Origin of the sequence: Ignavibacterium sp. (genome assembly GCF_025998815.1) — a bacterium.
GTDB lineage: Bacteria > Bacteroidota > Ignavibacteria > Ignavibacteriales > Ignavibacteriaceae > Ignavibacterium.
Genome location: NZ_AP026678.1, coordinates 461371 through 519041, shown reverse-complemented (window position 1 = coordinate 519041; position 57671 = coordinate 461371). Strand labels below are relative to the sequence as shown.

Genomic DNA, 57671 nt, shown 5'->3' with positions numbered 1-57671 from the left:
TGTTACTTCTGCAGCAGTAAGGCTTGCAAGAGCTTACACAGGAAGAAATAAAGTTCTATGCTGTGGCTATCACGGCTGGCACGATTGGTATATCGCAGTAACAGACAGAAACAAAGGAATTCCACAATCAATTCAGGATTTAAGTTATACTTTTAATTACAACGATATTCAATCGGTAATTGATTCAATAGATGAAGATACTGCATGCGTTATACTTGAGCCATTCGTTTTTGACGAACCAAAAGATAATTTCCTTCACAAACTTCGTGATATTTGCACTGAAAATGGAACTGTTCTGATTTTTGATGAAATGTGGACTGGTTTCAGAGTAGCTGTTGGTGGTGCTCAGGAATATTTTGGTGTTAAAGCAGACCTTGCTTGTTTCTCAAAAGCTGTTGCGAATGGAATGCCGATATCCATCTTGACAGGCAAAAAAGAAATTATGCAATTACTTGAGAAAGATGTTTTCTTCTTTACAACATTTGGCGGTGAGGCACTTTCGCTTGCTGCAGTTAAAGCAACAGTTACAGAAATCATTGAAAAAAATGTTCCTGCATATCTTGCAAAGCAAGGAAGAAAACTTAAAGATGGTTATAATGCTATTGCTAATAAACTCGGAATGGATTACACAAAATGTTCCGGATTTGATTGCAGAACAATAATTACATTTGATGCTGAAAAATCCGGATGCAATCCACTTGAAATGAAATCATTAGTTCAGCAGGAAATGATAAAGCGCGGAATACTTTGGGGAGGATTTCATAATATGTCTTTCTCTCATACCGATGAAGATATCGAATACACATTAAAAGCTTATGAAGATGTTTTGCCAATTCTTAAAAAAGCAGTCGAAGAGAAAAATGTTAAAGCATATCTGAGAGGCGAATCTGTTGAGCCAGTTTTCAGAAGAGTTGGTAACTTTAATATGAAACCAAAAGTAAAGAAATAATATGAATGATGTGAAAAAATTATTTGACTTAACAGGAAAGGTTGCGATTGTAACAGGAGCGCTTGGCTTAATCGGAAAACATCATTGCTTTGCTTTGTCTGAAGCTGGTGCTAATGTAGTTGTAACAGATCTAAATGAAAATGCTTGTAAAGAATTTGCCAAGACTCTTCCGACTAAATCGATCGGAGTTGGTGTGAATATAATTGACAGAGCATCAATTGAAAATCTAAGAGATAAAACTTTAAACGAGTTTGGACATATTGATATTCTTGTAAACAATGCCGCAATCAATGATATGTTTGAAAATCCTCAAGCTGCCGCAGAGCTTTCCATGTTTGAAAATTATCCGCTTGAAATGTGGCAAAAGTCTCTCGATGTAAATGTGACAGGAACCTTTCTTTGCTCTCAGATTATCGGAACTGTTATGGCTAATCAAAATAAAGGAAGTATAATCAATATTGCTTCAACTTATGGAATGGTTGGTCCCGATCAATCAATTTATAAAAGACCGGATGGTAGTCAATCGTTTTATAAATCGCCTGCATATCCGGCAACAAAAGGAGCAATTATTAATTTCACAAGATTTCTTGCCGCTTACTGGGGCAATAGAGGGGTTAGAGTGAACACTCTATCTCCGGGTGGAGTAGAAAACAATCAGGATGAATATTTCATAAAAAATTATTCAGCAAAAACAATGCTTGGAAGAATGGCTGCACCAACAGATTATAAAGGTGCAATTGTTTTCCTCGCAAGTGATGCTTCATCTTATATGACAGGAGCTAATTTAGTAATTGACGGAGGTTGGACAGCATGGTAATTGATAAAAAACTGGCAGAAAAAAATCTTCATCTAAAATCCAAAGCTGAAAAAATAAAATTGATTATAACTGATGTAGATGGAGTTTTAACAGACACGGGAATTTATTACTCCCCCACTGGTGAAGCACTGAAGAGATATTCAATCCGTGATGGAATGGGCGTTGAAAGATTAAGAAAATATGCCGACATTGAAACCATAATTATTACTGGCGAAAATTCAGGCACTGTAAAATCAAGAGCTGAAAAACTGAAAATCACTCAGGTTTATCTTGGAGTTAAGGATAAAGAAGCTCTGCTCGAAGAAATTAAGAAGAAGAATCAACTTAGTTCTGAGAACATAGCTTATATTGGTGATGATTCTAATGACTATGACATAATGAAACTTGTTGGATTCACTGCAGCACCTGCAGATGGTATGAGTTTTATTAAAGAGATAAGCGATTATGTATGCGAAGCAAAAGGCGGCTATGGTGCGTTCAGAGAATTTGCTGAATTAATTATTTCCCTAAAACAATAAAGGTAATAAATGAAAAGAAGAGAAATTAAAGTTGCTGATAAATTAATAGGTGAAGGTCATCCGGTTTTCATCATTGCTGAAATAGGCATCAATCATAATGGTGATCTTGAAATTGCAAAGAAGATGATTGAAGGCGCAAAGAAAGCTGGCTGTAATGCAGTTAAATTTCAAAAAAGAACACCGGAACTTTGTGTTCCGAAAGACCAATGGAATCTTGAAAGAGATACACCGTGGGGACGAATTACATATATCGAATACCGTCATAAAGTTGAGTTTGGAGAAAAAGAATATGCGGAGATAGATCGTTACTGTAAAGAACTTGGAATAATGTGGTTTGCTTCATGCTGGGATGAACCTTCGGTTGATTTTATTGAACAATTTAATCCGCCAATTTATAAAACACCCTCTGCATCACTAACAGACTTTGAATTATTGAAAAAGCATAAAGAATTAAACAAACCTGTAATGATGTCCACCGGAATGTCAACAATGGAACAAATTGAAGCTGCTGTTAATTTCTTTGGAAAGGATAATCTTTTACTTGCTCATGCAACATCAGCTTATCCGTGTAAGAATGAAGAATTAAATTTACGAATGATTGAAACACTCAGAAAAAAATATCCTGATATTCCAATTGGTTATTCAGGACACGAAGTTGGTTTAGCACCAACCTGGGCTGCAGTTGCTTTGGGTGCTTGTTTTGTTGAAAGACATATCACTCTTGATCGTGCAATGTGGGGAACAGATCAGGCAGCTTCTGTTGAAATGGGCGGTTTACAAAGACTTGTTTCAAATATTCGCGATATAGAACTTGCATTAGGTGATGGAATAAAAAAAGTTTATGATAGCGAAAAAAGTCAGATTCAAAAACTAAGAAGAGTAAAATAATTTTATGATGAATGAAATGTTAAATAGAGCAGATATTTTTTCAGATGTATGGAATTTTATCTATAACTATTTAACCGGAATGTCTTCAGCAGAAAAATATTCAATGCTGATTATCATTTCTGCTGCAGTGCTTTTTATAATTTTAGAAAGAATTTTTCCTTACAATAAAGGTCAGAAAGTTCTGAGAGAAGGATTTTTTGATGACCTTGCACTTTACACAATTGCACAAAGCTATATTCTAAGTATTATAATTTTCGGATATATAATTAATTTTATTGATTCGACTACCGGCATAAGCAGACTTAAATTATTTTCTGATGTGCCAATCTGGATTCAGTTAGTTTTCTTCACAATTACACACGACATTTACATTTACTGGATGCATCGCTGGCAACACAGCAACAAATGGCTTTGGCGAATACACGAAGCTCATCACTCACCTAAAAAAGTTGATTGGCTTTCCGGCTCAAGATCGCATGCACTCGAAATTCTGATTAACCAAACCGTTGAGTTCGCACCAATTGTTTTACTTGGCTCTCCACCAGAAGTAATTGCCTACAAAGGTGTTATTAGCGCTGTGTGGGGAATGTATATTCACTCCAATATTGATGTTAAAACCGGTTGGCTTCAGAAAATTATAAATGGTCCTGAAATGCACCGCTGGCATCACTCTACCGGCAAAGGCAGAAACAGAAACTTTGCTACAAAACTCGCCATCTGGGATTGGATTTGGGGAACTGCTTTTCTTCCACCTGCAAAACCTGATGAATACGGACTTAAAACATTTTTCCCAAATAATTATTTTGCTCAGACTTTATACGCATTCAGAAGTTTCAAAAGAAAAAAAGAAAGTGAATTAGTTAAAGATTAATTAACATTAGCTTAATAATCTATTAACATTAGTCGAGTAGATTTCTGATATGAATTCAATAAAATTAAATGAATCATATCAGTATTAAAGATATTATCTACTCAAAGTCACCCGGATTTTTATCTAAATATCCTTCATTCATTTCTGATTTATTTTTCTCATTATTGAACCGATTGCTTTTCGTACCACGAATAAATCGTTTCATTTCTGAGCATGGTGATAAAACAGGAATTGAATTTATTGATGAGCTTTTTGACCAGTTGGATATTTCCTATCGGATTTCTTCAAAAGACAGAGAAAAAATTCCAAGCGAAGGAAAACTGATTATCGTTGCAAATCACCCGCTTGGAGGATTAGATGGTTTAGTTCTTTTGAAACTGATATCAGAAGTAAGAAGCGATATAAAAATTATTGCAAACGATGTTTTGATGAATTTGAAAAATATCTCTGAATTTTTTCTCCCGTTTGATCTTCTATCTAAAAAGGATTTGAAAAAGAATTATGAACTTATCTCTGAAACTATCAAAAAAGAATTTGCAATAATTATCTTCCCTGCAGGAGAAGTTGCACGATTAACAATCAATGGAATAAAAGATAAAAAATGGAATAAAGGTGCAGTTTATTTTGCGGATAAATTTCAGGCACCGGTTTTACCGGTTTATATCAAAGGAAGAAATTCACTTTTATTTTACTTCACTTCCCTTTTAAGCAAAAAACTTTCAATGTTCTTGCTGCCGTATGAGTTATTCAACAAACGGAATAAAGTATTTGATTTAAAGATTGGTCATCCGATTTCGCCTAAAGCACTAAATACCAAATATCAGAGAATAGATTTCCTTTCAAAGTCGTTAAAGAAGCATCTTTATCTGATTGCAAAAAATAAAAAAGGAATTTTTGAGACTGAAAAGAATATCATTCATCCGGTATCAACAAAACAGATTAGAAGCGAACTTTTCTCAAATCAATTACTCGGCGAGACTACAGACTTCAAAAAAATATTTCTTGTAGAGTATGACAAGAGTAAAAATGTTATCAGGGAAATTGCACGCCTGCGAGAATTAACTTTCAGAAAAGTTGGAGAAGGAACAGGAAGTAAAAAAGATTCAGATAAGTTTGATAAGCATTATAAACACATTGTTTTATGGGATGATAACCAGCTTGAAATTGTTGGTTCATACAGGTTTGCTGAAGGAAGTTTTATCATAAAAAATCATGGTTTTGAAGGATTTTATTCTTCAACTCTTTTCAAGTTCAATGATGAATTAATTCCATATCTTTTTAATGCCATTGAATTGGGAAGAAGCTTTATTCAGTCAAAGTACTGGAACTCTTTAGCACTGGATTATCTCTGGCAAGGTATCGGGAAATATTTATTAACAAATCAGAATATCAGATATTTATTTGGTCCTGTTAGCATGAGTAATAACTATTCACCTGAAGCTAAAGATTTAATCATTCAGTTTTATTCAAAATGGTTTCCTCCAAAAAAGGAGCTTGTTTCTCCGCACAATCAATATTTTGTATCAGCTGAATCAAAATCCTTATTTGAAAATTTATTTACCCATAATGATTACAATAAAGAAATGATTTTATTGAAAAACCTTCTGAGTAATCTTGGTTTTTCGATTCCGACTTTATTCAAACAGTATTCTGATTTATGTATGCCAGGAGGAATTCAGTTTGCAGGATTTAATATTGATACTAATTTTAGCAATTGTGTTGATGCATTTATAATACTTGATTTGAATTATCTGAAAGAAAACAAAAGAAAAAGATATCTAGAAGTGAACGAGAAAAAATTATCAAACGAAATGAAAAAACAACTACAAATTCAAGTTTAAAATTTATCTTCATACAATTAAGGACTTAAAATGAAAATCGCTCACATTTCTGACCTTCACTTGAACACTCTGTTCAAAGACTCGAATCTTTTACGTGTTAAGAGACTGCTAAAATATATTTCATCACAATCTGTAGAGCATTTAATTATTACAGGTGATTTAACTGATAATGCAGATGAAAGCGATTTACTAATCCTAAAAAGAATGTTGAATAAATTTGGATTTTCATCTCATCTAAATCTTACTTTAATTCCTGGCAATCACGATATTTTCGGAGGACCGCAAAAACCTGTTGATATTTTTTCTTTCCCTGAAAGATGTAAAGAAGTTGACTATGATGCTAAAGTGAATTTGTTCAAAGAAATCTTTAAAGAAACTTTTTATGGTACTATTGTAGCAAATGAAGAAAGTCAATTTCCTTTCATCAAAGATTTGGACAATGTGATTATACTCGGAATTAATTCGATAGCCGAATATTCAAAGTATAAAAACTCATTTGCTTCTAATGGAGAAGTGAAACTAAAACACTTTAACAAGATTGATGATTTATTGAAAAAATTTAATGATAGAGATGTATTCAAAATCGTAGCAATTCATCATCATTTTAATAAAATGAAAAATACAAAAAGGTCAATTGCAGGCCTCTGGCAGAATATTGAAAAACAAACAATGAAACTGAAAAAGAAGAAAAGACTTTTAAGTTTATTCCAAAAGCATAACATTGATATTGTGTTGCACGGGCATATTCATTACAATGAGTTTTATGAGAGAAAAGGAATTGCCTTTTTGAATGCAGGCGCATCAACCGTTGGATATACAGGCAAATCATTGAGAGTGAATATTATAAAAGTGGAACCTGATAAAACTCATTGTGAGCTACATAAATTAACTGAAAGTGGTGAAGTAAAGATTGAAGATTTGTTCAGAAAGGAGTATCAGACAATTTTAAGATTGTCCCCCATTTAATCAAATTAAATTTCCATCAACTGAGAATTATAAATCATTTCATATTCAATAGCCCAATCAATTTTAGAGTCGATATTTTCTTGATTGATTAAAAATCCGTAGTTGAGAATTTCGGATTTGAATAGTTCAAATGGATTTTCTTTTATTTCTTTCCAACTGAAAATATCCGAGCTCTTTTCATTCAACAAGGATTGCTTCATTTTATTTCCTTTAACCGATAGTTGAAATTTCATTTTTCAGATTAATGATTTTTTTACTGACGGAAATTATATAGCAAAGGTTAAGTGAATGTTAAGAGAACATTACTTAATTGTTAAGAAAAATTCTAAAGTGAGTAATCCCAAAGCGGAATAAATCCTGCTTTTCTGATGACGCTCTGCCCTTTTGGTGAAAGCGTCCAGTCAATAAACTTTTTTACATTTCCTGATGGAGTTTCGGAGACAAAAAAATGAAGATATCTTGTGATTGGGTATGAGTCATTACGAATGTTTTCTTCAACAGGAAAAACACCTTCAACCCTTATCTGCACTATCCCCTCTTTATAACCTACACCACCATAACCAATTGCATTATCATTCTCGGAAATAAATTTAATTATTTCTTTTGTTGTTGGGAGTGTTAATCCGTTCTTGGTATATTCTTCATCATCAAGCACATGTTCTTTGAAGTAGAGGTAAGTACCGGAATTTGGATTTCGCAGAACAGGAATAATCACAGTATCCTTTCCACCAACTTCTTTCCAGTTCTTAATTTTCCCGGTAAAAATCTTTTTTATTTGATCAACAGTTAAGTCATTCACGATATTATTTGGATTTACATAAATGCTCAATCCATCTTTTGCTATAAGATATACTAATGCAAGCGAGCCATAGTATTCAACTAACAATTTTGATTCTTCAGGTTGTAAATTACGGGATGAAGCACAAATATCAGTTCTGTTCTTAATTAAGTCTGAAATACCTAATCTTGTTCCACCGCCTTTCACATAAACCGATATTCCGGGATTATCAATCATAAATTCCTTAGCTAACTTTTCATTCAGTTCATACATCGTATCTGAACCGGAGATTGTTATTACATTTTCACCGCTTGGTTTAAATGAACAAAAACTGAACAATAAAGAAAAAACTAAAAGCGTGATGATATTTTTACTCATTATTTTTTCTCTGCAATACTTCTTAATCTTGCTTTTAAAAACGGAGAGTCAGATTTCCATTTAGGTTCATCAACTGAGTTTGCAATATGATAACATAAATCAAAAAGTATTTTTGTGTGCCGCTCAGCAGCGACTTCATCAATAAATTGATTCAAATCATCTTTAGGTGTGTGATATCTTAATTCAAAATATTCAATAAACGATTGCAATACTTCTTCTCTTGATTTCGTTCTATTCTGCAAACCCTCAAGCACAAGTATTGAAGGTACTCCAACTGATGCGAATGTATATTGATCGCTGTTTGTGAAAGAGGTTAACTGCTCAAACTCCTCAGGAATTTTTTCTACACTTATCTGATAACGTTCTGCTGTTTCACTTAAATTATTTTTAAGTGATGAGTATTCTGAACCCACTCCTATCACACTTTCAAAATCTCTGAAGAATGCAATCCCGTCAATGTTCACATTTGCAATTGTTTTGTATAATGGGAAAACCGGATTATCAGTGTAATAGATAGAACCAAGTAATCCACTTTCTTCACCGGTTAAAGCAATAAAAATAATGGTTCGCTTTGGCTTTGTATTTAATGATGAGAAAGCTCTTGCAAGTTCAATCAGAACCGAAACTCCAATAGCATTATCCAAAGCACCATTGTATATCGAATCATTTTGTATTGGAGAGCCAATTCCTAAATGATCATAGTGAGCTGAAATAATCAGGTATGAATCTTTAAGTTTGTCATCACTTCCTGGTAAAATTCCAATGATATTTTTACCTACAAAAGCTCTCTCTTTAAAGTTGCCTCTGAAACTAATTTTAGTTTTAAGTGGAAATGATTTCAACTGATGTTTCTGATGCATCTCAATTATATCATCAAATGAATATTGAGAACCATTAAAAATTAATTTCGCAATTGCAGGATTTATTATGACACTAAAATTACTGGTTAGGTCATACGCAAGTCTTATATCTTCTTTTGCAAAATCTTTTGTCACATTTTCCCAACCTGAATATTTCTCAAACGGAATTAAGATTGTTCCTGCTGCTCCTCTTTGTAAAGCAGTCTGTCTTTTAACCTCAGCAAAACTGTAATAAGTAATTTCATTTCCGTTAAAGAACTCAGGATCATTAGATAACGGTTCACTATCCAGAAATACTGCAATCTTTCCTGTTATATCAACTGCCTGATAATCATTATAATCAAATTCAGGAGCAACGATTCCATAACCAACAAAAACTAATTCAGTTGGTAATGGTATAAAAGTTTGTTGACCGGATTTATATAGAAAATAATCATCCGAATATTTAAGTGAAATAACCTTATCGTCGATGTAAAAATTAAATTCGGATGAAGAAAGTGTTCTGCTTCCAATAAAAGGTATTTCCTGAAAATAACTATCTGTAGACGGAATTTTTTTTAAATCATACTCATTGAATTTTTCAGCTAAATAATTTGCGGCAAGTTTAATTCCCCTGCTACCTAAACCCCTTCCTTCAAGTTCATCGCTAGCTAAGAATTGAAGATGTTTCAGAATAGAATCCCCATTTATTGATTCGAATGCTCTGAAATAATCAACTGTTTCCTGAGAAAAATTCTTTGAGCAGAGAATGAATAGAAGTAATAATAATTTTAGGAAAAAACTTTTCATAAATACTTAAATGCTCTTCCAAAAAATAAAAAAGGACGTTGCCGATGGCAACGCCCCTTGTCGAAGGAGAGAGGAGAGATCATTTGAGCAAAGTCATCTTCTTTGAGATTTTTGTGTTCCCTGCCTCAAGTGTATAAATATACAAACCTGTGCTTAAGTTTTCTGCATTGTAATTAATTTCATAAGTACCGGTTTCCCTAAAATCATTTACTAATTCTTCCACAACCTGACCAAGAATATTTGTTACATATAATTTTACTTTACCAGGTTTTGCAACTGAATAAACAATTTTTGTTGAAGGATTGAACGGATTTGGATAATTCTGACTTAGAGTAAAATCAGTTGGTATTCCGTTAATCTGATTTTCTTCAACTGATAAAATGTAGCTGGTGTTTTGTGGATCGTAGTTTGCCCACGGTAAATCCCATCTGCTTCCGGAAGGATCAAAAGCACCGACATAAGAAGTTGGTGTAAAGAAACTTCCAAGTCTTGGATTACTGAACGCTGCTCCTGTTGCTGCAGGTGAACCAGAATTTGGAACAGGATTAGGACTTGTAAGATTAAACGGAGCGATCAAACCAACTTCAGAAGGTTGAACATATCTTCTGTTCTGATAAGCTGGTGTATCATACCACTGGAGAGCATTTAACTGACCGTAATTTGTGATTATTCCATTTCCTGCTCTTAGTCCAGCCCAAATGGAATTTCTTATTTGTAAAGTATCACCGATTGCAGCATTACCAACACCGGAACCATCAAGCAATAATCCAATAGGATATCCCATAACAATCGAATTATAAATTGAGGTTAATGCACTTCTTCTGATATGAGCACCTCTTCTGAAATTCGGATTGTATGCAGTAAATGATGTATCAGGCATTGGACCAACAACCGTAAAGTTCGAAATTACTGGAAGTGTTCTTGGTGTATTGAATGTTCCTGTTCCATCATTATCAGTTTCAAAGCCGTTACTTCCACTTATATCGGCGATGTTTGGATCTCTCAAGCCAAATCCAAATTGAAGATTTCCTCTGAATCCGAAATCCATATCAAATTCATCATCAACACCTTTGAAAGCGATAAGATATTTTCCGTTAACAGTACCACCAAACCATTCAAAGGAATCATCACCAGAATAACTAACCTGCACATATTCTATAGTGGTTCCACGACCAATACCACCTAGAGTTAATCCGTTAATTTCGTTATCCGGCAAGAATGCAATTCCCGGAAATTCAATTCTTACATACTTAAGGATTCCGCTGTTGTCATCATCATTAGGAGTTGTACCACCACCATATACAGTTCCTGTACCACCTTCGAGTGTTGCTGTGCCACCGGGAACATTAATTGTAGCATTACCGGCGAGTATTATTCCTCCCCAATCACCAGGACCTCTGTTACCGGGTAGTTCTTGTGAAGTGAAAACAATTGGCTCATCTGGAGTTCCTTGAGCAATAATCTTGGCACCACGGTTAATAATGAGTGAACCTTTAGTAGATTTTTCACCATAAATAACTGTTCCAGCCTGAATTGTGAGTGTTGCAGGCGGGTTAACATTTACAAAACCCCTTAAGAGATATCTTTTGTTTTTAGAGAGGAAAGCATTTGAGTTGATATTACCTTCAATCACACTGTCAACAGGTGCAAGCTGTGCAAATGTTTCAGCCAGACTGAAAACAAAAACAACAAAAGTGAATAAAACGAACTTGTTAATTATTTTCATTTTGTCTCCTTGATTTGTTAATAATGTTTGTTAGTCTTTTCAACGCTTTCTCTCTCTTCTCTCTCTTCATTATTGAATTTTATATGATAACCCAAGTGAAATTCCGGTATTAGAACTGTTAACTCTGGATTTTTTATTTCCCTGAGTAAAAACATGCTCTTGAGAAAGTAAATCTTTTATTCCCAATTTAACTTCGAAGTTATCGAGGAAAGGTTGGGATATTACAATGTCAACTAAATCTCTTGGTTGCTCAGTTACATCTTCTTCATAAGCTGTAGCTACTTCAACAATTCTTTCCCCGATTTTGTTGTAAAGTATTCCGAAAGTTGTTCCGATAGTTGGTTCGGTAAAGTACAGACCAAAGTTCAGTACATATGGCGATTGACCTTGAAGTGGTCTTTCTTCTCGTGGTATTGTTGTTTCTGTGCCTTTTACTGTTACAGCTGATTTAATCCAACTATAATTTCCATTCAAAGAAAAGTTATTGAAGTATGAACCTAAGAATGCCAGTGTGAATCTTCCTTCTAATTCAAATCCGTAAATCTTTGCTTTATCAGAATTTGTAAATGTTCTCTCAGACCCAAGTGCGCTACCGGTTACAACTACTTTTTCAATAGCATCACTGATTGATTTATAAAATACACTTGCTGAAATCAATTCTCCGACACCAGGAAAGATTTCAAATCTTAAGTCATAGTTTCTGATAAGTGCCCTTTGAAGATTTGGATTTCCTCTTACAGAGGTTTGTGTTGCATAATCGAAGTATGCAAATGAAACAAGTTCTCTTAATTCAGGTCTGTTTACTGTTTGGCTGTAGCCAAGTCTTAAATTTGTAATTGGACTAATTCTGTAAATCAAATTAGCAGATGGCAGAATATCTACTTTTTTAAGTTGATTGCTTAAAGGAATCTGACCACTCAAGTCAAAAGAATTTATCTGCTGAAGAGAATTTTCTAAACGTGCACCACCGACAAAATTGAATTCCTGATCAAGGAAATAAAATGGTAATTCAATCATACCATATGTTGAAAATACATCCTGCTTAGCAGTATAATTATTTGAACCATTCTGATATTCTTCAATAGAGAAACCGTTTCTTCTGAAATTTTCAGGTGCAAATATCTCGTTCAATGGCAAATAAAGAAGGTTAAAATCGGTGAAGCCATTTCCTGAAGCATTAATAATTACACTGATTAACCTCGATGTAAAATCTCTTTTCTTTTCTTCGTATAATGAACCAAATTTATATTTTGCATAAGAAGTTGGAATTGTCAAATCAACACTTGCTCCTCTTGTTTTATCAAAAAGATTTGAGAAATATCTACCGCCATTTTTTAAGTTTGGCTGAAAACCAAGTATCGCGGCGAATGGATCATTAGTTCCGATATCCCTTCCGTAGAGAATCCTTCTGTAATCGGGTTCATTACGATTTGATTCTGAATAATATGTCTTCCAGTCTAATTTTAAATTGTTAAGAAAAGGAAAATAATGTTCTCCGTTTATTTGTGAGGAAAGAACATCTCTTTCAACAAATCTTAAAGCTGTTTGAATCTGCTCTTTGCCTGCATCAGTATATTGAGCTCCGTTAAGCACTGAAACTTCATCATCACTTGATCGGCTGTATGTATTCTTTAAAGAAAATTTGTGCAGATCAGATAACTTATAACTGAGATTTAACATTCCACCCATCATTGTGGAATAAGTCGATTGAACACCTTTAAATTCAAATCTTGGTTCTCCGCTTGCTTCGAATTCATTTCTTTCTACATCAGAATTTTTATATGAATTTCTAAATGAAAATGCAGCAACAAAACCAAAATTTTGTCCCAGCAAAGTTGTTCCATCACCAATTGATAGTGAAAAATTGTTATTGAGTGGAGCACGTTTTGTTTCCGGCGCCCAAACATTATTCAAAGACTTAGCAAGTTCATTTATTTCAGTTCTGGTTAAACCCGCCGAACCAAGATTAGCAGGAAATGATGATGGTAAAGCTCTTGTTCCATTATCAAATCCCCAGAAGCTACCTCCACCAGAGTAAGTTGAAAAATCTTTGAATGATGTATTAGATACGTATGAGGTTGAATAACTAAGGTTTATTTTAAGTCTGTCTGGAAAATCAACGGTGTTAATCTGGACTGTTCCGCCGGCAAAATCTCCTGAGATATCCGGTGTAAAAGATTTAACTACAATTGTATTGCTAAGTAAGTTTGTTGGTAACAAATCGAAAGCGAAAGATTTTTTTTCTGGTTCAGTGCTTGATAAAGAAGTGTTGTTTAATTGTGCATTGCTATATCTTTCACTTGTACCACGGACAAAAATAAATTTGTTATCAAGTAATGTAACACCAGGGATTCTCTTAAGAGCATCGCTTGTTGAAGCATCATTACTCTTTTTAATTTGTTCAGAGCTAATTCCATCACTTATCGAATTAGACTTTTTTCTTTGGTTAATCAAAGCATTTTCATAAGAACGGTCAAGCTTATCAACAACTACTACTTCATCCACTGAAATCGCTTCTGATGTCAAAGCAACTTTTAATTCGGTTGATTTGCCTGCAGTAACTTCAACATCCTTGATTGTAATTTTAGAATATGAAATGTAACTAACGATAACATTGTACTTACCCGGATTTACATTTTCAATTCTGAATTTTCCTTCAAGGTCGGTTGCAGCTCCAATGTTTGAATTTTCTATAAGAACATTTGCACCAATTATAGCTTCACCGGTTTCTTTATCAAGAACCAATCCGGTTATTGAGCCCTTACCTTGAGCAATCAGGGGAAGATAACCAAGTAAGAAAATAAGAAAAACTTTTTTCAGAAACTTACGACACACGATTGAGAAATTTTTTTTATTAAACATGATGACACTCTCTCCTTTTATTTGACGCCCAAACTTAAAATTCTAATGTTAAGAGAATGTTAAGAGAATATTAATTGAGTGTTAAGAAATCGGTATGAAAACAAAAACCCTTGAAAAATGCTCTTTTTCAAGGGTTGAGAAAATACAAGTATTAATCAGAAACTTATTTAATTAGTGTCATTTTCCCTGTTTTGGTTCTGTCGGCAATTTGAATATTATAAAAATATATTCCACTTGCTACATTTTGTCCCGCAGAGTTTTTTGCATCCCAACGATAAATATAATTTCCGGATGAAAGTGTCTGATTGACCAATTCAGAGACTAAATTGCCATTAAGATCAAAAATCCTCAGATTAACATTTTGATTGGTAAGAGAAACCGGAACAGTGAAAACAATCAGTGTTGATGAATTAAAAGGGTTAGGGAGATTAGCTATTTTTATCTCGTAATCATCAACAATAGAATTGTTAAAATCATCTTTTTCAGAAGTTAAAAGTTTAGGACCTGATCCTCTCGAATTTCCAGATGAATCAGCGAGATATAAGTTGACCCAGTCAGGTCTTAAAGCAGATTGTAAGTAAACATTTTTCCATTCATCATCTGAAAGTCTTAAAAAGTTTTTTGTTCTGTATTCATAGTAACTCATAACCGGACCAGCAAATGCTGTTAATTCACCATCAACCCAGGGAGTAATAAAAATTCCTATATTGATATATCCGGTTCCAACATGTGAAATCCAACCTTCCTTTGAACCGTAACAATCAGTTGGAGTTGTGTGAATATCGGCAACAATGTGATCACTTTCTATTAAACCTTTATTCCCATGAGCAAAATCCGAGTAAAATAATTTTGGATACCAACCATCATAATCTTTACCTGATCCAAATTTATTATAAATCATTCTCTGTAGAAATGATATTTCATTTTGCGTGAGCATAATACCATTTAACTCTTTTGTTGAAATCGTTTGTAAAGTATCGCTTGTGAAAAATAAATGATCGAGATACTGCATTATTATTGATTTAATCCCATTATCAGAAAAATTCAGTAAGTTAATTTTATCCTTTGCGTTTAGTGCAAATTCTTTTATAGTTGAATAGAATTCCGGAAATGGTTCAACATAAGAATATGGAAAAGAGCAAACTGTGCCTCCTGTATATGATTGTTTTGCATAAAGAATATTGTCATGCCGCAGCTCAGTCCACGAAGACAATTGTGAATTCATTTTCTGCTGCCAATACGCAGCAGTTTGCATAAACTCTGGTAAAGATGAACGATCCGATGGTGGATTTAAATCACGAATCATCTTTAACCAATATGAATAAATATTTGAAGTCCAGAAATCATTATCGTAAGAATCAATAAGATGCCTCAGCGCTGCAAGATTTGAAGAATAATTATATTGGTTTAATTCATTTATCAACAATTGAGCGGCTGCATCGTTACCAAGTGAAAAGAGAACATCAAGGGTCGATGGATATAATCTGCAAATCACCCGATTATAGTATTTTATTCTATCATACACAACAGACGCTGTAACATAGGAGTCAATCACAAATCTTTGTCCAAAAAGCAAAAATGATGAAGCAGGTGAAATTGAATCAGCAGTAATCGGATCATTGAGGAGTATCTGTGAAAGTATTAGCTGATACGCAAAAGATTGCTTCCTAAGTGTATCCTGAAACTCAGCGAATTTTGAAAAGTTCAATAATTCATCTGCATTAGTAACAGAAGTCGCAGTTTTCAGGTAGGACAGGTTATCCAAAGTAATATTATCCTGATCTCCAGCAAATATTTTTAGAGCTGTTTCAATCTCATCATAAATAGCTTTAGAACTAGTTGAGTAGATTAATTCATTTATCAGAAGTGCGTCAATAGTTTGTCTTTGAATATCAGCGATTGAAGGATGACAAGGAGAAGCGTCGACTCCACCTGGTTGTAAGAGATAAAATTCTGTTCTACCGAGCCACATCATTGTACGAAAATAATTTGCTAATTGTGGATAAACTTGATTATTTGCGTAGTGCCCCCTCGGTTTAAACTGACTCCAATCGACTATTCTGCAATTGTCTGAGAATAGATTATATGCGGTTGGCTGTTCATTCGAAATCAAATTAAGAATTTTATTGACTATTGTTGAGTTCTGAGAGTAATAAGGAGCTACATTTAAATTCATTAACCGACAGGCAATAGTTAAATAGACATCAACATCATTCAGCATTATTTGCATCTGTGGATTCGACCCATACTTTGTAGCCAATAGGTTTTGATTTGAATGTAGAGTTTGTAACAATTGTTTTAATTTATCGTAGATAAGTCCAATTTCAACATCAATTAAAATTCTATCATATGATATATGGAACGCATGAAGTATCGCATCAACTGAAACGAATACCGGAATATCAGCGTGAAATATTTCCATTAAACTTTCCCCAAAAGAAATCTTCTTAAGTCTTTCACTTACCATAAATCCGTGTTTATTAAGAAGCTCTTTTTCAAAATTAGTGAGGGAGTAAAATGAATCTATTCGGGAGAATAATCTGGAATCGTTATATGGAGTATTGATGTTCAATAGAAATGTACCTGAAGGATGCATTGATAACAGTCCCTTTGTTGATAAATTCTGATGGGACTTCAAAAACTGACGATAAGCCTCAATGTTAAAGTTGGATTGTCCGTATAAAACAAGCGAGAAAACCAAAAGCAGAGAGGCACTAAGGGTTAATCTTTTCATGACCTCCTCCGTTTTTCTACCTTAGGAAACTAACACATTTTAACTAAAGTTCGAAACACAAAAAAGATCCCTAAGAGAAAGATTTTTCTTCGGGATTAATCGTGACCCCAAGGGGATTTTCCGAGGGATCCTTTGGAGAACCCCTGTTACCGCCGTGAAATTTAGATCACTTCTAATATTTCAAAAATTTGAAAGGATTCTCAATAAAAAAATCCCGAAGAGAAAACTCTTCGGGATTACTGGTGACCCCAAGGGGATTTTCCAAAGGATCCTTTGGAGAACCCTTGTTACCGCCGTGAAAGTTCGGACAAAACTGAGTTTGAAAGATGTTTGCATTCTTCAAAAAAAAATCCCGAAGAAAAAAATCTTCGGGATTTTGTGACCCCAAGGGGATTTTCCAAGGGATCCTTTGGAGAACCCTTGTTACTGCCGTGAAAGTTCGGACAAAACTGAGTTTGAAAGATGTTTGCATTCTTCAAAAAAAAATCCCGAAGAAAAAAATCTTCGGGATTTTGTGACCCCAAGGGGATTTGAACCCCTGTTACCGCCGTGAAAGGGCGATGTCCTAACCACTAGACGATGGGGCCTTTCAATGCAAAACTAATTTTTATTGAATTTAGTTTCAATGGGTGAGTAGTGGGACTTGAACCCACGACCCCCAGGGCCACAACCTGGTGCTCTGACCAACTGAGCTATACTCACCGTATAAAATCATTATCTAAAGAGCTACTCTAATTTTTGTACGCCCGAGTGGACTCTCCAAAGGATGCTTTGCAGAACCACTAACCCTCAGCGTTGAAGGCTGATGCTGTGGCGATTTTATCATCTCTCAGAATTAAAAGAACTTCAAGATTTTGTACGCCCGAGTGGACTCGAACCACTAACCCTCAGCTTAGAAGGCTGATGCTCTATCCTGTTGAGCTACGGGCGCTTATAATTCAAGCTGAGTCGGGGCGGCGGGATTCGAACCTGCGACCTCCTGCTCCCAAGGCAGGCGCGCTAACCGGGCTGCGCTACGCCCCGTATTTCAAAAAACTTTCAAAAATTGAGAGCAAAATATATAGTAAGTATCTAAAAAAAACAATTAATTAGTACACCAATAATTCTCTTTTTCTTTAGAAATCACATTTTTTTCAATTGTATTGACTGATTAGTTAATTTTGAATTAAACATTAAAAATTTAATGAATATATCTTACTTTATCTTTAAAAAATATATCAAATCGAACCGTGATTCACGGTTTCTGAATTTAATTTCTACTATTGCCATCAGTGGTATTGCTCTTGGTGTTGCCACACTTATTATTGCACTAAGTGTTATATCGGGTTTTGAGAAAACTCTCACGGCGAAATTAACTGATATCGATTCACACATTAAAATCTTTAGCTTTAAATCAAATCTTCCCTCAGTAGATAATTCACTAATAAAAATTGATTCTATTTGCGGAAATAATCTTGATTATGCTTCACCATTTCTGTCAAATCTCGCACTGATAAGTTTCAAAAACAGAAAAGATGGTGTAACTATAAAGGGCATTTACAATGAAGGATACAAAAACAAAATTTTGGAAAATATAATTGAAGGTAATCTGTATTTGGATTCTTCAAATACGCTCATACTTGGAAAAACTCTTGCTAATAAATTATTGATTAAAGTTGGTGATAATGTCAGTCTCTTTGCATTAAAGAATAATCAAATTCCTTCATTGGACAATTTGCCAAACATTGAAAAATTCAAAGTGACAGGAATTTTTGAAAGTGGAATTGCAGAGTATGATGCATCAATTGCTTTTACAAATTTAATTTCTGCTCAGAATCTTTTTTCGATGCCAGGTGAAGTGAATGGAATAGACATTAAACTAAATGACATTTCAAAAGCTGATAGTCTTGCAAATCTTTTGAGAAAAGAATTGACATACCCTTACTTTGCCCGAAGTATTTTTGATTTGCATAAAAACATTTTTACCTGGATTTCACTTCAGAAAAAACCTATTCCAATAATACTTGGACTTATTATTGTTGTTGCTGTTTTCAACATTGTTGGAACATTACTGTTGATGGTAATTGAAAGAACAAACTCAATCGGAATCCTTAAATCATTCGGGACAAAAAAGAAACACATAATTCAAATCTTCCTTTTACAGGGATTTTATCTTGCAATTCTTGGAACAATAGCTGGAAATATTTTAGCTTTAGCTCTGATGGAAATTCAAACCAAATTCAATATTATCAAAGTTCCCTCAAGTATTTATTTTGTTACTAAAGTTCCATTTGATTTGTCGTTTGAAATATTTCTTATTGTTTCTTTAATAACGATTGTGCTTGCTATTTTGGCTTCGCTGATACCGAGCATTATTTCATCAAGAATTAACCCAGTTGCAGCATTAAGGTTTGACTGATGGATTTAGAAAAATTTATTGCGAAAAGATATTTGATATCCCGACACAAGTTGAACTTCATCACGATTATTTCATTCCTATCAATTGCAGGAATTACAATCGGTGTTGCTGCACTAATTGTTGTGCTTTCTGTTTTCAATGGATTCGGAAGTCTTGTCACTTCCTACTTAATGAGTTTGGATCCCCATCTAAGAATTGTGTTCAAATCTGAATCTACTGATTTACTTCATTCAGAAATTGAAGAAAAAATAAAAAGTATAGATGAAATTAAAAGTTATTCACCATTTGTTTCTGGAAAAGTATTAGCATTAAACAGAGGTAAAACTGAAGTTATTAATCTGAGAGCGGTTAAGTTTAATGAAATAAATAATCTATATGATTTTGATAAGCTGACAATATCTTCAAAATCAAATCCGGAAAGTGAACCTGAAAATTCAATTTATATTGGAATCAGATTAGCTGATAAGCTTGAAGCTGTAACAGGCGATACTGTTACAATAGTTTCTCCTGCTAATATCGAAAGTGTTTTAATGCAGAGTTCAATTCCATTGACTAAAAAATTTATCGTTAGAGGAATATTCAATTCTCAGAACAATGAATATGATGAATCCCTTGCGATCACTGATTTATCCTTTGGTCAGGAATTACTTGGTTTCAGAAAATCTTTTGAAGGATATGAAATTAAATTAATCGACAGGACAAAATCAGAACAAATAAAAGATAAACTTAGCGGAATGATTGATCCGAAAATTGCTGATGTTAATACCTGGTATGATTTTCACAAAGAACTTTATTCGGTTATGCAAATTGAAAGATGGGTTGCATATATTTTACTCTCACTAATAATTGCAGTTGCTTCTTTCAATATTCTTGGTTCGCTATCAATGTCAGTGCTTGAAAAGAAAAGAGACATTGGCATAATGAAATCATTCGGAGTGACAGAGAATTCAATTCTAAAAATATTTTTAAATGAAGGAATACTTATTGGAATTTTCGGATCATTCTTTGGCGTAATGCTCGGCTATTTTGTTTGCTGGCTGCAGTTGAATTTCAACATTTATCCGTTAGATCCAACAATGTATAAAATTGATAGCTTACCTCTTGAATTAAGAATTTCAGATTTCTTTTTTGTAAGTGGAGCCTCGATGTTGCTTACTTTTCTCGCAGCACTTTTCCCAGCAAGAAGAGCAGCTAAAGTAGATGCCTTAGAATCAATTAAATGGGAATAGAAATGAAAATAATATTAGAATCAAAAAATATTTTTAAGTCATATCAGAACAATAAAAAATTCAAACTGGAAGTTCTTAAAGATATTTCCCTTTCAATCGAAGAAAACAAAATTTCGGTTATTGTTGGAGCTTCTGGTGCTGGAAAATCAACATTGCTACATATCTTAAGTGGATTAGACAGACCTGATAGTGGTGAAGTATTTTTTGAAGCAGAAAATATTTTTAATTATTCGGATGAAAAACTAACCCACTTCAGAAATAAGAACATCGGATTTGTTTTTCAGTTTCATCATTTATTACCTGAATTTACCGCCGCTGAAAATATTGCCATTCCAAAATTAGCTGCCGGCGTAAAATTAAATGATGCGCTTTTACGAGCGGAAGAACTATTAGAATTAGTCGGTTTGATTGATCGAAAAGATCATAAACCTGCTGAACTTTCGGGAGGAGAGCAGCAGAGAGTTGCAGTTGCCAGAGCTTTAGTTAATGATCCAAAAATAATTTTCGCTGATGAGCCAACCGGGAATCTCGATTCAAAAAACAGTGAGTCAATTCATCAGTTGATTTTGAAATTGAAAAACGACTTTAATAAAACTTTTGTAATTGTTACTCACAATCCTGAATTAATGAATCTCGCCGATAAAATTTTCGAGATTAAAGATGGACGATTGAAAAATCAGGAATCACTTTTCAAATAATCGAACAGCAATCTTACACCAAATCCTGTCATATATTTTTTTGTGTAATTTCTTGAATCGTTGTGTATTGATGGTCCTGCAATGTCAAGATGAGCCCAGGGAATTTTTTTATCAACAAAATTTTCAAGAAACTTTGCTGCGGAAATAGCGCCACCCCATCTTCCTCCAAGATTTTTAACATCTGCAACTGAACTTTCATTCAGTTTATGATAATCATCCCAAAGTGGTAAACGCCAAACACGATCAAAAGTTTTCATTCCACTTTTATAGAGATTAACTGCTAACTCATCATTTTTAGTAAATAGTCCTGCTACAAATTCTCCAAGTGCAACGACACAAGCACCTGTTAAAGTAGCCAGGTCAATAATCTGATTAGGTTTTAACTTTGAGGCAAAGTCAAGAGCATCTGCAAGAATAACTCTTCCTTCAGCATCAGTATCATCAACTTCAATTGTTTTACCTGATGCTGTTTTGATTACATCGCCCGGCTTGAATGCCTCGCCTGAGGGCATATTTTCAGCAGTTGGAATGATACCGAAAAGATGAATTGGCAGTTTGTTTTTTGCAGCAGCGATTAAAGTCCCTGCAACAACTGAAGCACCAGCCATATCATTTTTCATTTCACCCATTGACTTTGATGGTTTCAGAGAAATTCCACCTGAATCAAAAGTCATCCCTTTTCCAACCAAAACAATTTTTTTCTGTTTCGTCTTTTTTGCTTTTGCTGCTTTAACAACCGGTTTGTATTCGAGAATAATAAATCTTGGTTTGTTGATACTTCCCTTTCCTACTGCAATCAATCCACCCATATTTCTTTTTGCAATTTCTTTTTCATCAAATACAGTGCATTTGATTCCAACCTTTTTAGCTTCAGAAGAAATCCGTTTGGCAAGCAAAGCCGGAGTTAATTCATTTGAAGGTTCATTTTGTAAATCTCTCACAAAATAAACTGCGTTCATCAAATTGTTTGCAGTACTGATAGCCGACTTAACTTTCTTTTCATTTTCTGCATAGAAAAATACTTCAAGTGGCTTAAGAGATTTCTTTTCGGTTTTATACTTATCGAATGAGTAATTACCAAAATAGATACCTTCAATAAAAGTTTGGTAAAAATATTCTTCATCATCAAAATATTTTTTAAAGACTGAGTATGAAGGAATTGTAATGTGAAGATATTTTATTTGTTCATTTGAAATTCTTTCAATAAGAGATGTTAAATAATTCCGGAAATAATCAACATCAAATTGATCATTAAGTTTTACCTTCTTCAGGATAATTTCATCAGGTTTGCCAGATGGTTTGGAAATTCTTATTTCATCAACTTCTTTAGAAACGAAATTATTTTTCTGAAGTTCAGTTAATCTGCAATTGAATATTCTTTCGATATTTGAAACATTCTTTTTTAACGAGCCATCATCAACCAGAAATTTTACAGCGAGTGAGAGATTTTTATAAAAGATTTTTTTTGCACCGAAATTTATTTTTAGTTCAAACATTCTCTCTCCTTTTTTTATTTGACATAATTGACTGCTTTAACCAGAATTGAATTTATCATCTCATCCGTCATTTTATGATCAAAAAATCTGGCACCAGCAGCGTTAGTGTGTCCTCCACCACCAAATTCAGATGCGAGTTTATTTACAGGAATATTTCCTTTAGATCTGAAACTGACTTTAAATCCATTTTTTAGTTCAATAAATAGAAGACCAAGTACAACATTTTCAATTGAAAGATTATAATTCACAAAATTTTCTGTATCACTTTCTATTGCGCCGAATTCTTCAAAATCATTCTGCGTGATTTTCATAAAAGCAATCTTTCCCTCAGCAATTAACTGTATTGATTCCAAAGCTCTGCCAAGTAATTTTATCTTACTGAATTTGCTCTGATCATAAATCTTATCATAAATTTCTGTGGGATTAACGCCAGCATCAAGCAATGTTGCAACTTTACGATGAAGTTTAGCAGTTGTTCTCTCAAACCGGAATGACCCTGTGTCAGTCATTATTGCTGCGTAGATTGGTTCAGCTATTTGTTTTGTGAGAGGAACAATTTTAGTCTCTGTAATAAGATTGAAAATTATTTCACCTGTGGCTGAGTAATCTGTATCAATGAATTCATAGTCAACAAATTTTTCAGGATCCTGATGATGATCAATACAAATTTTTATTGCTTTTGATTGCTCGAAGTTTTTCTTCATACTTACAGTTCTGTCACTGCGGTTGAAGTCAAGTGCAACAAGTACATCAACCTGATTAAACAGATCAGCGTGGTCATCAAGATTAAATTGTTTTATCACATTATCCACATCAAGAAATCTTAGATTATATGGAGTTTCACTATGATTGATGATATATGATTTTTTCCCAAGCGATTTTATTAACTGATAAAAAGCAACTTCAGAACCAATTGCATCAGCATCAGGATTAACATGAGTTGTAATTAGAAAAGAATTATTTGAAAGAATGATATTCTTAAGTTTCTGAAAGTTTACCATAAGATTAATGAAGAAGGGCTTGATAGCTCAAGCCCTCAAATTCGAAAGTAGTGAATAAAAAGATGTTAGTTAACTTCCCAGACATTTCCACTAAAAAGAATTTTTTCAAGATCACCTTCACCTTTTTTCTTTTTGACTTCTTCAATCTGTCTGAATAATCCTTCGTCATAAGTTTCTTTTGTTATCTGACGGAAAATTCCAATCGGAGTTGGGAAACCTGGAGTTTCATCAAACATAGCAAGGATTGCTGTTCTTGCAGGATTGGGATCGAACTCATCGTGTACCCAAAGATCATCTTTTGAATATTTTCCTGTTGTTAAATCAACAACCATCGGAGTCATTCCATCCAGTTTGATTCCCTTATCTTTATTCTTTCCAAATATCATTGGCTGACCATGAACGAGTTCAAGAACATGATCATCTTTTGTTTCTTTTTCAGTAAGAAGAGAAAAAGCACCATCGTTAAAGATGTTACAATTCTGAAATATCTCAATGAATGCAGTGCCTTTGTGAAGTCCTGCTCTTCTGATCATTTCCTGCAAATGTTTTGGATGACGATCAATTGACCTTGCAATGAATGAAGCTTCTGCACCAAGCGCAAGCATTGGAGGATTAAATGGATAATCAACACTTCCGTAAGGAGTTGTTTTTGTTACTTTTCCTTTTTCAGAAGTTGGAGAATACTGTCCTTTGGTTAACCCATAAATTCGGTTATTGAACATCAGAATCTTCAAATCAATATTTTTTCTGCAAGCATGAATAAAATGATTTCCACCTATACTTAGTAAATCGCCATCTCCACTAGCAACCCAAACGGAAAGATTTGGATTTGCTAACTTAACGCCCGTGGCAATTGCAGGTGCTCTACCGTGAATGCCATGAAAACCATAAGTGTTCATATAGTATGGAAAACGACTTGAACAACCAATTCCGGAAACCCATACAATATTTTCTTTTGGTCGATCAATAATTTCAGGAAAAGTTCTCTGCACTTGTGCAAGGATTGAATAATCACCACAACCCGGACACCATCTCACTTCCTGATCGGAAGCAAAGTCTTTTGCAGTATATTTTATTTCTTTTACTTCAACATTATTTGCCATTGTTACCTCCAAGGGTCTTAATTATTTGATCAACAATGTCAGCAACGCGAAGAGGTAAACCTCTTACGACATTAAACTGCTGAACATCAATAAGAAATTCGCTTTTGATTAATCTTGCTAGTTGCCCAAGATTAATTTCAGGAATAAGAATTTTATTAAAGCTCCTCAATACCTGTTCAGTATTTTTGGGGAAAGGGTTAATGTATCTGAAATGAGCTTGAGATACTTTATATCCCTGAGCACGCGCTTTGTTAACTGCTTCTTTAATTGCACCATAAGTTCCACCCCAACCAACAACTAATAATTCACCACTTTGTTCACCTTCTACCTCGAGCAATGGAATATCATTTTCAATATTCTTAATCTTCTTTGCTCTGAGTGTAACCATTTTGTGATGATTATCAGGATCGTAACTAACATTTCCATAGATATCAGATTTTTCAAGTCCACCAATTCTGTGTTCAAGTTCAGGAGTTCCCGGAATCGCCCAGGGACGAGCAAGATTTTCATCACGCAAGTATGGATAAAATCCTTCTTTCTCTGTTCTGAATTTAACCGGTATATCAGGCAATTCATTAGCGTGCGGAATTTTCCAAGGTTCAGAACCATTCGCAATGTAACCATCAGTTAAAAGAATAACAGGCGTCATATACTTGATTGCAATGCGTGATGCCTCAATTGCCATATTAAAACAATCACTTGGAGTAGCTGCAGCAACAACAACAACGGGTGCTTCTCCATTTCTTCCACAAACCGCCTGTAGCAAATCTGCTTGCTCAGTTTTTGTTGGAAGTCCTGTACTTGGACCACCTCTTTGCACATCAATAATAATAAGTGGAAGTTCAGTCATTACAGCCAAACCGATTGCTTCGGTTTTCAATGCTAAACCAGGTCCACTGGTTGAAGTGATTGCAAGGTTACCAGCAAATGATGCTCCGATTGCAGTTGTAATTCCAGCAATTTCATCTTCTGCCTGAAATGTTTTAACTCCGAAATTTTTGTAAGTACTTAAATACTGAATAATTTCGGATGCCGGAGTGATGGGATATGAACCAAGGAATAATGGTAATCCGCTTTTAACTGAAGCAGCAAGAAATCCCAATGCTGTGGCTTCATTTCCTGAAATACTTCTGTAAGTTCCTTTAGGAAGTTTTGCTGGTTCAACAGTATATCTTGCTGTAAAGAGTTCAGTCATTTCGCCATAATTATAACCAGCACGAAGAGCTCTTTCATTTCCTTCAATGTACTCAGGATTTTTTGCAAATTTTTCGTGAATCCATTTTACTGTATTATCAATCGGTCTGTTAAATAACCAGTACATCAAGCCCAAAGCAAAAAAGTTTTTTGCACGGGAAACTTCTTTCGGACTTAGTTTTACTCCTTCGAGTGCATTAGCGGTTAATGAACTGATTGGAACCTGATAAACCTGGTATCCATCAAGCGAACCATCTTCTAATGGATTCGATTCATAATGTGCGAGATTAAGATTTTTAATATCAAAAGAATCTGAATTAACTATGATCATTCCTCCCTTTTTTAATTCGGGAAGATTTTTCTTTAGAGCTGCAGGATTCATCGCAACCAATACATCAGGTTGATCACCAGGTGTATGAATATCTTCACTGCTAAAATGTAATTGAAATCCACTTACGCCATAAATTGTTCCTGCGGGAGCTCTGATTTCAGCGGGATAGTCAGGAAGTGTGTTAAGATCATTTCCAACCCAAGCGGTTGTTTCACTAAATTGTGTTCCGGTTAATTGCATACCATCTCCGGAATCACCTGCGAACCTAATTGTTACTTCTTTAAGTTGAAGCAACTCTTTTTCTTTGTCTGTTTCCATGTTTACTCACTTAATAAAGTTTAATAATTGCCGATTCAAAACTACTAAGAGCAATGTGAATTATCAATTGAATATTATTTACTCAACACTTTGAATTATTTTTAGAAATTCTTCTGCGTTTACAAAACCTGTAATCCTGTTTACTTCTTCACCTTTTGAATTTAGAATCAACACAGTAGGTACTCCAACTATCTTGTATTTTTCACGCAATGCAGAAACTTCAGGTGCTAAAGATTTTGTCATATCAGCTTTAAGTGTGATAAAGTCTTTGGATTCTTCGATTACATTCGCATCTGAAAATGTCATTGCATCAAGTTCTTTGCAGGGAATACACCAATCAGCATAAAAATCAATTATAGCACCTTTCTTTCCTTCAAAATTTGAAAGAGCTGAATCAGAATATGGCTGCCAATCAATTGACTGTTTATCTGATGGTATCAAAGCCCAGACAGAAATTGCAATTACAATAATTGAAAAGACTGTTTTGAAAATTGTAAATCCTTTAATTCCTTTGGCAGCTTTATCGAAGAAAAGAATATAAATTGCAGCAATTATTCCGAAGATTGGTAAAACATATCCGGAAATTTCTTTAGGTAAAAGCGGAAGTAAAAAGTAAAGAGCCATTCCTAAAAGTATAAATCCAAAGATGTGCTTCACTGCATCCATCCACATACCTGCGCGAGGTAGATTTTTAATCTTTCCAGAGAAGATTGCGAGAAATAAATATGGCAATCCAAGACCTAGTGCCAAAACAAAGAACATCAGAAAGCCAAATAAAGGATCACCTTTTGCTGCAACATACGTAACCAAACCAAGAACAAAAGGACCGATGCAAGGAGCTGCAACAATTCCCATTGTTAATCCCATAAAGAAAGCGCCATAATATCCGCCTTTTGCACCACCAGCTTTTGCAACCCAACTATCAGGCAATTTGAACTCATAAACTCCAAACATACTTAATGATAATACAACAAATATTGCAACTATTATGATAATGACAATCGGATTCTGTAATAATGCTCCGAATACAGCACCGGTTAATGAAGTAACAACTCCCACGATTGAATAAGTTACTGCCATTCCGAGCATAAATAGTAAACCCATTAAAGTGAGTCGGCTTGTACGACCTTCGCTTTGCCCACCAAAATATCCAATTGTAATTGGTATTAGAGGATAAACACAAGGTGTGAGATTTAATGCGAGTCCGCCGATGAATACAAATAACAATCCGACTAACAATCCACTTTTTTCAAGTGTGGACGAAATTGAATCATCTTCATATTTCTTTTCAACTACTTGTGTATTCTCAGCAATATTAATTTTCTCAAAAATTTCCTGATTAATTTGGTTAACCGGTGTAGATTTATCAGCTATTTCAATTTCGAGTGTATCTGATATTGATGTTGGTGCGAGACAACTTTGATTATTGCACGCCTGATAATCAAGATTAAATATCAGATTGTATTTTCCTGGTTGAACATTATCATCAACTTTTATAATGGCACCGACATAAAATTCACCTTCCCAAACAGAAAGTGGTGTTTCAGAAAAACTGAATTTATATTCTTTAGCTTCAGGATATGCTTTCTTTATAAGCTTAAATCCTTTTATATCACCTAAGGTTAATTCTGTAGGAATTAAAAAATCCTCTTTTGGTTTATCAGAATTAATGTGCCAGGTTTCTGCGACATCAACCTTTACTGCAACTTTGAATTCACTTCCAGGATAAATTTTATCGAAGGAAGAATAGCTTTTAATTTTAACCTGATCACTATTTCCACCAAACTGAGAGAATGCACTTGATGAAATAATAATCATCAATGAAACAATACTTAAAAATAATTTTCTCATCATTCCTCAAAATTTTTTATGAATAGAAATCTTGTTTTAACTTTTATAATAAGAGTATTCTTAATTTAATCTAGTCTAATTACTCAAAACGAAATATCTAAAATCCTTTTAGCAACAGGACTAATACTTCGTTTAGAGTGGTAAAAAATAATTTCTTCTAAACTCAATAAATTCATTTTCGCCAGCCCTGAACGATTGGATATCTTCTTCCATAACCAAATGCTTTGGAAGATACTCTCAGAGCAGGCGCGGCTTGCTTTCGTTTATATTCACTGAAATCAACCATTCTCAAAACTTTCATCACAATTTTTTCATCACCAATAATTTCTTTTATCTCATTAATTTCTTTGTTCTCTTCAAGATACATTCGTAAAATTCTGTCAAGCAAGTCATAAGGTGGTAGTGTATCCTGATCTGTTTGATTTAGTTTAAGCTCGGCTGAAGGTTCTTTATTGATGATAGCTTGCGGAATTATTTCCCTTTCCAGATTGATATAATTGGCAATTTTATAAACATCTGTTTTGTAAACATCAGCAATCACTGCAAGTCCGCCAGCCATATCTCCATAAAGTGTTGCATAACCAACTGCCATTTCGGATTTATTTCCTGTTGTCAGTAACAAGTGTCCTTCATTATTCGAATAAGCCATAAGATACAAACCACGAATTCTTGCCTGAAGATTTTCTTCAGTTAAACTTTTAATACTTTTAAGAGCAGGTTTAAGTTGCGAAATTGTTTCATCAACTACGGGTTGGATGCTAACATTGTTAAATGAGATTCCTAAATTTCTAATCAGCGTTAATGAATCAGTTACACTGCCTTCACTGGAATATTTTGAAGGCATCAGAAGAACATGAACATTTTCTGCTCCCATAGCTTCGACTGCAATACAAGTAACCAGTGCAGAATCGATTCCACCACTAAGACCGACAAGAACTTTTTTGAAATTGAGTTTGGTACAATATTCTTTTAATCCATAAACAAGAGCTTTAAAGACTTCTTCTTCAAAACTACTTTCGCAATTTTTTATTTCTTCATAATGCTCTCTGGTATCGAACAAAATAAAATCCTCATCAAAAGTTTTTCCTACTTTAACTAATCTGCCTTCCTTATCAAAACACATACTTGCACCATCGAAAATCAAATCAGTCTGCGCACCAACACAGCAAGTATAAGCAAGCGGAAGTTTATCTGTTCTGCATAAAGTTGAAAGCATATCTTTTCTTGCTTGTCTTTTTCCATAAGAATACGGACTTGCAGAAATGTTTATCAGAATTGTTGCTCCTTTTTGAAGCAATTCCTGAATCGGATCTCTTGTATATCGTCGTCGGTACCAATAATCAGCATCATTCCAAATATCTTCGCAAATAGAAATTCCTAACTTCTCACCTTTGAACTGATGGACGAAAACTTCTTTTGATGGGTCGAAATATCGCATCTCATCAAATACATCATAATTTGGAATTAAAGTTTTGTGTTGAATGAATTGAATTTTACCTTCATAGCAAAGAAGTGCAGAATTATGAACATCAGTTCCAATCAAATCATCGTCTTCTGTTATAGCTCCAAAAATTAATCCTACCGAAGCAGTCTTCGATGCAATTTCGTTTGCAGCTTTGTTAACAGCTAATCTGAATTCTTTTTTTTCAACTAAGTCAAGTGGAGGATAACCAACAAGTGATAGTTCAGGAAAGATTACTAAATCTGCGCCAGCTTCAATCCCCTTTTTGTATCCATCTAAGATTTTCTTTTTATTGTATTCGAGGTCTCCGATTATTGGGTCAATCTGACATAAAGCAAGTTTCATAAAATTGTATGTTAAGATTTTAATAAAATGTTGTGACTAAAATATGTTATCTCAAAGATTTTACAATGATATTAAATCACTTCGGGATTAAACATTCTTTCTAATTCAAATCTAAAGTCTGATAATTCAAATTTATAATGAGAAAATTCGGATAATTTTATTTGTAGTAATAGTTCACTGAAATCGAAAACTAATTTTAGCTACCATTCACCGATTCCATTCGCCCGAACAAAATGATGATTTGCCAAATCTAAATTGATTGAACCGCTGATACTATATTAAATGCCTTCCATATAAAATGATATTAAGTTTACAGTAGAAATTTTATTCAGAAAGGAGTTCGAAAATGGAAAAGAGATTATATCGTTCCTATACCGACAAGATGCTCGGTGGAGTTTGTGGTGGTCTCGGCGAGTATTTTGATATTGATCCGGTTATCATAAGAGTACTTTTTGTGGTTGCAGTTCTCTTTGGCGGCGGAGGAATTCTAGCTTATATAATTTTGTGGATTGTAATTCCTCAAAAACCTTTTACCATCCCAAAACCAAATCATGAAGGTTCATCAGGTGCTGACGCAACTGCAGGACAATCAGACACGAATCAAAATACTTTTCAGAACTTCATCGTTGAAAAAAGAAGAATGAATAAAAATTCGCTGGCTGGAATAATTCTGATTTTTCTTGGAGTATTGTTCTTACTGGATAATTTTGTTCCAAGATTCAGTTTCCATGACTTCTGGCCTTTAATTCTTATTGGAATTGGATTCGCGTTAATTCTTAATGCAAGAAATAATTATAATGAGGTGAAACAATGAAAACTTCACATTACTTCTGGGGAATGTTTTTTGTATCGCTTGGCGCGCTTGTGCTGATCGGAAATCTTACTGACTTTAGTTTCCAATGGTCAACAGCATGGAAATTCTGGCCAAGCGTTTTAATACTAATTGGAATTTCAATAATGCTAAAAAATCAGATTGGTAAAGCAGTAGTTGCATCACTTGCAGGAATTGTTTTAGCTCTTTCAATTTATGCTTCGGTAAGTGCTACAACTTCATTGATTAACAGCGACTTTGAAATAGTTATTGACGATGATAACAATGCCGTATTTGACACAACATATTTTTCTCAGGAATACAATGACTCAATAAAAACTGCTGCATTAAATTTCAATGGTGGTGCAGGTTCATTCAAACTTTTTTCAACAACTGACAAATTAATTGATTTCAAAGCCGAAGGATTAAAAGACCTCTATTCAGTAAGAAGAAATGATGTTGGGTCATATTCAGAAATATTTTTTGATATGAAAGGAAGAAGTATAAAAATCGGTAAAGAAAATTATAAAAACTTTGTTGAGATATCATTGAATCCTAATCCTGAATGGGATCTTAATTTTGATGTTGGTGCCGCATCACTTGATTTGGATTTAACTCAGTTCAAAGTAAGAAAGACCGAAATAAATATGGGAGCCGCAGCACTAAGAATCAAATACGGTGACCAAATAACAACCTCGGATTTAAAGATTGATGCAGGTGCATCAGACATCGACATACTAATTCCAAAGGATGTTGCTTGTGAAATAAAAACTGATGCTGCACTATCAAGTAAAAATTTTGTTGGCTTCACAAAAATAAAATCAGATTTATACCGCACACCAAATTTTGATAATGCTGCAAAGAAACTGTACATAGATATTGATTGTGGAGTTTCATCAATTGATGTGCAGAGTTATTAGGATTTTGTAAACTTAAATTCTAAAAAGATGTCACACAGAAATGAAATTTGTGTGACATCATTTTAATTTATACTGCCTACTCAAAAAATTCAGGATTTATCATTTTGTTTATTATTCAACCCTTCAACAATTTCCCTGAAGCTTGCTAAACCCGCCTCAATATTTTCTATGATTTCATTTGCTATAACATCTGGTTCAGGTAAGTTCTCCAAATCACCAAGCGACTCATCTTTAAGCCAGAATATATCCAGATTAGTTTTATCTCTTGAAATGATTTCATCATAACTAAATTTCTTAAAGCGTTCGGTTTCTTTTCTTTTAAATCTGTTTGATGGATTATAACAGTTTATAAAATCCTTCAGATCATCATATTTCATCTGTTGAGTTTTAAGAGTAAAGTGCATATTAGTACGAAGGTCATAAATCCAGACTTCTTTTGTCCAGGGTGTTTTTGCTGCAGGTTTGTTATCGAAGAAAATAACATTTGCTTTAACTCCCTGCGCATAAAATATTCCTGTCGGAAGTCGCAGTATCGTGTGAAGGTCAGTAGTTTCCAGCAATCTTTTCCTGACAGTTTCACCAGCACCGCCTTCAAACAAAACATTATCGGGAACCACAACTGCCGCTTTACCATCTGCTTTTAGCATTGAACGAACATGCTGAACAAAATTTAATTGCTTATTTGAGGTTGTTGTCCAGAAATCCTGTCTTTCATAAGTGAGTGCTTCTCTGCTTTGAGTTCCATCTTCATTTGTAATTGTAAAACTGCTTTTTTTACCGAAAGGAGGATTGGTTAAAACATAATCAAATTTTTCTGAGGGTGCTGAAAGCAGACTATCGGCTCTTTCAATTGGTGGCTCACTGTTCAAATCACCAATTCCGTGTAAGTATAAATTCATCAAACACAAACGTGCAGTGTTCGGGACAATTTCCCAACCTCTGAAAGTATTAAATTTAAGAAATTCTTTTTCACTCTTATCAAGATTGTAATTCGTAGAGATAAAATCGTACGCTGAAAGGAAAAAACCACCTGTGCCACAAGCAGGATCTGCAATAGTCTTTTTTGGTTCTGGTCTGATGCATTCAACCATTGCTTTAATTAAAGCACGTGGAGTAAAATATTGTCCTGCACCGGATTTTGTATCTTCAGCATTTTTCTCTAACAAACCTTCGTATATATCACCTTTAACATCGGCTCCTAGTACAACCCAGTTTTCATCATCTATCATTTGAATAAGCTTATAAAGTTTTGCGGGATCCTGAATTTTATTCTGAGCTTTGAAGAAAATTTCGCCAATCATTCCTTTTTCTTTTCCAAGTTCTGTGAGAATAGTTATGTAATGTGCTTCAAGCTCAGCACCACTTTTATTTTTCAGAGATTCCCAGTTATACTTTGCCGGAATATTTATTTTTCTGTTGTACGGTGGTTTGGAATATTCATCAGCCATTTTAAGGAAGAGAAGATATGTAAGCTGTTCTACATAATCGCCGTAGCTTACGCCGTCATCTCTTAATGTATTGCAGTAATTCCACACTCTCTGAACAATTGATGCTGTTGTCATATTTCTTTTATCAATTTTTATAATGTTACATAAAACTTTTACAAAAGATGACATCTTTTGAAAAAGATGTCATCTTTGAGATTTTAATTATCCTTAAAAAGGTTCAGGTATTCAGTAAACTCGAATTCGCGATTCCTTCTGTATCCGGTTTTTTCAACCAGGATTTTTAATTTTACAAAATCAGCAATTAAAGAATTAGCTGTAGGAAGTGAAACCTTTAATTCTTGCTTTATTTCCTGAACATTAACAACCGGCTTTTTGTATAAATATTTCATCAGTTGTTTTGCAGTTGGTAATTTTTTACCAAGCTCAGGCAATTTCTTATCTTCAATTTCTTCTTTCAACTTTAGAATACTTTTAAATGTAGTTATGCTTTTATCACTTGTTTCAATAATGCCGGTAAGAAAAAATTTTATCCATTGGGTTAGATCATTTTTAACTCTGACATTGTTAAGATTATCATAATAAAGCTGACGATGTTTTTCGAAATAATCCGATAAGTAAAGAGCCGGTTTTGAAAGAAGCTTTGTACTTACCAGATAAAGCGTAATTAACAAACGACCTATTCGACCATTTCCATCAAGGTATGGATGAATGGTTTCGAACTGGTAATGTGCAATTCCGGCACGAATTAAAACTGGAACATCAATCTGATCATTGTGCAGAAATTTTTCCAGATCACTCATCAATTCATTAATTTCCGTATGAATTGGAGGAATATAAACGGCATCCTGAATAGTTGCTCCGCCAATCCAGTTCTGGCTGGTACGGAACTCACCTGGATTTTTGTGTGCACCTCTTACACCTTTCATCAATATCCGATGAGCATCTTTTAATAATCTGGTTGAAACTGGTAGTGTTTCTAGTTTTGAGATTGAAGTGTTCATTGCTTCTATATAGTTCTGCACTTCCTGCCAATCGTTTTTTCTCTCAGGATCAATTTCTGATTCTTTTTTTAATGCCTCTTCAATCTCCGTTTTTGTTCCTTCTATTTTACTAGACTTTGTTGCTTCTTTTGCGATGTGCATTTCTATGAAAATATCAACATCCGGAATCTGTAAAGCAAATGAATCCAGTGAACCTAGTTTCCTGTTTGCTTCAGCAAGTAATGTATTTATTTTAGCGTCTTCCCAAATCCATTGCTGATTTATTTTGGTTGGAAGAAAGCTCTTATAATCCTGTATTTGTATATAACTGCCGCCTTTGAATTCTTCAAATTTCACTGATTTTTTAACTCTTTCTTTAATTATAGAAGTTTATAATTAAATATAGTTAAATTTCTTTAATTAAAACAAGTCATAATTAAACTTTAAGCACTTTCTTTTATCATAAAAATTTATAATTAAATCAGTTTAATTATGATTAGTAGGGCTGAAGCCCGGTTAAATTGGGTCGGCTTCTTTTAACCACGACTTAAAAGTCGTGGCTATTCAATGATGAATAAAAATATAATTTATGAATTGCCACGAGCTTTAGCTCGTGGTTAATTAATTATCAATTATTATCTCCGGCTTGCCAAATCTTTTATTCTTCATCTGAAGCCCTGAGAGAGTTTATTTTATTTTTTCCACGACTTAAAAGTCGTTGCTATTCAGTTCGGGACTATCTATACCAACTTCCCTTCTAACGCTTGCTTTAAAATGCTTTGTCTTAAGCTCTCTGCCTTTGCTAAACTTTCATCTATTGCTTTTTCAAGATTGTCTGCTTCTGAAAATCGTTTTTCTATTTCTTCTACGATTTGGAGTTGTTGATCTTTAGGTGCTTCAATAAATGGTAAAGATTCAAATTTAGACTTATTTAAAATTGGTAAAGTAGTTGATGAGGAATATTTCTTGATTTGCTTTTGAAAAAATTCCGATATACAAAAGTAATAAACAAATTCAGGTATAAATTTATCATTAATAATTATCGAATTTATTTGTTGATTAGTTGCCCCAACCCTTCTATTCATTCCAGTTTTACCAATGGTAGCACCTATACAAGTTACCATTACACTTTTCTCGGGAAGAAGTCTTGCTACGGTTGCGCCAAGTTCCGATAAATTATCTAAAGCATCACGAGTATTTATTCCAAAATTTAAGTCAGTCGGCTTGTATAGTGGGAATGAAGTACCATAATAATCTGAATTATTTTTGGGTGGTGTTGTGCCTGTTACAACTTCCCCAACATTAGAAACCTTCACCCATTTCCAGCCATCCGGTAATTTGTTGTTTTTATATTCTGCTTTTGGTTCGGCTTCATTTAACATTTCCGTTTTGACAACTGCTTTTTGCTTACTGCCTGCTTCCCGCACGAGTTTCCCGGAGAAGGCACTCGCAAGCACACTCTGCCTATACAAGCGAATTTGTTCTTTAGCTTTTTTAAGTGCCGAAACTCCACTATCCAACTGACTGAAAAGCTCTTCTATCTTCTCAACAATTTTTTTCTGCTCAGAGAGGGGTGGGAGTGGGAGATATATATCCTTAAGTTTTGTTGCATTAACATTGGGAATAGCAATACCGAGTTTTTTTTCAGAAATCTGATTCCAATAATTTGGGCTCTGAAGAAATAATGCAAAAAATTTTGGATTTGTCTTTGGACGGAAACGAATTAAGTAAGAGGCGAATACTGCTTTAGGAGGTTTGGATATTAAAATACTATAACCAATAGAGCCAGCACGTGAGATAACGATATCATTATCCTTTAAAATATATTTATCAATGTCTTTTGGATTTACTTTACAGAATGGAACAGTATCCCAATCAATTACTCCTGAAGTAATATCTGTTGTTCTTAGAAACTTTAAATCACCTTCATTCGAAGCACTTGTTGTATAACCATATTGTGGTGGTTCACTAACATCACCAAGTTTAACCCATTTCCAGTTAGACGGAATAGAATGTTGATTGTGATGATCAGACTGATTTTCGCTGATTTTATCTGATTTAACCTGACTGTTGTCAGGCAAACCGCTCTCAATCTGCTTCATCTGCGTGCTATTGTGTTTTTTCTTTTTCACGCTGCTAATTCGTTATTTATTTCCTCAATAATCTTTTCAGTTTCTGCACCAAACAATTGATAAAACTTTCCAAGTCCGCCTTCCTCAACAAACGGCGAAAGTTCAAAATCATCTTTGTCAATTCTTACCGAAGAGACAATGTGGTCTTTAATCATTCTGAGCCAGTTCATTTGTTCTTCTGTAAATTGTTTTGGTCCTGCGTTCCTTTTGAATACCCATTCTTTGAATCGTCTGTTAACAATTTCACTGTATGGCTCAAGTGTATCGTCAATTTTAAGTTCAAAGCGTAAAAGAGAAATTATATCTGTAAGCATTCCAACTGTTGTTCTGTGTTTTACTTTTCTTGGCTCAAGACGTTGATATGCATTCCAGATTTGATCAACAGTAAGATGATAAGGCGGATTTGCAAGTGCATCACGGAGTTCTTTTATTATGTCATAATTTGACCCGCGGACAGGGCAAGCCCTGTCCCTACTGTGTGAATAATAAATTTTTAATGCAATAATTTCGTCTTTATTCTCATCAATAAACTTTCGGAAGTTATTTATTATTTCTTCGGAGTGTTCTTTCGCCTGTGCATCAAATCCCGAATGAATTACTCTGTCAATGTTTGTAGTGTCAATTATCTGATAAATGCTTCGTCTTGCATTCTCAATAAAATCTCTTAACTGAGGATTGTCAAATGGACGAATAGCTGATTGGATGAATGGTTGAATGACTGATTGGATTTGCTGCTCTGTTGGTTCTTCGTCCGGCTTTAGACTGATGGTCTTTGCAACAATTTCTGATTGGAAATCCGGATCGAATGGTTTTGCAAGATCAGAAGCAATTTGAGAAATTGTTTTTCCACCGGAAAGCTCTTCGATTTTCTTTCTATCGGATTCAGAAATTTGTCTGTCAAGTCTTAATAATCTTGCTATAAGTGAAGTCAATGTATCTTCATCCGGTTGCAACACAGCCATTCGCATTAAATCTTTAAGCGGCACAGATGGTTTTTTATCAACAACCTGATAATCAACTTTAAGTGATTTGAAAGCACCGACACAATCAATAATAAAAAATCTTTCTTTATTCAGTTTTGCGCTTGGTGAAACTTTAACCAGATCATCTTTATTTAATGATCGTGTTCCTCTGCCAATCATCTGCTGAAAATAATTTCTTGAACGAACATCACGCATAAAAATCAAGACTTCAATTGGTTTAACATCCGTACCGGTTGCAATCATATCTACTGTAACTGCAATTCGTGGATAATATGCTGTGCGAAATTGCTGAAGTATTGATTCCGGATCATCTGGTTTAGTATTGTAAGTAATTTTTTTGCAGAAATCATTTCCTTCTCCAAATTCTTCTCTAACAATATGGACTATATCTTCGGCGTGGCTATCAGTCTTGGCAAAGATTAAAGTCTTGGGAATTTCATTTCTGTCCGGAAAAAATTCTTCTGTAATTACTCTTCTGCATTCACGGATTATATTTCTAATCTGACTTGGATTAACAATATCTCTGTCGAGTTGTGTTGGTGTATAATCTACTTCATCTTCAAGCTGCTTCCATTCTTTTTTGCGGGTCATTTTGTTTCGCAAATCCACATACTGCTTTGCGGATATTTTAGCACCTTGTTTTGTAATTTCTGTTTCGATTGTGTAAACATCATAGCCAACATTAACTCTATCTTCTATGGATTTCTGAAGAGTGTATTCACTAACAATATTTTCGTGGAAGAATGCAAATGTTCTTTTGTCCGGTGTTGCCGTAAGTCCAATCATAAAAGCATCAAAATAATCGAGCACCTGTTTCCAGAGATTGTAAATTGAGCGATGGCATTCATCAATGATGATAAAATCAAAAGTCTCAATCGGAACGGAAGGATTATAATCTACTTCAACCGGTTTATCAATAATTTTTGATTCATACGGTGATTCATCTTCATTTCTTTCATCAAGTTCTTTCCCTTTAAGAATTGAGTACATCCTTTGAATTGTGCTGATACAAACCTGTGCTGATGGATCGATAAAATTTGAACGCAGCCGCTGAACCGTGTAAAGTTCAGTAAATAGTCTTTTATCATCATTTGGTTTGTATGCCTGAAATTCCTGCTCTGCCTGCTTACCGAGATTTCTTGTGTCAACGAGAAACAAAATCCTTTTAGCTTTTGCAAATTTTAAGAAACGATAAATTGCAGTGATTGCAGTAAAAGTTTTTCCTGCACCTGTTGCCATCTGAATAAGTGCACGAGGTTTATTTTGGGCAAAGGATTGTTCAAGATTAATTATAGCATTGAGTTGACAAACACGAAGTCCTGATGGATTCAGAACCGGAAAATTTTTTAATCTTGCCCGAAGTGTATTTTCTTGTTTAAGCCAATCAAGTAAAGTCTCAGGTTTATGAAAATGAAAAATTTCTCTTTGTCGTGGTGATGGGTCACGTGCATCAGTGAACAGAGTTTCAGTTCCGGTAGATTCATATTGAAACGGAAGAATTTCATCTTTACGGATGTACTTAAGATTATCTGCAGAATATCGTTCAGTCTGATCGTGAACAGCACTGAGAGTAATGCCTTCTTTTTTAGCTTCAATCACACCACCTGGTTTACGATCAATAAAAAGAATATAATCAGCAGAACCGCTTTCGGTAGGATATTCTCTTACAGCAATACCCAATCCTGCGGAAGGATTAAAATCCTTTAAATCCTGAATAATCCAACCGGCTTGAGTAAGCTTTATATCAATAATCTCACGGGCTTTTTGTTCTGGTGTTGCCACAAAATTTCCTGATTAAAGGTTATTCAAATTTTTCAACCAATTCCCGGATATACTTCTAATCAATTGCAACTAACCTGACTAAAAATAACCAAAGAGAATAAATTTCACTACTTTTTATTATTTCTTCTCTTCGGTCTCCACAAATGTTTATCCAGTCTTACACAACCTTTTTCATCAAATGTAACACCTTCGCTACGAAGTAATTCTTCCATCAGGTTTGGATCTCCAAAATGAATTTTTCCTGTCAAAGCTCCGTATCTGTTGACAACCCGGTGAGCTGGTACATCTGGTCCGCATCCATTTAAAGCCCAACCAACTGTTCTTGCTGCAGAACGAATTCCACACGCTTCGGCTATATCGCCATAAGTAGTCACTTTCCCTCGCGGAATTCTCTTTGTGATTTCATAAACTTTTTGAAAAAAATCCTTCTTGTGGCGCATATAAAAAATCTTTGAATGAATATACACTTAAATGAATGATTGAATCAAATGATTGGATGAATGTTAAATCGAATGATTGAATACCTGCCAGAGGCAGAAAAAACTTAATGGATGAATGATTTAATCAAATTTCATTCAGCCATACAAACATTAAATCATTCAATCATTCAATCATTCAGTCATTCAGTCATTCATTTTTAGTTGTTACTGAATTTAAGCAAATACGCTTTAATAAACTGATCTATTTCACCATCCATCACCGATTGAACATCGGAAGTTTCCACATCCGTTCGATGGTCTTTAACCATATTATAAGGATGAAAAACATATGAACGAATCTGACTTCCCCATTCAATTTTCATTTTACTTTTTTCTATTTCTTCCTGCTCAGCTTTTTGTTTTTCTAATTCGAGTTGATACAAACGAGCTTTAAGAAGTTTCATTGCATTCTGTCTGTTTTGTAGCTGAGATCTTTCAGTTTGGCAAGCAGCTACAATTCCCGTTGGAATGTGTGTGATGCGAACGGCTGTTTCAACTTTGTTAACATTCTGCCCACCTTTACCACCACTTCTGTAAGTATCAATCTTTAAATCAGCAGGATTTATCTCTATCTCAATTGAATCATCTATTTCAGGAATTACGAATACCGAAGCAAATGAAGTATGTCTTCTTTTATTTGCATCAAACGGTGAAATCCTGACGAGACGATGAACACCATTTTCGGCTTTCAAATAACCATAGGCAAATGGTCCTTCAACTTCAACAGTTGCTGATTTAATTCCGGCTCCATCACCTTCGAGCATATCAATGATTGTCATTTTGTATCCATTCTTTTCACCCCAACGTAAATACATTCTAAGCAACATATCAGCCCAATCCTGTGCCTCAGTTCCACCAGCACCGGAATGAATTGTCAGAATACAATTTTTATCATCATCTTTACCACTCAGCATGTTTTTGAATTCAGCTTCTTCGATTGCATTTTCAAGTTCAACAAGTTCTTTGTCAATTTCGGGTTCGAATGATTCATCTTCTTCCATTTGAGCAAGAAGAATTGTTTCCTCAACTGCAGAAGCTTTTTGATGAACACTCTTCCAGAGTTCAACCCAGGATTGAAGTGATTTTATTTCCTGAAGTGTTTTTTGTGCGGATTTTTGATCATTCCAGAAATCGGATGACTCGGATTTTTTTTGAAGTTCGTTAATTCTTTTTTCTTTGTTATCGATGTCAAAGATAACTCCGTAAATTTTCTATACGGGTTCTATAAGTGTTTAACTGTTTTATTTTATCTTCGTACATAGTTACCTCTCTTTAATTTTCGTTTGAATGAATGAATTTCTTTCTCCTCGAATACAGTTTTATTGAATGGTTGAATGAATGAATATTCGAATAATTGAATGGCTGAGTGAATGAATGGATGAATGAATTCTTTATTGAATGATTATACAATTTCATACTTTTCTATAATCTCCCTGACATGATAATCATTTTTCCAGTCATAACTTTCTTTCAGCTTTTCGATACAGGATTTATTAAGTTTAATTAGTTTGTTTTCTAATGAGTAATGAATTTTATCATACTCTCTGAACCATTCTTCATCAATTTCACCAGCATTAAACAAGTTAAATATTTGCGAATAATTTTCACCAAGCGATGATAAAGCAATCGTATTAAACTGAATATTTTCTTTTAGAAACCTTCTGCAATATCCTTCTGCTATATTTGAAGAGACGGACATTGCAGAATCTTCAATCTGACTTTTTAATTTAAATGAAAGCTCACTTAAAGTGTTAATTTTCTTTTTAACAAAAGCAAATAAGACTACAGCTTCCTGCCAAACTTCAAGTTTTCTATAACCTCGATTAATATTTTTATTCAGTTCGATAAATTTCTTAGCATCAGAATTCATAAATAACCTCCTACAAAATCCAATAGTATAAAATCGAGTGACCGAATTTAATTTACTGAATGATTGAATTGGTGAATGGTTGAATTACGGAATGTTTGCATGGTTGAATGTTTTAAAATTTATTCATTCACCCATTCACCAATTCATCCATTCATCTTTACCTACCGTAGGTAGGCATTCAATCATTCCATTTCTATTTCCATTCTCAGTAAAGCTGCTGCAAGGGTTTTTCCTTGTGCATCGTGTTTTAGTGATACTGTTCCTCCTCCACCTAAAGTGTTGTGAAGAAGAAAATTTAAAGCACGAAGGTTAGGTAATTCAAATCTTTCAACTTTACCAAGACAAATACCTTCAAAATGTTTTTTGACTCTTTCAGCAGTCAAATACTTAGAAATAATTTTGTACCCTTCATCATTGTAAGCGATTATGCCTACATTTGCTGCATCACCTTTATCGCCGCTTCTTCCGTGAGCAATTTCAATCAACTTTATTTTTTTCATGTTACAACTCTATAATTTTTATTTCAGGTTTAACTAAAGATTTTGGAATAAGTGCAGGCCAATAAGCTACGACTTCGCTTGGCTTTGGTCTGCCACCGGCAAAACCTGTAACACTTGGTGGACCTGTTAAAATCAATGGCGCAATTTCTTTTCCGAACCTTTCAACTGAATCGAAATTGTGAGAACGAACTGCAACTTTCAGCATAATTTCATTTATATCATCTTCAGGAAGTTGTTTTGCCAATGGACCGTGACAAGCATTATAACCAATAAACTCTGTTCTTATTTCATCGAAAGTCAGATTGAGATTTTCCAATCGCTTTCTTAAAATCTGGTCTGCAGCTTTAGCTTTTGTAAGTGCTTCGGGCCAGGAATAAGTTAGTGTTGCAGAAGCAGAATAACCATCGGAGTATGAACAAGAAACTTTGTAGAATTCGGTTTCCGGAAAACCTTTAACATCAAAAACTCTTACTCTGTCATTACCTAAATCTTCTAATTTTATCGAAGTGAAATCAGCAACACAATCCGGTGTAATGTAAGATTTCGGATCTCCAATTTCATATAATAATTGTTCAGCGACAGTTTCGAATGAAACTCTACCACCAGTATTTTTGTGCTTCGTGATTATTACTTCTCCGTTAGGAAATGCTTCGGCAATCGGAAAACCAATTTCAGCCATATTTGGAATTGATTTCCAATCTCCTAAAAAGTTTCCACCTGAAGATTGTGCACCGCATTCTAAAATATGTCCGGCAACAGTTCCGGCAGAAAGTTTATCGTAATCAGTTTTAGACCAGCCGAACTCATAAATCATCGGAGCCAATGTTAAACCTGTATCAGTTGTTCTTCCGGTAATCACGATGTCAGCACCTTTTTGTAACGCTTCAACGATTGGAAAAGCTCCGAAATAAACATTTGCGCTTAGGAGTTTATCTTTTACAGAAGTGATTGGTTCACCGGTTTCCATATTTTTTAATTCAGCACCGGAAGAAATTATTTCATCCAATCGATCGAGAATGTTATCACCGAGTACAATTCCGATTTTCAGATTTTTGATTCCAAGTTCACCTGCAACTTTCATAACTGCATTTGCACAGGAAAGAGGATTAACTCCTCCACCGTTGGTAATTACTTTAATATTTTTTTCTTTACAAATGGGAAGAATCCTTTTCATCAATTCCGGAATATCTCTTGCATAACCAAGTTCGGGATTTTTGTTTTTCTGTTTTTGAAGAATGGACATTGTAACTTCGGCAAGATAGTCCATAACCAGATAATCAATTGGTCCTTTGGTCACCTGATGATAAGGAGCATCAATCAGGTCGCCCCAAAATCCCTGTCCGGATGCAATTCTAATTTTTTCTTTCATAAAAATCCTTTAGAATATTTTCTGCAATTTCATCAATCTCATTAAAAGAATTTATTCGAATCCAATTAATTCGTTTGTCTGATTTGAACCAGGTCATTTGCCTTTTAGCATATCTTCGTGTATTTCTTTTAATAAGATAAACGGCTTGTTCAAATGTAATTTTATTTTCAATAAAATCAATTAACTCTTTATAACCAACAGTGTTAAGCGAATTGCTTCCCTTTGAATATCCCAATCTAAGTATTTCCTTTACTTCATCGACTAAACCATCCGAAATCATCTGGTTAACTCTTTGTTCTATATTCTGATAGAGTTTTTTTCTATCCCAAAGCAAACCATATTGAATAAAATTGAATTCTGGTTTTGAATTATTTTCCAAATGATGTTGCCAGATTGGTTTCCCTGTTAATTTAAAGACTTCAATCGCTCTTAAAACTCTTTTCCAATTTTGCGGAAGCATTCTTTCAGCACTGACTGGATCAATTTTTTTTAATTCATTGTAAACATATTCATTACCATAAATTTTCCTTGCTTCGAGTAATTCTTCTCTTAAAGATTTATCAGCAATTATAGTTTGAGTTATTCCATCAATCAATGCTTTAATATATAAACCTGAACCACCGACGACAACAGGAGTTAAATTTTTTCCGAGCAATGATCGAATAATCTCGTTTGCTCTTCTTGAAAAAATATCGGCATTAAATTCTTCATCAGGATTCAGTTCATCAACAAAATAGTGTTTAACGGAATTAAGTTGTTTTTCAGTTGGCTTTGCAGTTCCAATTGACAAATGTTTATAAACTTGTCTGCTATCAGCAGAAATAATTTCGCCATTAATCTTTTCTGCAAGTATCAAACTTAACCTGGTTTTACCTGAGCAAGTTGGTCCAACGATTACAATAACTTTGTCTGAATTTTTCATAACTTAAAAAATAAAGAATGAATGAATGTATATATGAATGAGTGAATGTATGAATGGTTGAATGAAAAACTTTAGTTTGAAATTATCTTTCAAAAGCTTATAAATAAATCAGTCAATCATTCAATCAGTCATTCAGCAATTCATTCATTCATAGATACTTACCTGCCAAAGATAAGCATTGAGTCATTCAACCGTTCAACTCATTCTATCTCTATCCTGGCAGTCTTCATCCAATCAAATTATTCATTCTAGAAAGTAAATTACTTTTTTTCCCAACCTTCTTTGCCGAGCAGTGGAACAAAAGCAAAACGAGGATAGACTTCAGTTTTAAATTCATCATCCGAAAGTTTTGTCAGAACATACAAATCCTGATAGTCTCTTCCCCCAACAGGAATGACCAATCTTCCTCCAATTGCTAACTGCTCTTTAAGTTTTGTTGGAATTGTAGGAGAACCAGCAGTAACAATTATTCCGTTAAACGGTGCATATTCTGCCCAACCAATTGTACCATCACCATACTTAGCATGAACTCTGATTCCAAGCTTATCAAATAGTTTTACTGTGCGATGATAAAGTTCAAGATTTATTTCGATACTATAAACCTGAGCACCAAGAAAAGCCAGAATTGCTGCCTGATAACCCGAACCAGTTCCTACTTCAAGAACTTTATCACCTTTTTTAATATTTAACTTTTCAGTCATAAAAGCAACGGTGTATGGTTGTGAAATTGTCTGTTCATAACCGATTGGCAAAGCTATATCTTTATAAGCATTATGAACCATTGTAGCAGGAATAAACTTCTCTCTTTCAATTGTACCAATTGCTTCAAGAACTTTTTCGTCAGTGATTCCTTTTTTGCGTAAAGTCTCAACTAATTGTTGTCTCTGATATCTTGACATAAATTATTCTTATTTTTTAGCAGACAAAAATAAAATTTTATTCGAACATTTTATCAGAAAATTTTTAGTTAGGATAAAAAGAAAATGATAGAATCAATTTTAGGTGGGCTTTTAATAATGTTTATGAGAATCTGTGATGTATCAATTGGTACTATCAGAACAATATTAGTTGTTCAGGGAAGAAAATATCTCGCTGGTCTGGCTGGTTCAATTGAAGTTTTAATTTGGATATTTGCTATAAGATTTATCTTTCAGAACTTAAACGAGATTCCACAATTTATTGGTTACTCATTGGGATTCGGGTTAGGCAATATAATTGGAATTACTATTGAACAAAAAATCGGATTTGGATTTGTTCAACTTAATATAATATCAAGAAATCATTCCAAAGAACTTGCAGAACTTTTAAGAAAGAATAAATACGGCGTAACAATCTTACCGGCTGAAGGAACTTCAGGAGGGCTATCAATATTAGTTACAATCATTCCGAGAAAATATCAGAAAGCGACTATCTCATTAATTGAATCTGTGGATAAGAATGCTTTTATAACAGTACAACATTCTTTACCCTATCGTGGGTTTATCCACGGTTCAAGAAAATAATTTTTAAAAACTCTTGCCTTTAATTATAATTTTTTCTAATTAGCAGCGTAAATTCTAATCAACTAATTACAAGGGCAAAAATCTCTTTATCTAACTAACTAATTCCAACAATCTATTGGAGGTTCTTTTATGCTCAAACAAATCTACTCTCTCGTTGTTTTGTTTCTTTTATCATTCTCACTTTTTGCACAGGATGCAAGCAGAGAAATGGTAGACCCTTCTGAATTGGGAGGTCCAATTTTGGCAACTTACCCAATAAATTGGCAGTACACCCCTGAAGCTGTGCTTTTTGACAATGGTCCTTATTTTAATTCCCCTGGCGGTGGACCTGGTGGAGCCGATGCAAGTATACTTCAAACTGCACTAGGATTAAACGTTCTGGGATTTGGAGCATCTCAAGCGTCAGGAATTCGAGTTGCAGATGATTTTGTAATTCCTGCTGGCCAAACCTGGACTATCGAGGATTTCATTTGTTATGCATATCAAACCAATTCACCCACAACATCAACCATCACAGCAGTTAATGTTCGGATATGGAATGGCCAACCTGGTGTTGGAACCGTAGTTTTTGGTGATACAGTTACTAACAGAATGTCTGCTACTACCTGGTCAAATTGCTATCGATATTCAGATACTAATCCAGGGACAACAAGACCAATTATGAAACAGACAGTAACTTTAGGTGTAACTTTAGGTGAAGGTCATTATTGGATTGATTGGCAATTGGCAGGTTCTCTTAGCTCTGGTCCATGGGCACCACCAATAACCATTACTGGTCAAACTACAACCGGTGATGCACTTCAGTATCTTTCAGGTGCATGGAATCCAATTATAGATAACGGAACCGCTCAAACACCACAAGGATTACCTTTTATTCTTAACGGCACAATGAATTCTATGCAAATGAAATCTTTAAAGATTGTTCAGAACAATGATCAGGTTAAAGTATTGAATGCAACTGCTTACACATCTGGTTCATACAAGATAAGTTTTATGGTTTACATACCTTCAGGAAAAGCTGGTTATTTTAATACTCTACAAACATTTGCCGGTAGTAATAGTGATTGGGGAATGGAAGTTTACTTCGATGCCAACGGCACCGGAAGATGTTTTGGTGGTTCATCCACACCTCAAACATTTTCTTGGACTGCCGGTCAGTGGAATATGGTCGAACATGTTGTTAATCTAACAAATGATCAATCACAATTCTATTTTAATGGACAGTTAGTAAAGCAGTGGCAATGGACTTTAGGTGCTAGCGGAACCGGTGGACCTAACACTCTCCATGCTGTTGATTTATTCGGAGCTACCGCTAATGATCAAATGTATGTTGACAACTTTAAATTTGAGGATCTTAACCTTGAAGCAGTAATTTTCTACGATGACTTTGAAGCTTATACAGCTGGTCAGCAATTAGCTTGTCAGGCACCAACGGTTTGGACAACCTGGAGTAACGCTCCTTGTGGTCCTGAAGATGGAATGGTCTCAACAGATTATTCTTATGTACCGGTTGAATTAACTTCTTTTGTCGCCAATGTAACAGCAGCCGGTCAAGTTGAATTAAATTGGACAACTGCCACTGAATTGAATAACCTTGGTTTCCAGATTGAAAGAAAAGCAGTTAATGGCGATTTCCTGGCAATTGGTTATGTTCAGGGTAATGGTACAACAACTGAAAGAAAAGAATATTCCTTCACTGATAGAAATGTTGAACCAGGTAAATATGTTTACAGATTAAAACAAATGGATTTTGATGGCAAATATGAATATAGTCCTGAAATTGAAGTTGATGTTCATCCACCACTTCAATTCACTTTGGAACAGAATTATCCAAATCCTTTTAACCCAAGTACAAAGATTAAATTCGGCTTAGCAGAAAATACAAATGTTAAAGTTGCAGTTTATAATTTACTTGGTGAATTAGTTGCTACTTTAGTAAACAACCAATTATCAGCTGGTTTCTACGAAGTTGAATTCAATGCTACATCACTTCCAAGTGGAATGTACATATACTCCATCGAAACACCTGTTTTCAAAGAATCAAAGAAGATGATGTTGATGAAGTAATCAACTTTAAATTATTTTTTAAGAGCCGCTTTTAAGCGGCTCTTTTATTATTTGCATGAATGAATCATCAATAATATATTTGCGTCAGAAATTTTTGATTAGTGTTCTTAATAAATATGTTGGATATGCGGGAATAGCTCATCCGTTAGCTAACGGAGGTAGAGCGCAATCCCTTATGAGATTGATGTCCCTTTAATTTTTGATAAGTAATTTAATTACTGATAAATTATTTTTTTTGTTCTTCACTTTATTGAGTTTTAATGCGGGAATAGCTCATCCGTTAGCTAACGGAGGTAGAGCGCAACCCCTTATGGGATTGATGTCCCTTAATTTTTGATAAGTATTTTTAATAACTGATAAGTTATCATTTATTTTGTTCTTCACTTTAATGATTTTTAATGCGGGAATAGCTCAGTTGGTAGAGCGCAACCTTGCCAAGGTTGATGTCGCGGGTTCGAGTCCCGTTTCCCGCTCAAGGAAATCCACGTAAGTGGATTTTATTTTTTTATTGGCGCTGTACCCAAGTGGTCTAAGGGGAAGGTCTGCAAAACCTTTATTCGTCGGTTCGAATCCGACCGGCGCCTCAACACTTCCTATTTTTCTTCATTCAGCTGATTACCCCTTTATTAGTCGCTTCACCATTGGATGCTTCGCAGAATCCAACTGACTAGGCAATTCAAACAAAATTTGTTTCCTATCTAAGAAATTTTAAAATCACCCGTTACTCATTCGAAAATGATTTCAATTTTATTTCAATCTGAAACAAAATTCTTAAAACTCTATTTCTGAGAATTAAAATAATAGTAAAACAACTTAAACAACCCCCAAATATTTAACATCTGTGGCATTTTGATTGCTTCAGTAAACTAACATTATTCGTGTGTCAGATGAAATCAATAATAAAAATATTTGTCTCTGCAGCAATCATTTTATCACTTGATATTACCTTTGCACGACCTGATAACCCTGATACTTCTAAAGTTTTGGTCAGATTCAGTGAACCAATGTCTCGCGAAGGAATTTTTGATGTCTCCAATTACAAGATTATTTGTGAGGACAACCACGTGATTAAAATTTATAAAGTCGGAGTTGTGGATGGAGATACTGCTGTAGTATTGTTTACTGAAAAACATCAGCCCGGAAAAGCATACAGAGTAATTGTTTCAAATCTGAAGGACAAAGCAGGTAATCTGATTCATCAGGAAAATAATTACGCGTTATACCAAAAAGATAATTAAACTAATTTCTATTACCTTTCACAGTCCCACAATTGATATTATTTTTGCACTGAACTAATTCAGAAAGAACAGTGCAGTATCTAATCAGTATTATAATAGGATATATACTTGGCTCTATTCCTACTGCTTTTCTTGTGATGAAGAAGAAAGGAATTGATATTACAACTGCAGGTAGCGGTAATGTGGGAGCTATGAACACTTATGAAGTTTCGAAATCAAAGTTAACCGGATTTATTGTTTTTGCGGTTGATTTCATAAAAGGGTTTATTAGTGTTGTTCTTATGGAAATCATATATCCAAACGAATTCATTTATCCTGCACTTGCCTTGTTATTTGCTGTTTTAAGTCATTGTTTTAATCCGTGGATTAACTTTAAAGGCGGGAGAGGTTTGGCGACAGCAGCTGGTGGAACAATTCTTTTATTTCCTTATCTACTTATATCATGGATAATTATTTGGGTGATTTCTTACCTTTATAAAAAAGATATATTGCTATCAAATATTCTTGCCACTCCTCTATCACTTTTAACTGTTTTAGGTAAACCTGAACTTGCTGTCAAATATACTTTCCCTCAACCAAAGGATATTAATTCACTTATCTTATTTTCTGTTGCTGGTTTAACAATCATTTTTATTAAGCATATTGATCCGTTAAAGGAAATTATTCAGTCATATAAATCAAAAGGACTTAGAAAATGATTTCAAAGAAAACTTATTTTCTTACAGTTATTGGATTTCTGATTTTACTTACTTCTTCTTTTCTCTATCTTAATTCCAAACAACAGTTTCCGGTTAATTTAATTAGTCCAAATTACAACACAAGTTTATCATCACTTAAAAATAATATTCAGGATGAAATTAATAACTCGAGAAGAAATATTATCACTCAGACGGTCGAGAAAGTCAGTCCTGCAGTAGTTGGAATAAATGTAATTGAAATAAGGCAGTATCGTGATCCATTCAGTTATTTTTTTGATGATCCGTTCTTTCGACAGTTTTTTGGTGATCGTGGTAATTATCGTCAGCGAGTACAGGGATTGGGTTCAGGTTACATCATTTCACCTGATGGTTATATTGTTACAAATGATCATGTTGCAGGAAATGCGAGTGAGATCACAGTTACACTTACCGATGGTTCGCATTACAAAGCAGAAATCGTTGGAACTGATCCAACTTCTGATATATGCTTATTAAAAATTGACGGGAATAATCTTCCTTATCTTGAATTAGGTAACTCAGATGATGTAATAATTGGTGAATGGGTAATTGCTTTGGGTAATCCGTTTGGTTTGTTCGAGCTCAATGATAAACCAACTGTAACTGTTGGAGTAATCAGTGCCACAGGAATGAATCTTGAACCAATCAACAACCGTTATTATATCAATATGCTTCAGACCGATGCTGCAATCAATGGTGGAAATAGTGGTGGACCTTTAGTTAATAGTCTTGGTGAAGTTATTGGTATGAATACACTCATATTCACTGCCGGTGGTGTGCAAGGGAATATTGGACTTGGTTTTGCAATTCCGATTAATAAAGTGAAAAGAATCGTAACTGAATTGAAAGAAAAAGGTTTAATCGATAGAGACTTCCAGATTGGAATGAGCATTCAGTCTATTGATGAAGGCATAGCAAGATATTATGATTTGAAAAGCACAAAAGGCGTAATCGTAACACGTGTGGTGCCTAATTCACCTGCTGACGAGGCAGGAATAAAAACCGGTGATATAATTCTTGAAGTAGAAGGTTATAAAATAAATAATGAAAAAACAATCTTTGGAGTTTTTCAGGAATTCCGCGTTGGACAAACTATTACACTTAAAATTTTAAGAGATAACAACGAACTAACCAAAAGAATGAAACTGGTGAGAAAATGATTCAACGATATACTTTAACCGAAATGGGTAAAATCTGGGATGATAAATTTAAGTATGACACCTGGCTTAAAATTGAAATACTTGCTTGTGAAGCCAGGGCTGTTCTTGGAGAAATTCCTTTTGCTGATGTTGAAGTAATAAAGTCAAAAGCAAATTATGATATTAAACGAGTTTTGGAAATTGAAGAAACTACAAAGCACGATGTGATAGCTTTTCTCACCAATGTTGCAGAGTATGTCGGACCTGAATCCAGACATATTCATTATGGTATGACATCTTCTGATATTCTTGATACTACACTGTCTTACCAGATGAAAATTGCGGGTGAATTACTCTTAAATCAGCTTCACTCACTAAAGGATGCTTTAAAGAAAAGAGCAATTGAACATAAAAACACTGTTTGTATAGGAAGGTCACACGGTGTTCATGCAGAGCCAACAACTATGGGATTAAAATTTGCGTTGTGGTTTGAAGAAACTAAACGAAATATTTCAAGACTAAGTAATGCGATCGAAACAATAAGTGTTGGACAAATTTCCGGTGCGGTTGGAACTTTTGAGCATCTTTCCCCAAAAGTTGAAGAGTATGTTTGTGAAAAACTCGGATTGAAACCTGCACCGGTTTCAACTCAGGTGATTCAGAGAGACAGACACGCTGAATTTCTCACTACACTTGCGATAATCGGAACAACATTAGAAAAAATTGCTATCGAGATAAGACACTTACAGAGGACAGAAGTTTTAGAAGCCGAAGAATATTTTTCCAAAGGTCAGAAAGGTTCTTCAGCAATGCCACATAAACGCAATCCGATTGTGAGTGAAAGAATAACCGGACTTGCAAGATTACTAAGAAGTAATTCACTCGCTGCGATGGAAAATGTAGCTCTATGGCACGAAAGAGATATTTCACATTCTTCAGTTGAAAGAGTTATTGTTCCGGATAGTTGCATAATACTTCACTATATGCTTGACCTTTCAATCAAACTAATTTCAAATCTTATTATTTATCCCGAACATATGAAAAGAAATCTCAATCTTACCAGAGGTTTAATATTTTCTCAGACAATTTTGTTGAAATTAGTTGAAAAAGGGTTAACGCGTGAGGAAGCATATAAACTTGTTCAGGAAAATGCAATGAAAGTTTGGGAAGATGAATCAAAAAATCTTAAAGACGAACTATTAAACTCAGAATCGGTATTAAAATATCTTACCAAAAATGAAATAGAAGAAACTTTTGATTATCAAAAGATGTTGAAGAATGTGGATTATATATTCAACCGAACAATTTTAAAGGATGAGTAGTATGAAAACTAATTTAATTTTAGTTGTTTTATTCTCAGCAATTCTATTTACAGCTTGTGGAGGAAATGCAGAAAATCTTAAAGTATCCGACAGTGCCCCTGATTTTACACTTCAGGATGCAAACGGAAATTCCTACACATTATCTTCATATAAAGGAATATCACCTGTAGTAATTTATTTTTATCCAAAGGCAGGAACTCCGGGTTGCACAAAACAAGCTTGCGGTATCAGGGATAGCTGGTCCAAATTCAGTGAGAATGGAATTGTAGTTTTAGGAATAAGTGTGGATTCGAAAGACGATATTAAAGATTTTATTCAGGAAAATAATCTTAACTTTCCCCTATTATCTGATGAGAAGAAAGAAGTATCAAAAGCTTATGGAGTTTTGAATAATTTAGGATTAGCCAATAGAATTACTTTTATAGTAGATAAAGAAGGAAAAATTGCTGAGATTATTCGTGAAGTTGATGTGCAAAAGCACGCAAACCAGGTTTTTGAAATTGCGATGAAGCTTAAGTAATTAAGCTTCATCTTTTTTTTTCTTTAAAAGCTGATACAAACCTAAGCCCGCTACTGTTAGACCAAGAATTCCTCCGGTCGTTTTCATGATTTTAGAGTTTGCAATTTTCTCCAAACTCATTCCACTTCCAACTTGTTTCATCTCCTGACTTGCATAAATAGAATTCATAAACTCAACTCTGTCTTTCACTGATTTGAATGCAATCATAAGTTTTGCTTTATCATTAAGTGGAGTAAATTCAACTGCACATTTATCAGGATCATTCTCATCAATATCTTCAAGCAATTCGAATTCCCATTTACCACGAAAAATTGAATAATTAACTATGCTTCTCGGTTCGCGGGAAAAAAGCGGATCGTTAAAAACAAGAACTTTCTTTCCGTCCTTTTCAATTACCTCTACTTCGTGTTTATGAAGAACTTCATCTTCTATACCTGCCAGAATATCATCAACCGAAGCACTAAGAGGATCTGTCTCCTGCGATTTTCTTTTTAATATTTCCTTAGATTTAGTCATATAATCACCTCATTTTTCTATATGTAAAATTAAAAATAAAATATTCAACTGTTAATGAACTTTTTGATGCACAACACAATTTTATTTAAATAATTAGCTTGAATTATATGAGTAAATACCTTTATTATAACATCGAGTAAATATTTTAATCGGAACTTAAATCTGATAATTCAATCTAAATGACTAAAAATAATACTGGAAAAATCGTGAAGAGAACATTAATAATTTTATCACTACTGGTGATTCCTTTCTTTTTTGTTGCTGAATCTGCAACTCCGAAATTTGATTACATACTCATACCTGATACTCTTAAAGCAATTAGTCCCGATTCCAAGCATACAATAGAAGCACAACTTGTAACAACTGTTTTAACAAGATATCATTACAACAGAGTTCCACTTAATGATTCTATTTCCGCACTTATTTTTAATAAGTTCATTAACCAATTAGATGGAGGGAAAAATTATTTTCTTAAATCTGATATTGATGAATTCAGTAAGTATAAATTTGAACTTGATGATTTTCTTGCAAACAGTAACATTAATTTCTTTTTCGATGTATTCAATGTTTATCTTAAACGAGTTTCTGAACGAATGGATTACATTAACAAACTTCTTGAAAAAGAATTTGATTATTCTTCAGACGAATACTTCATTATCAAGCGTGATTCGGTTGATTGGCCTAAAGATGAAAATGAAATGAATGATGATTGGAGAAAAAGAATTAAAAACGATGCGTTGCTTTACAAACTAAATGGTAAAGATTGGGATTTTATAAAAAGCACAATTCAGAAAAGATATAAGAATATCACAAAATATCTTTTCCAGTATAATTCTGAAGATGTATTTCAGCTTGCAATGAATGCATTTGCTGAAACAATAGATCCACATACAAATTATTTTTCTCCGATTACTTCAGATAATTTTAAAATTGATATGAGTTTATCTCTTGAAGGAATCGGTGCAAGACTTCAGGTTGAAGATGATTTCACAAAGATTGTTGAAATAATTCCTGGTGGTCCTGCAGATAAAAGTAAACAGCTAAAAGCTGATGATAAAATAATTGGTGTTGCACAAGGCGAAGATGGAGAATTTGAGGATGTTATTGGTTGGAGAGTTAATGATGTTGTAAAACTTATTCGTGGAGAAAAAGGAACAGTTGTACGATTACTCGTTATTCCTGCTGGTTCAGACCTCAATGCTAAACCAAAAGAAGTGAAACTTGTAAGAGATAAAGTAAAGCTTGAAGATCAGGCGGCAAAAAGTAACTTACTTGAAATTGAAAACAATGGTCAGAAGTTTAAGATTGGTGTAATAAACATTCCGAAGTTCTATTCTGATTTCGAAGCACAGAGAAATGGTGAAGATGGTAAAAGTACAACAAAAGATGTTCGGAGATTAATTTCTGAGCTTGAGCAGAAAAACATTGATGGACTTATAATCGACCTCAGAAATGATGGCGGTGGTTCTTTGACAGAAGCAGTCGAATTAACAGGATTGTTCATTAAAGATGGTCCTGTGGTTCAGGTAAGAAATTCATCCAACAATATAGAAATAAACAAAGATCCTGATCCTTCAATTATTTACAATGGACCACTTGCAGTAATGGTTAACAGATTCAGTGCTTCTGCTTCTGAAATTTTTGCAGCAGCAATTCAGGATTATGGAAGAGGTATCATAATCGGTGAAAATACATACGGCAAAGGGACTGTGCAGAACCTGATTGATTTAAATATGTTCACCAACAGAAAAAATATGAGATTGGGACAAGTTAAACTTACAGTCGCTAAATTTTACAGAATCAATGGCAAAACAACTCAGAGACTTGGAGTTAAACCTGACATCGAACTTCCCTCTTACTTTTTACCGGAAGAATTTGGTGAAAGCTCAGAACCATCAGCATTGCCTTATGACGAAATCAACAAACTTCAGTACGAGAAGTATTCAGATGTTCAGAAATTTATTCCTGAATTAGTTAAAAGACATAATGAACGAACTATTAACGATCCTGATTTTCAATATCTCATTGATCAGATAAAGGAATATCGTGAATCAAGAAATCAGAAAATGGTATCACTTAATGAAGAAGTGCGAAGAAAACAGAAAGAAGCTGATGAGGAAAGAAAATTCCAACGAGAAAATGAGTTAAGAAAGAAAAAAGGATTAAAGCTGCTTGATAAAGGTGAAGTGCCTGATGAAAAGTCTGATTCAACTGATTACATTCTGAATGAATCAGCAAAAATTTTATCAGACTACATTACACTTTCTGTTGGTTAACAATAAAATGAGTTAAGATTTATTTTCTCGAGTAACTTTTCTTTGATGACCGGAAGTAAGGTTTCGTTAAATGCAAAATCAAGTTCTGTATCAACTTTGAATATCATCGGATCATAAATACTCTGAGAGTACTTAACAAATTTTGCGATTAGTTCTTCTGCAGATTCCTGTAATAGTTCCATCGGAATTGAACGAAGAAGATTTAGTTCAAGAGTTTCTTTTGGTTCTTCAGATTCCCAATTAATTGTAAGTTCATACAAAAATATTTTATAAAGTTTTTTCTCATAATCCGGAGCAATCAGATATCCCTTTCCTTTGAATTTATCAAATTCGCTTAAACAATTTATCTGAATATTTTCATAAACAAATTCCTTAAGTGCATAACATTCAGTCAAAATCTGATTGTTCATATTCAAAGCCCAGCTTACAAAATCAATCAGTTTATTCAACTGATAACTTATTTTGTGAGCTTTATCTAACATAACCATTCTTTCATTTACCATTGTACCGTTAACTTCTTTTTCAAGCCAATCTTTTGATTCTATGTTCTCTGCTAATAATTCCTGAAATCTATGGTTAAGATTAAGCGAGTAATCAAGAACCGGATAAAGCTGATTCTTCTTTAATTGATTATGCCACTGTTTGAGAGTATTCAGAAAGTTGTATCTGTTAATCTCCCAATCAGAGCCGCAAGAGGTAAGTTTTTTTATGTCGATATTCATTTCAGCAACAGTATTTATTAAACTTGCTGGCAAATTTTCAAATATCGAACCAATTGTAATCATAATAGTTTCAGAGTGTGCCAAGTAAAGTTTTCTCATCTATCTTCTATTTATTAAACAAATTAAGAGGATATGAAAATTTTTCAGGTAAAACTTAGAGGAGTATTAAAAGAAAATTTGTATTGAAAGTAAAAAAGAATGGAGGTAAAAATTTCTTTTACCTCCATTAATGAAAGATTAGATTTCGAACTTAATTCCCTGAGCAAGTGGTAAATCAGTACCGTAGTTAATTGTGTTTGTCTGACGACGCATATAAGCTTTCCAGGCATCAGAACCGGATTCTCGTCCACCGCCGGTTTCTTTTTCACCTCCAAATGCACCACCAATTTCAGCACCTGAAGTTCCGATATTTACATTAGCAATTCCACAATCCGAGCCCTCGGCTGATAAGAAAATTTCTGCTTCTCTCAAATTATTTGTGAAGACTGAAGATGAAAGTCCCTGCACAACTCCATTCTGTAATTCAATTGCATTTCGCACATCACCTTTGTACTTAATCAGATAAAGAATTGGTGCAAAGGTTTCTTCCTGAACAATTGTATAATGATTTTCAGCTTCAACTAAAGCTGGCACTACATACAAACCTGATCTATATTGTTCACCTTGAAGTACCTCACCACCGAATATGATTTTTCCACCTTCTTCAACAACACGAACCAGTGCTTTTTTGAAATCTTCAACAGCATTTTTATCAATCAATGGTCCTACATGATTTTTAGGATCAAGTGGATTTCCAATTCTTAAACTCTTGTAAGCTTTAACGAGTGATTCCTTCACCTGCTCGTAAATTGATTCGTGTATAATTAATCTTCTTGTAGTTGTGCATCTCTGTCCTGCAGTACCAACAGCACCAAAAACAACCGCAGGAATTGCAAGTTTCAAATCTGCATCAGGAGTAATTATGATAGCGTTGTTTCCACCAAGTTCAAGAATTGCTCTTCCAAATCTTCTGGCAATTACTTCCGCTGCGTGTCTTCCCACTGCAGTTGAACCT

The 57671-nt window shown here is 34.2% G+C and carries 46 protein-coding genes and 6 tRNA genes (2 of these 52 only partly in view); 22 read left to right on the top strand and 30 right to left on the bottom strand.

Going from position 1 to position 57671, the window contains the following annotated elements; translation table 11 throughout:
* The 7 genes from Q0X14_RS02165 to Q0X14_RS02135 form a co-directional block, all read left to right on the top strand.
* Nucleotides 1–949, top strand: partial view of an aminotransferase class III-fold pyridoxal phosphate-dependent enzyme gene (locus Q0X14_RS02165; protein ID WP_297841824.1) — the 3' portion only. Its footprint begins 395 nt before the window's first position; 949 of the gene's 1344 nt are visible here — the last part of the coding sequence; its start codon lies beyond the left edge, outside the window; the stop codon is at nucleotides 947–949.
* 1 nt (nucleotide 950) lies between these two features.
* The gene (locus tag Q0X14_RS02160) at nucleotides 951–1766 is read left to right on the top strand and encodes an SDR family oxidoreductase (RefSeq protein WP_297841821.1); all 816 of its coding nucleotides are present in this window, start codon (nucleotides 951–953) and stop codon (nucleotides 1764–1766) included.
* A complete protein-coding gene (locus Q0X14_RS02155) occupies nucleotides 1760–2284 on the top strand; it encodes an HAD family hydrolase (RefSeq protein WP_297841819.1) in 525 nt (174 codons plus the stop codon). Before Q0X14_RS02160 ends, Q0X14_RS02155 begins: the two co-directional genes overlap by 7 nt.
* 9 nt (nucleotides 2285–2293) lie before the next feature.
* A complete protein-coding gene (locus Q0X14_RS02150; RefSeq protein WP_297841817.1) occupies nucleotides 2294–3172 on the top strand; it encodes an N-acetylneuraminate synthase family protein in 879 nt (292 codons plus the stop codon).
* 16 nt (nucleotides 3173–3188) lie between these two features.
* Nucleotides 3189–4043, top strand: coding sequence for a sterol desaturase family protein (locus Q0X14_RS02145; RefSeq protein WP_297841814.1), 855 nt, complete (start codon nucleotides 3189–3191; stop codon nucleotides 4041–4043).
* Between the two features lie 68 nt (nucleotides 4044–4111).
* Nucleotides 4112–5884, top strand: coding sequence for a lysophospholipid acyltransferase family protein (locus tag Q0X14_RS02140; protein ID WP_297841801.1), 1773 nt, complete (start codon nucleotides 4112–4114; stop codon nucleotides 5882–5884).
* Nucleotides 5885–5914: 30 nt separating this feature from the next.
* Nucleotides 5915–6850 carry a metallophosphoesterase gene (locus Q0X14_RS02135; RefSeq protein ID WP_297841798.1) on the top strand — a complete coding sequence of 312 codons (936 nt, stop codon included), beginning with the start codon at nucleotides 5915–5917 and terminating at the stop codon, nucleotides 6848–6850.
* A gap of 5 nt (nucleotides 6851–6855) precedes the next feature.
* On the opposite strand, the gene Q0X14_RS02130 is transcribed toward Q0X14_RS02135, so the two are convergent.
* The 10 genes from Q0X14_RS02130 to Q0X14_RS02085 all read right to left on the bottom strand — a co-directional run bounded on the left by Q0X14_RS02130 (nucleotide 6856) and on the right by Q0X14_RS02085 (nucleotide 18000).
* On the bottom strand, nucleotides 6856–7083 hold the full coding sequence (locus Q0X14_RS02130) for a hypothetical protein (protein WP_297841795.1): 228 nt from the start codon (nucleotides 7081–7083) through the stop codon (nucleotides 6856–6858).
* A gap of 92 nt (nucleotides 7084–7175) precedes the next feature.
* Nucleotides 7176–8006, bottom strand: coding sequence for a phosphate ABC transporter substrate-binding protein (locus Q0X14_RS02125; protein ID WP_297841792.1), 831 nt, complete (start codon nucleotides 8004–8006; stop codon nucleotides 7176–7178).
* Nucleotides 8006–9655, bottom strand: a complete 1650-nt coding sequence (locus Q0X14_RS02120; RefSeq protein ID WP_297841790.1) for a M28 family peptidase — start codon at nucleotides 9653–9655, stop codon at nucleotides 8006–8008. Before Q0X14_RS02120 ends, Q0X14_RS02125 begins: the two co-directional genes overlap by 1 nt.
* A gap of 79 nt (nucleotides 9656–9734) precedes the next feature.
* Nucleotides 9735–11381, bottom strand: coding sequence for a T9SS type A sorting domain-containing protein (locus Q0X14_RS02115; RefSeq protein ID WP_297841787.1), 1647 nt, complete (start codon nucleotides 11379–11381; stop codon nucleotides 9735–9737).
* Between the two features lie 69 nt (nucleotides 11382–11450).
* Complete coding sequence (locus Q0X14_RS02110) at nucleotides 11451–14243, bottom strand: TonB-dependent receptor (protein ID WP_297841784.1); 2793 nt, start codon at nucleotides 14241–14243, stop codon at nucleotides 11451–11453.
* Between the two features lie 163 nt (nucleotides 14244–14406).
* Nucleotides 14407–16977, bottom strand: coding sequence for a DUF3160 domain-containing protein (locus Q0X14_RS02105; RefSeq protein WP_297841781.1), 2571 nt, complete (start codon nucleotides 16975–16977; stop codon nucleotides 14407–14409).
* Nucleotides 16978–17492: 515 nt separating this feature from the next.
* Nucleotides 17493–17564: transfer RNA gene (locus tag Q0X14_RS02100), tRNA-Glu, on the bottom strand.
* A 41-nt stretch (nucleotides 17565–17605) separates the two neighbouring features.
* Nucleotides 17606–17679: transfer RNA gene (locus tag Q0X14_RS02095), tRNA-His, on the bottom strand.
* A gap of 155 nt (nucleotides 17680–17834) precedes the next feature.
* Nucleotides 17835–17908 (bottom strand) — tRNA-Arg (locus Q0X14_RS02090).
* 17 nt (nucleotides 17909–17925) lie between these two features.
* Nucleotides 17926–18000 (bottom strand) — tRNA-Pro (locus Q0X14_RS02085).
* Between the two features lie 160 nt (nucleotides 18001–18160).
* On the opposite strand from Q0X14_RS02085, the gene Q0X14_RS02080 reads away from it, so the two are divergent.
* Genes Q0X14_RS02080 through Q0X14_RS02070 form a run of 3 tightly spaced genes read left to right on the top strand, consistent with a single transcriptional unit; the run spans nucleotide 18161 to nucleotide 21302 of the window.
* Nucleotides 18161–19375 (top strand): ABC transporter permease, encoded by a 1215-nt coding sequence (locus Q0X14_RS02080; protein WP_297841779.1) that lies wholly within the window; start codon nucleotides 18161–18163, stop codon nucleotides 19373–19375.
* On the top strand, nucleotides 19375–20604 hold the full coding sequence (locus tag Q0X14_RS02075) for an ABC transporter permease (protein ID WP_297841777.1): 1230 nt from the start codon (nucleotides 19375–19377) through the stop codon (nucleotides 20602–20604). Before Q0X14_RS02080 ends, Q0X14_RS02075 begins: the two co-directional genes overlap by 1 nt.
* Nucleotides 20605–20606: 2 nt before the next feature.
* On the top strand, nucleotides 20607–21302 hold the full coding sequence (locus Q0X14_RS02070; RefSeq protein ID WP_297841774.1) for an ABC transporter ATP-binding protein: 696 nt from the start codon (nucleotides 20607–20609) through the stop codon (nucleotides 21300–21302).
* On the opposite strand, the gene Q0X14_RS02065 is transcribed toward Q0X14_RS02070, so the two are convergent.
* The 6 genes from Q0X14_RS02065 to Q0X14_RS02040 form a co-directional block, all read right to left on the bottom strand.
* Complete coding sequence (locus Q0X14_RS02065) at nucleotides 21281–22798, bottom strand: leucyl aminopeptidase (RefSeq protein ID WP_297841771.1); 1518 nt, start codon at nucleotides 22796–22798, stop codon at nucleotides 21281–21283. The genes Q0X14_RS02070 and Q0X14_RS02065 overlap by 22 nt on opposite strands.
* Before the next feature lie 14 nt (nucleotides 22799–22812).
* On the bottom strand, nucleotides 22813–23799 hold the full coding sequence (locus Q0X14_RS02060; protein WP_297841768.1) for a bifunctional oligoribonuclease/PAP phosphatase NrnA: 987 nt from the start codon (nucleotides 23797–23799) through the stop codon (nucleotides 22813–22815).
* Nucleotides 23800–23864: 65 nt separating this feature from the next.
* Nucleotides 23865–24902: a 2-oxoacid:ferredoxin oxidoreductase subunit beta gene (locus Q0X14_RS02055; protein ID WP_297841765.1), complete on the bottom strand. Its 1038-nt coding sequence runs from the start codon at nucleotides 24900–24902 to the stop codon at nucleotides 23865–23867.
* Nucleotides 24892–26745, bottom strand: coding sequence for a 2-oxoacid:acceptor oxidoreductase subunit alpha (locus tag Q0X14_RS02050; RefSeq protein WP_297841761.1), 1854 nt, complete (start codon nucleotides 26743–26745; stop codon nucleotides 24892–24894). Before Q0X14_RS02050 ends, Q0X14_RS02055 begins: the two co-directional genes overlap by 11 nt.
* Nucleotides 26746–26823: 78 nt before the next feature.
* Entirely contained in the window at nucleotides 26824–28596 is a 1773-nt protein-coding gene (locus tag Q0X14_RS02045) for a cytochrome c biogenesis protein CcdA (protein ID WP_297841758.1), read from the bottom strand.
* A 172-nt stretch (nucleotides 28597–28768) separates the two neighbouring features.
* Nucleotides 28769–30403, bottom strand: a complete 1635-nt coding sequence (locus Q0X14_RS02040) for an NAD+ synthase (RefSeq protein WP_297841756.1) — start codon at nucleotides 30401–30403, stop codon at nucleotides 28769–28771.
* A 346-nt stretch (nucleotides 30404–30749) separates the two neighbouring features.
* Between Q0X14_RS02040 and Q0X14_RS02035 the strand changes: the two genes are divergently transcribed.
* Nucleotides 30750–31217: a PspC domain-containing protein gene (locus tag Q0X14_RS02035; protein ID WP_297841753.1), complete on the top strand. Its 468-nt coding sequence runs from the start codon at nucleotides 30750–30752 to the stop codon at nucleotides 31215–31217.
* The gene (locus Q0X14_RS02030) at nucleotides 31214–32134 is read left to right on the top strand and encodes a DUF5668 domain-containing protein (protein WP_297841751.1); all 921 of its coding nucleotides are present in this window, start codon (nucleotides 31214–31216) and stop codon (nucleotides 32132–32134) included. Before Q0X14_RS02035 ends, Q0X14_RS02030 begins: the two co-directional genes overlap by 4 nt.
* Before the next feature lie 89 nt (nucleotides 32135–32223).
* Here Q0X14_RS02030 and Q0X14_RS02025 read toward each other — a convergent pair whose 3' ends face one another.
* The 11 genes from Q0X14_RS02025 to Q0X14_RS01975 all read right to left on the bottom strand — a co-directional run bounded on the left by Q0X14_RS02025 (nucleotide 32224) and on the right by Q0X14_RS01975 (nucleotide 45498).
* Nucleotides 32224–33696 carry a class I SAM-dependent DNA methyltransferase gene (locus tag Q0X14_RS02025; protein WP_366522792.1) on the bottom strand — a complete coding sequence of 491 codons (1473 nt, stop codon included), beginning with the start codon at nucleotides 33694–33696 and terminating at the stop codon, nucleotides 32224–32226.
* A gap of 83 nt (nucleotides 33697–33779) precedes the next feature.
* Nucleotides 33780–34919 (bottom strand): Fic family protein, encoded by a 1140-nt coding sequence (locus tag Q0X14_RS02020; protein ID WP_297841746.1) that lies wholly within the window; start codon nucleotides 34917–34919, stop codon nucleotides 33780–33782.
* A gap of 383 nt (nucleotides 34920–35302) precedes the next feature.
* Nucleotides 35303–36694 (bottom strand): restriction endonuclease subunit S, encoded by a 1392-nt coding sequence (locus tag Q0X14_RS02015; protein WP_297841744.1) that lies wholly within the window; start codon nucleotides 36692–36694, stop codon nucleotides 35303–35305.
* Nucleotides 36691–39459 (bottom strand): DEAD/DEAH box helicase family protein, encoded by a 2769-nt coding sequence (locus Q0X14_RS02010; RefSeq protein ID WP_297841741.1) that lies wholly within the window; start codon nucleotides 39457–39459, stop codon nucleotides 36691–36693. The genes Q0X14_RS02015 and Q0X14_RS02010 overlap by 4 nt, the downstream gene beginning before the upstream one ends.
* Before the next feature lie 107 nt (nucleotides 39460–39566).
* Nucleotides 39567–39899 (bottom strand): MGMT family protein, encoded by a 333-nt coding sequence (locus tag Q0X14_RS02005; protein ID WP_297841737.1) that lies wholly within the window; start codon nucleotides 39897–39899, stop codon nucleotides 39567–39569.
* A 197-nt stretch (nucleotides 39900–40096) separates the two neighbouring features.
* Nucleotides 40097–41198 (bottom strand): peptide chain release factor 2 gene (prfB, locus tag Q0X14_RS02000; protein ID WP_366522787.1). Its coding sequence is split into 2 segments (ribosomal slippage): nucleotides 40097–41128 and nucleotides 41130–41198, totalling 1101 coding nucleotides; the frame shifts between segments, so codons are not numbered across the junction.
* 142 nt (nucleotides 41199–41340) lie between these two features.
* On the bottom strand, nucleotides 41341–41808 hold the full coding sequence (locus tag Q0X14_RS01995) for a four helix bundle protein (protein WP_297841734.1): 468 nt from the start codon (nucleotides 41806–41808) through the stop codon (nucleotides 41341–41343).
* A 182-nt stretch (nucleotides 41809–41990) separates the two neighbouring features.
* Nucleotides 41991–42308 (bottom strand): hypothetical protein, encoded by a 318-nt coding sequence (locus tag Q0X14_RS01990; protein ID WP_297841732.1) that lies wholly within the window; start codon nucleotides 42306–42308, stop codon nucleotides 41991–41993.
* Between the two features lies 1 nt (nucleotide 42309).
* On the bottom strand, nucleotides 42310–43677 hold the full coding sequence (locus tag Q0X14_RS01985; RefSeq protein WP_297841729.1) for an acyclic terpene utilization AtuA family protein: 1368 nt from the start codon (nucleotides 43675–43677) through the stop codon (nucleotides 42310–42312).
* On the bottom strand, nucleotides 43661–44599 hold the full coding sequence (gene miaA, locus Q0X14_RS01980; RefSeq protein ID WP_297841727.1) for a tRNA (adenosine(37)-N6)-dimethylallyltransferase MiaA: 939 nt from the start codon (nucleotides 44597–44599) through the stop codon (nucleotides 43661–43663). Before miaA ends, Q0X14_RS01985 begins: the two co-directional genes overlap by 17 nt.
* 260 nt (nucleotides 44600–44859) lie before the next feature.
* A complete protein-coding gene (locus tag Q0X14_RS01975) occupies nucleotides 44860–45498 on the bottom strand; it encodes a protein-L-isoaspartate(D-aspartate) O-methyltransferase (RefSeq protein ID WP_297841724.1) in 639 nt (212 codons plus the stop codon).
* 84 nt (nucleotides 45499–45582) lie between these two features.
* Here Q0X14_RS01975 and Q0X14_RS01970 point away from each other — a divergent pair, with 84 nt between their 5' ends.
* From Q0X14_RS01970 to Q0X14_RS01930, 9 genes are all read left to right on the top strand, one after another.
* Nucleotides 45583–46101, top strand: a complete 519-nt coding sequence (locus tag Q0X14_RS01970; RefSeq protein ID WP_297841721.1) for a DUF5698 domain-containing protein — start codon at nucleotides 45583–45585, stop codon at nucleotides 46099–46101.
* 129 nt (nucleotides 46102–46230) lie between these two features.
* Nucleotides 46231–48168 carry a T9SS type A sorting domain-containing protein gene (locus Q0X14_RS01965; RefSeq protein ID WP_297841719.1) on the top strand — a complete coding sequence of 646 codons (1938 nt, stop codon included), beginning with the start codon at nucleotides 46231–46233 and terminating at the stop codon, nucleotides 48166–48168.
* 400 nt (nucleotides 48169–48568) lie between these two features.
* A tRNA-Gly gene (locus Q0X14_RS01960) sits at nucleotides 48569–48641 on the top strand.
* 37 nt (nucleotides 48642–48678) lie between these two features.
* Nucleotides 48679–48752 (top strand) — tRNA-Cys (locus Q0X14_RS01955).
* Nucleotides 48753–49055: 303 nt separating this feature from the next.
* Nucleotides 49056–49406 (top strand): Ig-like domain-containing protein, encoded by a 351-nt coding sequence (locus Q0X14_RS01950; RefSeq protein WP_297841716.1) that lies wholly within the window; start codon nucleotides 49056–49058, stop codon nucleotides 49404–49406.
* Between the two features lie 71 nt (nucleotides 49407–49477).
* Nucleotides 49478–50104, top strand: a complete 627-nt coding sequence (locus Q0X14_RS01945; RefSeq protein WP_297841714.1) for a glycerol-3-phosphate acyltransferase — start codon at nucleotides 49478–49480, stop codon at nucleotides 50102–50104.
* Nucleotides 50101–51282 carry a trypsin-like peptidase domain-containing protein gene (locus Q0X14_RS01940; protein WP_297841710.1) on the top strand — a complete coding sequence of 394 codons (1182 nt, stop codon included), beginning with the start codon at nucleotides 50101–50103 and terminating at the stop codon, nucleotides 51280–51282. Before Q0X14_RS01945 ends, Q0X14_RS01940 begins: the two co-directional genes overlap by 4 nt.
* Nucleotides 51279–52583, top strand: coding sequence for an adenylosuccinate lyase (gene purB, locus Q0X14_RS01935; RefSeq protein ID WP_297841707.1), 1305 nt, complete (start codon nucleotides 51279–51281; stop codon nucleotides 52581–52583). The genes Q0X14_RS01940 and purB overlap by 4 nt, the downstream gene beginning before the upstream one ends.
* A gap of 1 nt (nucleotide 52584) precedes the next feature.
* Nucleotides 52585–53103 (top strand): peroxiredoxin, encoded by a 519-nt coding sequence (locus Q0X14_RS01930; RefSeq protein ID WP_297841704.1) that lies wholly within the window; start codon nucleotides 52585–52587, stop codon nucleotides 53101–53103.
* Here Q0X14_RS01930 and Q0X14_RS01925 read toward each other — a convergent pair whose 3' ends face one another.
* The gene (locus Q0X14_RS01925; RefSeq protein ID WP_297841701.1) at nucleotides 53104–53619 is read right to left on the bottom strand and encodes a hypothetical protein; all 516 of its coding nucleotides are present in this window, start codon (nucleotides 53617–53619) and stop codon (nucleotides 53104–53106) included.
* 206 nt (nucleotides 53620–53825) lie between these two features.
* Here Q0X14_RS01925 and Q0X14_RS01920 point away from each other — a divergent pair, with 206 nt between their 5' ends.
* Nucleotides 53826–55895, top strand: coding sequence for a carboxy terminal-processing peptidase (locus Q0X14_RS01920; RefSeq protein WP_297841698.1), 2070 nt, complete (start codon nucleotides 53826–53828; stop codon nucleotides 55893–55895).
* Here Q0X14_RS01920 and Q0X14_RS01915 read toward each other — a convergent pair.
* Both Q0X14_RS01915 and Q0X14_RS01910 read right to left on the bottom strand, forming a co-directional pair.
* Nucleotides 55892–56716, bottom strand: a complete 825-nt coding sequence (locus tag Q0X14_RS01915; protein ID WP_297841695.1) for a hypothetical protein — start codon at nucleotides 56714–56716, stop codon at nucleotides 55892–55894. The genes Q0X14_RS01920 and Q0X14_RS01915 overlap by 4 nt on opposite strands.
* A gap of 138 nt (nucleotides 56717–56854) precedes the next feature.
* Nucleotides 56855–57671, bottom strand: partial view of an aldehyde dehydrogenase family protein gene (locus tag Q0X14_RS01910; protein WP_297841692.1) — the 3' portion only. It continues 716 nt past the right edge of the window; 817 of the gene's 1533 nt are visible here — the last part of the coding sequence; the start codon falls outside the window, past its right edge — the gene reads right to left on this strand; it ends in the stop codon at nucleotides 56855–56857.

Bases quoted from the DNA above. Each gene is read 5' to 3' on its own strand.
- Q0X14_RS02155 (WP_297841819.1), top strand. From the start codon at position 1,760: ATGGTAATTGATAAAAAACTGGCAGAAAAAAATCTTCATCTAAAATCC.
- Q0X14_RS02150 (WP_297841817.1), top strand. From the start codon at position 2,294: ATGAAAAGAAGAGAAATTAAAGTTGCTGATAAATTAATAGGTGAAGGT.
- Q0X14_RS02130 (WP_297841795.1), bottom strand. From the start codon at position 7,083: ATGAAATTTCAACTATCGGTTAAAGGAAATAAAATGAAGCAATCCTTG.
- Q0X14_RS01940 (WP_297841710.1), top strand. From the start codon at position 50,101: ATGATTTCAAAGAAAACTTATTTTCTTACAGTTATTGGATTTCTGATT.
- Q0X14_RS02160 (WP_297841821.1), top strand. From the start codon at position 951: ATGAATGATGTGAAAAAATTATTTGACTTAACAGGAAAGGTTGCGATT.
- Q0X14_RS02065 (WP_297841771.1), bottom strand. From the start codon at position 22,798: ATGTTTGAACTAAAAATAAATTTCGGTGCAAAAAAAATCTTTTATAAA.
- Q0X14_RS02025 (WP_366522792.1), bottom strand. From the start codon at position 33,696: ATGACAACAGCATCAATTGTTCAGAGAGTGTGGAATTACTGCAATACA.
- Q0X14_RS02040 (WP_297841756.1), bottom strand. From the start codon at position 30,403: ATGAAACTTGCTTTATGTCAGATTGACCCAATAATCGGAGACCTCGAA.
- Q0X14_RS02030 (WP_297841751.1), top strand. From the start codon at position 31,214: ATGAAAACTTCACATTACTTCTGGGGAATGTTTTTTGTATCGCTTGGC.
- Q0X14_RS01995 (WP_297841734.1), bottom strand. From the start codon at position 41,808: ATGAATTCTGATGCTAAGAAATTTATCGAACTGAATAAAAATATTAAT.
- Q0X14_RS02045 (WP_297841758.1), bottom strand. From the start codon at position 28,596: ATGAGAAAATTATTTTTAAGTATTGTTTCATTGATGATTATTATTTCA.
- purB (WP_297841707.1), top strand. From the start codon at position 51,279: ATGATTCAACGATATACTTTAACCGAAATGGGTAAAATCTGGGATGAT.
- miaA (WP_297841727.1), bottom strand. From the start codon at position 44,599: ATGAAAAATTCAGACAAAGTTATTGTAATCGTTGGACCAACTTGCTCA.
- Q0X14_RS02075 (WP_297841777.1), top strand. From the start codon at position 19,375: ATGGATTTAGAAAAATTTATTGCGAAAAGATATTTGATATCCCGACAC.
- Q0X14_RS01990 (WP_297841732.1), bottom strand. From the start codon at position 42,308: ATGAAAAAAATAAAGTTGATTGAAATTGCTCACGGAAGAAGCGGCGAT.
- Q0X14_RS02135 (WP_297841798.1), top strand. From the start codon at position 5,915: ATGAAAATCGCTCACATTTCTGACCTTCACTTGAACACTCTGTTCAAA.
- Q0X14_RS02035 (WP_297841753.1), top strand. From the start codon at position 30,750: ATGGAAAAGAGATTATATCGTTCCTATACCGACAAGATGCTCGGTGGA.
- Q0X14_RS02140 (WP_297841801.1), top strand. From the start codon at position 4,112: ATGAATCATATCAGTATTAAAGATATTATCTACTCAAAGTCACCCGGA.
- Q0X14_RS01975 (WP_297841724.1), bottom strand. From the start codon at position 45,498: ATGTCAAGATATCAGAGACAACAATTAGTTGAGACTTTACGCAAAAAA.
- Q0X14_RS01930 (WP_297841704.1), top strand. From the start codon at position 52,585: ATGAAAACTAATTTAATTTTAGTTGTTTTATTCTCAGCAATTCTATTT.
- Q0X14_RS01970 (WP_297841721.1), top strand. From the start codon at position 45,583: ATGATAGAATCAATTTTAGGTGGGCTTTTAATAATGTTTATGAGAATC.
- Q0X14_RS02125 (WP_297841792.1), bottom strand. From the start codon at position 8,006: ATGAGTAAAAATATCATCACGCTTTTAGTTTTTTCTTTATTGTTCAGT.
- Q0X14_RS02080 (WP_297841779.1), top strand. From the start codon at position 18,161: ATGAATATATCTTACTTTATCTTTAAAAAATATATCAAATCGAACCGT.
- Q0X14_RS02115 (WP_297841787.1), bottom strand. From the start codon at position 11,381: ATGAAAATAATTAACAAGTTCGTTTTATTCACTTTTGTTGTTTTTGTT.
- Q0X14_RS02055 (WP_297841765.1), bottom strand. From the start codon at position 24,902: ATGGCAAATAATGTTGAAGTAAAAGAAATAAAATATACTGCAAAAGAC.
- Q0X14_RS02050 (WP_297841761.1), bottom strand. From the start codon at position 26,745: ATGGAAACAGACAAAGAAAAAGAGTTGCTTCAACTTAAAGAAGTAACA.
- Q0X14_RS02060 (WP_297841768.1), bottom strand. From the start codon at position 23,799: ATGGTAAACTTTCAGAAACTTAAGAATATCATTCTTTCAAATAATTCT.
- Q0X14_RS01925 (WP_297841701.1), bottom strand. From the start codon at position 53,619: ATGACTAAATCTAAGGAAATATTAAAAAGAAAATCGCAGGAGACAGAT.
- Q0X14_RS01965 (WP_297841719.1), top strand. From the start codon at position 46,231: ATGCTCAAACAAATCTACTCTCTCGTTGTTTTGTTTCTTTTATCATTC.
- Q0X14_RS02005 (WP_297841737.1), bottom strand. From the start codon at position 39,899: ATGCGCCACAAGAAGGATTTTTTTCAAAAAGTTTATGAAATCACAAAG.
- Q0X14_RS02105 (WP_297841781.1), bottom strand. From the start codon at position 16,977: ATGAAAAGATTAACCCTTAGTGCCTCTCTGCTTTTGGTTTTCTCGCTT.
- Q0X14_RS01985 (WP_297841729.1), bottom strand. From the start codon at position 43,677: ATGAAAGAAAAAATTAGAATTGCATCCGGACAGGGATTTTGGGGCGAC.
- Q0X14_RS02070 (WP_297841774.1), top strand. From the start codon at position 20,607: ATGAAAATAATATTAGAATCAAAAAATATTTTTAAGTCATATCAGAAC.
- Q0X14_RS02145 (WP_297841814.1), top strand. From the start codon at position 3,189: ATGTTAAATAGAGCAGATATTTTTTCAGATGTATGGAATTTTATCTAT.
- Q0X14_RS01915 (WP_297841695.1), bottom strand. From the start codon at position 56,716: ATGAGAAAACTTTACTTGGCACACTCTGAAACTATTATGATTACAATT.
- Q0X14_RS02110 (WP_297841784.1), bottom strand. From the start codon at position 14,243: ATGTTTAATAAAAAAAATTTCTCAATCGTGTGTCGTAAGTTTCTGAAA.
- Q0X14_RS01950 (WP_297841716.1), top strand. From the start codon at position 49,056: ATGAAATCAATAATAAAAATATTTGTCTCTGCAGCAATCATTTTATCA.
- Q0X14_RS02120 (WP_297841790.1), bottom strand. From the start codon at position 9,655: ATGAAAAGTTTTTTCCTAAAATTATTATTACTTCTATTCATTCTCTGC.